This window comes from Kumtagia ephedrae (assembly GCF_003012745.1).
Lineage (GTDB): Bacteria > Pseudomonadota > Alphaproteobacteria > Rhizobiales > Rhizobiaceae > Kumtagia > Kumtagia ephedrae.
The window spans coordinates 1-56,310 of the sequence record NZ_PXYK01000007.1; the positions used below are offsets into that span (position 1 = coordinate 1).

A 56,310-nucleotide genomic window follows, 5' to 3' on the forward strand; every position below is an offset into this window, starting at 1 on the left:
CCGACTTCATCCCCTCTCCATCCGCTCGAAAAACCGAACGGATGGTCGCAGAACGAACCAATGAGGGGGGTCAATTTTGGACGCCGATAACCCCGCCTAGGGGGTCAACTTTGCACGCCGGTTCACAACGCTGGACACAATCAGCGCAGATGCATTTTGGGATAGTCATCACGCCCGCGACTTGCTGATAGCCCTATCTACGAGGTGGAAGGCGCTCGGCATCCCTTCTCGGGCGGTAGTGGAGGCACGCCTGTTGGAAGGACCGCCCCGCTGGTATGAAGAGAAGGATGAGCAGTTTTTCGAGAGGCGGGCTTGGTCGATTGCAAACCGGCTGACGTGGCTTCGCAACCAAGGATGCGAGTTCAAATTCGACTTTGATAGCGTCATAGCTCAGCTTCGTGTCGAAGCTCCAAAGTGGAAGCCCGAGTTCGCGCAACGCGCTGCCGAGTCACTTGAAGGAAGGTCTGGACTGGTACGCACGGAAACAGAGCATTCGGGTTTGGAAGGCATACCAGTTGACGCCATCCTCACGACGGCGCTGGAGCTTTCGGGGCAGAGAGGTGAGCACTTTGTCGAGTACGCGCCGTTCGCGGGATTGTCCGCTGCTCAACCCGTTCGAGCGTTCGCTGCGCTGCGATTGGAGGCCAAGTATGGACGATTTCCGGAATGGGCATGGCGCGCATTCCTCAACCCCGATCGGCGGAAGGATGATCCCGATAGGTTCACAGCGTACTTGGCTGAGCGAATTACCCGTTACACTCCAGAAGCGCTTAGCGGGATTCTACGACCAATCTGCGACTGGATTCAAAAGTCGGCAAAGGTCCTTGCAACTCGCTACCCCGAGCTGTTTCGATGGCTGATCTCGGCGGCAACAGCGGCGTTGGCGTTGCAATCCGATGAGAGTGCAACGTCCATTGTTCGAGGGAAGAAAGAGCCGGACTGGACGATGGAAGCGATAAACTCACCGACAGGAGATATCGCAGAAGCTCTGTTTGATGATCCTGTCAAGAATGACCTTTTGGCAGGTCAACGCTTGCCGAAAGTGTGGTCCGTAATGGTTGAGTCGCTTCTTGCACTTCCCGGCGACCTTCGCCGCCACGCAATCGTGATCTTCTCGCACCAGCTAAGTTGGTTTCATGCAGTGGATCCTCTTTGGACCCAGGAAAACTTGCTTTCAATTTTAGAAGGCGAATCCGACGACGATCGGCAGGCGCTTTGGGCAGGTTTCCTTTGGGGGGGAATGTTCAAGGTCAAGAGTTCTTCGCTCGCCTCAAGCCGCATCTCCTACGGATGGCCTCTTCGCAGCGTTTGGAAAAGAGAGGCCACACCGCCGCCGTGAGCGGTCTGATCTTGTCGGCGTGGACGCTCACTGACGACGCCGGAACAAAGTGGGTCACGGACGACGAACTTCGCTCTCTCCTAATCGACTCGAATGACGACATCCGCACCCAAATTCTCTGGCAAGTCAAGCGTTGGGCGTCGGAGAACAGGGAGAAATGGGCGACGCAGCTCATTGATCTACTGCAAAATGTCTGGCCGCGTCACCTTGCGGCGAAATCTGGAATCGTGTCGGCGCGCCTGTGCGACATCGCCTTTTCGGATGCTGAACATTTCGCTGAGCTTTCCGCCATCATACTCCCCCTGTTGACGCGGGTTGATTCCGACCGGCTGTCTCTCCCAGAATTGAGACGATCGGGCGGCGGCATCGTAGACAACCATCCTCGCGAAACGCTGGCACTTCTCCATGCCGTGCTTCCAGATAATGTTAGCGCTTGGCCCTACGGAATCGATAAAACCCTTGCGCGACTTGACGAGGCCGACGCGACGCTTCGTCACGATGAACGTTTGATTGAACTTAAACGCCGGTGGGACTCTAGGTAATCCGTGTACGCTTATTGCGAATTGAGCCGGCCGGGGAACCAGGCAGACTCGGTGCGACTCAATGAGAACAGCTTCTGGCGCAGCCAGTAACCCCAGCAGCCCGCCGCAAAAAAGGGGATAGCCCACCACCCCTCCCCGCCAAAAACCCCAGCAATTTCAATCCCACCTACCTAAAATCGCCGGCCTTTTATCCCCGCCCCAAAAACCTCCGCCATACTGCTTGCCATCACCCTCACGGGAACACGGGTCATGAACCGGATGATCGTGGAGGGGACGGCGCCGGGTCGGCCGCGTGACGGTGCGCGGCTGGCGAGAGCTGGAGACCCGGGCCCCAGCCGCGAAGGTCGCGCGAATGCGGGCTAGCGGACGGGCAAGAACGCCGGCGGGGCGCGTCCGTCGCGCCACGTAAAAGAATAAAGAGGCTCGGCCTCGCGCCCCGCTTCCCACCTTCAATGGCCAGACTGCAACCGCAGGGCGTGGCGAGGATGAAGCGCGCGCCCCTGAAAGGAGATTTTCATGGTCGGCATGGATGACGACGATTTCGGCGGCGACGACCGCTGGCACTACATGACCCCCGACATGCGCGAAATGTTCGCCGACGCGCTGCGGCTTTCCGCCACCGTCGCCGGCGCGCCGCGGCGCTGCCGCCGCAAAGCCTGCAAGTCGAGCGGGCGCTGCCGCCTGAAACTCGACCCGAATGGCGACGGCGTCTGCCCCGGCGGCATGACCGAGCAGACGGCCAGGGAGGCGGCGATGATGATCGTCTTCGCCATGAACCTGTGGGAGAAGCACACCGGCATCCCGCTGCGGGAGGGCGGTCGCTTCGCCTGGCCGAAATGAACGACGGGCGGCGACGTCGCGGCAGGCGCGCGCCCTTCTCCCCGTCCCAAGCTTGTCTAAGGATTATGGGGAGAAGGTGCGGGCAGGCGGATGCGGGCCCCCTCACCCCGACCCTCCTTCAAAAAGCGCTGCGGCCTAGTGTTCGCCGGCATGTCGCCCCGCGGCGTTTTGCCCGAGACGGTCGCTTCCGCCCAGTTTCGGGCTAGGAAACCGCCTTCAGCTGCCCGACAGTGACAAAGGCCACCACGGCAAGCAGGCCGAGTACGGCCGTTGCTGCCAGCGACGGGGTTACCCCGGCCTCGGCCATTCCAAGGGCCAATGCGAAGGGCGCGACCGCCGAAACCACCAGCCGGGCCGAAGAGACTTTGCCCTGCAGCCTGCCGTACCCATCACTTCCGAACAGGTGCAACGGCAAGGTCCCGACAACGATGCTGAACAGGCCGTTGCCGAGACCGAACAGGATCGCGAAAATTGTCGCGCCAAGCAGCGACGGCGCCGTCAGAGCCAGCACAATGACCCCCACCGGCATCAAGATGGCGGCGATCACCGCCAGAACGACCGGCGACAGGTTGCGGCCGAATACCATGTTGATGACACGGCTCGCCACCTGCGACGGACCGAACAGCGATCCGACGATTGCCGCCGATGCACCCAGCCCGAGGCCCGCCAGCAGCGGTACCATGTGGACCAGGATGGCGGCGGCGACCAGCGACTGCAACGCGAAGCCGACAACCATCAAGACAAAGCCCCTGCGCCGGTGCTCCGGGGGCAGCCTGCCGGCCGCCGTTACCGGCGCTCCGTCGGCGCGCGCACGGCTCAGCGTCAGGCCGCGTGACAGCCAGCCATGCAGCGGAACGCATACGATCAGATTGAGGCCGGCAAAGACCAGGTAGATCTCCTGCCAGCTAAGGTGATGATGCAACGCCGTGGTGATCGGCCAGAACGCGGTCGAGGCGAACCCGCCGATCAGCGTGAGATAGGTGATGGAACGAGGCGCCGTCTGCGGTCCGAGTTGCACCAGGAGCGCAAAGGCGGCGCCGTACTGAACGAGGTTGGATGCTACCTCCACGCCGATCAGTGCGGCAACGAAGAAGGCTGCGTTGGGTGCGGCAGCGCAGGCAACGAGCGCGGCGGCCGCCAGTATCGATCCGGCGGTCATCATGCGGCCCGCGCCATGCCTGTCGATCATGCGCCCGAACCACGGCGCGATCAGGCCGCCGACCAACAAGGCGGCGGAAAGTGCTGCGAAGACCCACTCCTTTGACCAGCCAAGATCCCTGGCCATGTCCGGCGCCAGGATGCTGAAGCTATAGTAGAGCGTGCCGTATGCGATGATCTGTGTGATGCCGAGCGCAACGATTGCCGCGGTCGGAGCCCGCTTTGTGCTCATCAGACATTCACGCTCAGGCGCCTGTCCAGCCTTCGGCGCGGACCGCTTGCCCGCGCTCGTACCAGCCTTTGCTTCTGTTGACGATCCAAACCACCGACAGCATCACTGGAACTTCAACCAGCACTCCGACGACGGTAGCAAGTGCTGCACCAGAACTGAAGCCGAAGAGGCTGATGGCGGCGGCGACGGCGAGTTCAAAGAAGTTCGACGCTCCGATCAATGCCGAGGGACCGGCCACGCAGTGCTTCTCGCCGGAAGCGCGATTGAGGAGGTATGCGAGGCCCGCGTTGAAATAGACCTGGATCAGGATCGGTACCGCCAGCAGCGCTATGATCGTAGGATGAGAGATGATCTGCTCGCCCTGAAAGCCGAACAGCAGGATGAGCGTCGCCAGGAGAGCCGCAAGCGACATCGGCTGCAGCGTCCGCAAAAGCGCCTGGAGCGCCGCCTCCCCGCCTTTCGCCAACAGGTGCCGGCGCAGGAATTGGGCGATCGCCACGGGGACCGCGATATAGAGGACGACCGAGAGGACGAGAGTGTCCCACGGGACGGTGATCGCCGACAGCCCGAGGAGCAGCCCGACGATCGGCGCGAAAGCAAGAACCATGATGGCGTCGTTGAGGGCCACCTGAGACAGGGTGAAATGAGGCTCGCCCTTGGTCAGATTCGACCAGACGAACACCATCGCCGTGCAAGGGGCGGCGGCCAGGATGATCAATCCCGCAACATAGGAGTCGATCTGGTTCGCCGGCAGATAGGGCCGGAACAGCCAGCCGATGAAAAGCCAGCCGAGCAGAGCCATGGAAAACGGCTTGACCGCCCAGTTGATAAAGAGCGTAACCCCGATACCCCGCCAATACTGGCCGACGTCCCGCAAGGCCGCGAAGTCGATCTTGAGCAGCATCGGAATGACCATCAGCCAGATCAGAGCCGCTACAGGGATATTGACCTTGGCAATCTCAGCCGCGCCGATCGACTGGAAGAAGCCTGGAAACAGATGTCCGAGCGTCACGCCTGCAACAATGCAAAGCGCGACCCAAAGGGTCAGGTATCGTTCGAAAGTCGACATGGCTCAGCTTGCGTCCGTCGGCTTCGCGGTCGCCCCGTCCTGACGGCCGATAACCTTCAGGTGGTGCTCCATTGCCATGCGATCGATCGAAGCGTGCGGCAGGTTGAGAAACGCCATGATCCGGTTCTTCATGAACCTTGCAGCCGTGCTGAAGGCGCGTTCCTTCTCGATGTCGGTACCCTCGACATTGGAGGGATCCTCGATTCCCCAATGCGCCGTCATCGGCTGACCGGGCCAGACCGGACAGGCTTCGCCGGCCGCGTCGTCGCAGACGGTGAAGACGAAGTCCATTTCGGGTGCGCCAGCCACCGCGAATTCGTCCCATGCCTTGGATCGGAAACCTTCGGTAGGATAATCGAGCGCGGCGAGCACCTTCAGGGCGAAAGGGTTCACTGAACCTTTCGGCTGGCTTCCGGCGGAATAGGCGTTGAAGCGCCCTGCACCTTCCTTCTTCAGAATGCTCTCCGCCAGGATGGAGCGCGCAGAATTCCCGGTGCAGAGAAACAAGACGTTGTAGACGCGGTCGGTCATTGCACGATGTCCCTGGTTGGTACGCAGCAGGAGGCGGCGTCGACGACGGGAGAACAGATCTCGGGACGGCCGGAACAGCAGTCCTCCATCAGAAAGCGGATCAGGCCGCTCAGAGCGTCATATTCGGCGCTGTAGATAATCGATCGGGCATCGCGGCGGGCGCTGGCAAGTCCCGCCCGCTCCAATTCCTTCAGATGGAAGGACACGTTGGAAGCCGACACGTCCGCCTTCTCCGCGATCACCCCGGCGGCCAGGCCATCGGTGCCGGCGACAACCAGCATGCGCAGGACGCGGAGTCTGGTTTCCTGGGACAAGGCACCGAAGGCAGCCAAGGCTTGACGCTCATCCATATTTCGATAATCCTTGAAGTGTTGAAATGAGGATTAAACGAGATGAACGCGCTTGGCAACGACAAAGCACTGATCCTTTCAGATTCTGATGAGGTGACCATAGGCACTCTGCTCGATGCGCTGTCCCGCCGTCCTGCCGACCGCCTCACCTTTCGCTACGGCGGGCGTCCGATCCGGAAGGGTTATCATGTGACCGAGGTCAAGGCCGGCAGCTTCGCTGCCCTTGATTGCGGCGCCAATCCGGAGGCCTGGACGGAGATCTTCGTGCAACTTTGGGACGCTGACGACGCGCCCGAGCAGATGACGGCCAAGAAGTTCGCGGCGATCATCGGCAAAGTCGCAGACCACGTGGCCCTCGACAGGGGCGCGAAACTGACCTTCGAGGTGAGCGACGGCGTCGCGCCTATGCAGCTTCATCGTGCGGCAAGCCCTGCACTGAATGAAGGCGAGATCGTCATCGAGCTGTCGCCGCGCCCGGCCAGCTGCAAACCACGCGACCGGTGGCTGGAATCGGAAGGGCGTTCATGTTGCGGCGCCTCGGATCAGCCTCAGCCGTGTTGCGGCCAAGGGTCTGCCGGTGACTGAACCATTGTCCGTCATAACTGCGCCACAACCTCTTGGCGGCGCGAATGCTCGCCAGATTTTCCGCTGTCGCCAATGGCGTAAAATCACTGCGTGGCTTGCACTCCATCGCCAGGAGAGCACTCCAGAAAGGGGATAGCCCACCACCCCTTCCCGCTAAAAACCCCAGCAATTTCAATCCCGCCCACCAAAAATCGCCGACCTTTTATCCCCGCCCCTCAACACTCCGCCATACTGCTCGCCATCGCCCTCGCGGGAACACGGGTCATGAACCGGATGATCGTGGAGGGGACGGCGCCGGGTCGGCCGCGTGACGGTGCGCGGCTGGCGAGAGCTGGAGATCCGGGCCCCAGGCGCGACACCCGCGGCGCTAGCGGACGGGCAAGAACGCCGGCTGGGCGCGTCCGTCGCGCCAGATAAAAAAATAAGAGGCTCGGCCTCGCGCCCCGCTTCCCACTTTCAATGGCCAGACTGCAACCGCAGGGCGTGGCGAGGATGAAACGCGCGCCCCGATAGGAGGTTTTCATGATCGGCATGGATGACGACGATTTTGGCGGCGATGGCCGCTGGCAGTACATGACCCCCGACATGCGCGAGATGTTCGCCGACGCGCTGCGGCTTTCGGCGAGCAACAGCGGCGCGCCGCAGCGCTGCCGCCGAAAAGCCTGCCAGCGCTCCGGCCGCTGCTGCGTGAAGCTCGACGCCGAGGGCGACGGCACCTGCTTTGGCGGCATGACCGAGCAGACGGCGAAGGAGGCGGCGATGATGATCGTCTTCGCCATGACCCTGTGGGAGAAGCGCACCGGCATCCCGCTGCGCGACGGCGCGCGGCTCGCCCTGCCGAAATGAGCGACGGGCGGCGGCTTGCCTGTCCCTGTTGGCAAGCAGTTGCTCGCCCCCCACTCCGGCTCGCTTCGATCGCTACCTCGCCTCCGACGCCAGGGCATATGCACATGTCGGCAGCAGAGTTGTGGTGGGCAGAAACGTCTTCGCCGGCTTTGACTTCGTCGTCGCCGACTCGAAGCTACAAAGCCGAGGCGGCACGAAACCCGGCTCAAAACCGATGGCCGGGATGTGTGAATGCGGTAGCGATCGACGGGGAGCGGTGGCCCGAAGGGCCGGAGAGAGGGGCGACCGGCGACTGCGGTCTGTCGTCAGGACCGCGCGCCGGCAACCGGCCTCGCCTCAGGCGGCCGTCTCGCGCGGCGCCGCGTGGGAAACTCCGGCGGCCGCCTCGCACACCTCGACATGCTTCGCCAGCGCTTCCTTGGAAAGCACCGCGCTGATGGTGCAGATGTCGCGGTTCTGGAATTTCGGCATCCGCTGGAGCTCCTGGAGCCGCGTCAGAAGTGCGCCACGGGTCATGTCTCGTCTCCTTCTCGGTCTTGTAGGTTTCCTTTGCGCCCGGGATCGGGCGCCGTCAGGCGGCCCGCACGCCCGCGTTCAGCGGGATCTCGATGTCGACCTCGAGCGTCGACACCTTGTCGCCGCGGTCCATCTTGACGACCACCTTGTCGCGGTCGATCTGCACATGCTTGGCGATAACGGCCAGAATCTCCTCGCGCAGTTGCGCCACCAGGTCGGAATGGCCGACGGTCGCGCGCTCATGGGCGAGCAGCACCTGCAGCCGCTCGCGGGCGGTTGGCGCCGAGGTCTTCTTGGCGAAGAAGTTGAATAGGCTCATGCCGCCCTCCGTCCAAAGATCTTGCTGAACAGGCCGCGCTTCTCGCCGGGGATGGTGACCGGCAGCGTCTCGCCGGCGAGACGGCGCGCCGCGTCGAGATATGCGAGCGCCGGCGCGCTGCGGCTGTCGGCCAGCGTCACCGGCGTGCCGACGTTGGAGGCGCGCAGCACGTCCATGCTTTCGGGGATGATGCCGAGCAGCGGGATCGACAGGATCTCCAGCACGTCCTCGACCTTCAGCATGTCGCCGCGCTCGGCGCGGGCGGCGTCGTAGCGGGTGAGCAGCAGATGTTTTTCCACCCGGTCGCCGCGCTCGGCCCGAGCGGTCTTGGAATCGAGCAGCCCGATGATGCGGTCGGAATCGCGCACCGACGAGACTTCCGGATTGGTGACCACCACGGCGACGTCGGCATGGCGCATGGCCAGCGTGGCGCCGCGCTCGATGCCGGCGGGGCTGTCGCAGATGATCCAGTCGAAGGACTGCTTCAACTCGCCGATCACCCGCTCGACGCCCTCGGCGGTCAGATTGTCCTTGTCGCGCGTCTGCGAGGCCGGCAGCAGGTGCAGCGTCTCCAGCCTCTTGTCGCGGATCAGCGCCTGCGGCAGTTTCGCGTCGCCCTGGATGACGTTGACCAGGTCGTAGACGACCCGGCGCTCCGCCCCCATGACGAGGTCGAGATTGCGCAGGCCGACGTCGAAATCGACGACGACGGTCTTCTCGTTGCGCTGCGCCAGCGCCGCGCCGAGGGCGGCGGTCGATGTCGTCTTGCCGACGCCGCCCTTGCCCGATGTAACCACGATTACTTTCGCCATCTCGCTCTCCTGTCGCCCGGTCTTTTGCCGGTTCAGTTTAGGGGTTCCGCCATGATCGCATCGCCTTCCAGCCAGAACTGGACAGCCTGGCCGCGCAGCTTGCGGTCCATGTCCTCGGCGGTCTTGTAGAGGCCGTCGATGGCCAGCAGCTCGGCTTCCAGCTTCCGGCAGAAGATGCGCGCCGACGCGTTGCCGACCGAACCGGCCAAAGCCCGGCCCCGCAATGTCCCGTAGACATGGATCGAGCCGCCGGCGACGATCTCGGCGCCCGAGGCGACCGAGCCGACGATGGTGACGTCGCCCTCGGGAAAGATGACCGACTGCCCGGAGCGCACCGGCTCGCGGATGATGATCGACTGCATCGGCCGAATCGCCTGGATTTCGGCGGACGACGCAGGCTCCGCGGGCCCGGCCCGGTCCGCCGCGCGCGGTTCGGCCGCGGCTTCCGGCGCCTCGAAGTCGGGAGCCGGCCTGCCGCCCTTCATGGCCGGCGGCATGCCCGGGCCGAGCTGCGAGGGGCGAGCTCCTTCCACGCCCATGATCCAGACGTTGCGCTCGCCGAGCGAGCGGATCAGCTCTGCCAGTTGCTGGCGGCTGACGTCGAGGCCGTCGATGTCGAGGACGACCGGCCGCCCCAGAAAAAATCCCGCGGACCGCGCCGCCAGATCGTCGAGCCGGGCCAGCCAGCCGTCCAGCGGCAGCTCCGGCGCGAGCATGAGCGCCAGGAAGGATCGGCCCTTGAGGCGGATCGGACGCGTGTCTGTTAGGGGTCTGGTCATCTCGGTTAATTTTCCGTTGTTACGTTCCCTAAAGGCACCATGGTTAACCAATGGTTAACGGGCCGTTCCGGCGAAGGGATTTGGAGATCGTCTCTTTGAATCGAATGGTTCCGTCTGTGGGGCTGACGCTTCGGCTGCGGGATCACCGGCTCCGGTTCCTGCAGGCCGATTGCCCGGCAGGATAGCTGAGTCGCCCGGTCTGGCGCATGATCATTGCCGCGGAAAGGCACGAAATATCGCCGCGGCGAGCAGAACGTCCGCAAAGTCAGCGGGTTACCGCGTCGGAAACCGTCACTTCCGGTACACGACAGTGTCGCTCGACAGCGCCGGATGACGGCGGTCCGTTTTCAAGCGGCGTCGTGCACTGTGCCCGTCACTTCCGGACGCAGACGCTCCTGCCGGCACGGACAGGCGCCAATCGGGGATGACCTTCGACGGCTTGCGTCGCAACCTAGAACGTCAGATACGCCTCGGCGATACCGAGAAAATCCTTGGCCTTAAGGCTGGCGCCGCCGACCAGCGCGCCGTCGACATTGGCGACCGACAGCAGCTCCTTGGCGTTCGATGGCTTGACCGACCCGCCATAGAGGATGCGCGTGCGCCTGGCCTCCTCGCCGATCCGGGCGGCCAGCTCGGCGCGGATATGGGCATGCGCCTCAGCCACGTCCTCCGGGGTCGGCGTCAGGCCCGTGCCAATCGCCCAGACAGGCTCGTAGGCTATGATCGTGTTGGCATGTGTCGCGGCGGCGGGCACCGAACCGGCGATCTGGCGCGACAGCACCGCCATCGTCGTCCCTGATTCGCGCTCGGCCCTCGTCTCGCCGATGCAGATGACGGCGATGAGCCCGGCGCGCCACGCGGCTTCCGCCTTGGCATGGACGGCCGCGTCGCTCTCGCCATGGTCGGCGCGGCGTTCCGAGTGGCCGACGATGACATGGCCGGCACCGGCGTCCTTGAGCATCTCGGCGGAAATGTCCCCGGTATGGGCACCGCTTTCCAGCGGGTGGCAATCCTGCCCTCCCGCCCTTACCGGCATGCCATCGAGCGCGGCGACGGCGCGCGTCAGCAGGGTGGCGGGCACGCAGACCAGCGCCTCGGCTTCCGCCTCCAGGCTGCCCAGAAAACCGTGGCCGATCGAGCGCAACTCGGCGAGCGAGGCCGCCGTTCCGTTCATCTTCCAGTTGCCTGCGACAAGCGGTCGAATTCCTGGCGTCATCCCCGTCTCCTCTCGAACCCGGCCTTCCCTACCAAAAACAAGCCACAAAGCAATCGACACTTGCCGCCGGGGGCGTTATTGCCCTTCATTCACGGATTGCAACGGACCTCTTCATGCTCGAAACACTGCGAACCGCGGCCGGTACCTGGATCGCCAAGCTGCTGCTTCTCCTTCTGGTGTTGAGCTTCGCGGTGTGGGGCATCTCGGGCCAGATCGGCAACGGCATCGGCGGCAACTCGGTGGTGACGGCCGGCGCCACGTCGGTTTCCCCGAACGAGTACCGCCTCGCCTATGACCGGCAGCTCGGCCTGCTGTCGCAGCGCTTCGGCCAGCGGCTGACGCGCGAGCAGGCGACGGCGCTCGGCGTCGACAATCTGGTGCTGTCGCAGCTCGTTTCCGGGGCGCTGCTCAGCGAGCAGGCGCGCAAGCTCGGGCTCGGCCTGTCCAAGGATCGGATCGCCGCCCTCACCGCCGAGGATCCCGCCTTCCAGGGCCCGGACGGCAGGTTCAGCCGCCAGCAGTTCGACTACGTGCTGCGCGAGGTCGGCATGCGTCCGGAGGACTATCTCACCAACCGCGCCCAGGAAGCCGTGCGCGAGCAGATCATCGACGCTGTCGCCGAAGGCATGAAAGCGCCCGACGCCTTCCTGCGCGCCCTCGCGCTCTACAGCGGCGAGGACCGCACCGTCGACTACCTGTCGTTGCCGAGGTCGACGGTCGGACCGGTCCCGGCCCCCGACGACGCGGCGCTGTCGGCCTGGTTCGACGAGCGCAAGCAGCAGTATGCCGCGCCGGAATACCGCAAGATCGCCTATGTCAAGCTGGAACCGGAGGACATAGCCGACGAAAGCGCAATCTCGGACGAGCAGGTGCGCGCCGACTACGAGAAGAACAAGACCCGCTACACCACGGCCGAGACGCGCACGATCGAGCAGTTGGTCTTCCCGTCGCGGGCCGCGGCCGACGAGGCCGCCGCCGCCCTGCAGGGCGGCACGCCGTTCGACAAAGTCGTCGAGGCTCAGGGCAAGACGCTCGCTGACGTTCACCTCGGCACGCTCGCCAAGGATCGGGTGCCTGACCGCGCGGTGGCGGAGGCCGCCTTTACTCTCGGTGCCAACGAGGTCAGCCCCGTCGTCGACGGCAGCTTCGGCGCCGTGCTCGTGCGCGTCACGGCGATCAACCCGGAGACGGTCAGGTCCTATGAAGACGTCGCGCCGGAGATCCGCAAGGATCTCGCGCTCGGCGAGGCGCACCGCGTGCTGCTCGACGTGCACGATTCCTACGAGGATGCACGCGCCGGCGGCGAGACGCTGGCGGAAGCCGCGTCCAAGCTGAAGCTCGCCGTCGTCACCATCGACGCCGTGGACCAGACGGGCCGGCGTCCGGACGGCATGGTCCTGGCAGATCTGCCGGCGTCGAGCGAGCTGCTGCGCGGCGCCTTCGACACCGAAGTCGGCGTCGAGAACCAGGCGATCAACATCGGCTCGGACGGTTATGTGTTCTACGAGGTGCAGGGGATCACCCCGGCACGCGACCGCGCGCTGGACGAAGTGAAGGACAAGGTCATTGCCGACTGGACGGCCGCAGAGACCGACAAGCGGCTTTCCGACAAGGTGGCGGAACTGGAGAAGCGGCTCAAGGACGGAACCCCGTTCGACACCATCGCCGGCGAGCTCGCGCTGGAGAAGCAGACCAAGCGCGGGTTGAAGCGCGGAGCCGACGACGCCGACTTCGGCAGCGCCGGCGTCGAAGCGGCATTCGACGTGGCGCAGGGCGGATCCGGCGCCTTCGCCGCGCCGACCGGCGATGCCCGTATCCTCTTCCAGGTGACGGAAGTGTTCGAGCCGGCCGCCTCCAGTCCCGATGCCGTTCTCGAGGCGGAGCGCCGGAACCATTCCACGGGTCTCGTCAACGACATGCTCGACCAGCTAGTTGCGCGGCTGGAGGGCGAGTATCCGGTGCGCGTCGACCAGGCTGCGATGGCACGGGCCCTGGCGTTCTGACGATGAGCACGCTGAAGCCCCACATCGCCAAGGTAGCGTCCGGCGCGGTGCTTTCCTTCGAGGAAGCGAAGGACGCCTTCGACATCATCATGTCGGGCGAGGCGACGCCGGGGCAGATCGGCGCCTTCCTGATGGCGCTCAGGGTGCGCGGCGAGCAGGTGCCGGAAATCTCCGGCGCCGTCGCCACGATGCGCGAGAAGATGCTGACGGTCGAGGCGCCGGAAGACGCGATCGACATCGTCGGCACCGGCGGCGACAATTCGCACAGCGTCAACATTTCCACCGCCTCCGCCTTCGTCATCGCCGGAGCCGGCGTGCCGGTCGCCAAGCACGGCAATCGCGGCCTCTCCTCGCAGACAGGCGCCGCGGACGTGCTGATCGCGCTTGGCATCAAGATCGACCTGCCGCCGGAGGCGATCTCGGCCTGCATCAACGAGGCGGGCGTCGGCTTCATGTTCGCGCCGTCGCACCATCCGGCGATGCGCCATGTCGGCCCGGTCAGGGCCGAGCTCGGCACGCGCACCATCTTCAACCTGCTCGGCCCGCTGTCCAACCCAGCCGGCGTGCGCCGCCAGATGATCGGCGTGTTCTCGCCGGACTGGATCGGCCCGGTGGCCGAGACGCTGAGGACGCTCGGCGCCGAGCGTGCCTGGGTCGCGCATGGCGACGGGCTCGACGAGATCACCACGACGGGGGAGACCAGCGTGGCGGAGCTTGCCAATGGCAAGGTGCGCAGCTTCACCCTTCAACCCGAACAATTTGGCCTTGCGCGCCACAGTCGCGAGGATCTGCGCGGCGGCGACGCCGCCTTCAATGCGGCCGCCCTGCGGGCGACGCTGGAGGGCAGGCCCGGCGCCTATCGCGACACGGTGCTGATGAATGCCGGCGCCGGCCTTGTGGTCGCCGGCAAGGCGGTCGATCTCGGCGAAGGCGTCAAGCTCGCCATCGCCTCGATAGATCAGGGGCGTGCGGCAAGCGTACTCGACCGGCTGGTCGTGGTTTCAAACGGATAAGTGCCGTGGCCGACATTCTGCGCAGGATCGAAGAGTACAAGCGTGTCGAGATCGCCGAGGCGAAGCGCCTCCGGCCGATCGCCGAGGTGACAGCCGCCGCGCGCGATGCCGACCCGGTGCGCGGCTTCGCCGCCGCGCTGAGGGCAAAACGCCGTGGCGGCAGCTATGCGCTGATTGCCGAGATCAAGAAGGCGAGCCCGTCGCGCGGCCTGATCCGGCCCGATTTCGACCCGCCCGCGCTGGCCCGCGCCTATGAGGCAGGGGGGGCCGCGTGCCTGTCGGTGCTGACCGACGGCCCGTCCTTCCAGGGCGCGCCGGAGTATCTTACCCGGGCGCGGGCGGCGACCGCCCTGCCCGCCTTGCGCAAGGACTTCATGTACGACCCCTATCAGGTCTACGAGGCGCGCGCATGGGGCGCCGACGCCGTGCTGATCGTGCTGGCGGCGGTCGACGACGACACCGCCAAGGCGATCGAGGACGCGGCGCTGGAACTCGGCATGGATGTGCTGATCGAGATCCATGACGAGGCGGAGATCGAGCGGGCGCTCAGGATGGCCTCGCCGCTGATCGGCATCAACAACCGGGACCTGCGCAGTTTTGCCGTCGACCTCGCCGTCTCCGAGCGGCTTGCCAATCTGGTGCCCAGCGACAGGCTGCTGGTCGGCGAGAGCGGCATCTTCTCGCATGACGACTGCCGCAGGCTGGCGCGCGCCGGCGTCGAGACGTTTCTCGTCGGCGAAAGCCTGATGCGGCGCCCGGACGTGGCGCAGGCGACCCGCGCGCTGCTCTACGGCGAGGCGGCCGCGGCGGTGGGACTCGGCTGAGATGGCCGGGCACAAGACCAACCTCACCCATCTCGGCCGCGACGGACAGGCCGACATGGTCGATGTCGGCGGCAAGGACGAGACCGTGCGCACGGCGCGCGCCGAAGGCAGCGTGACCATGCGGCCGGAAACGCTGACTATGATCATGGCCGGCAACGCCAAGAAGGGCGATGTGATCGGCACGGCGCGCATCGCCGGCATCATGGCGGCAAAGCGCACGCACGAGTTGATCCCGCTCTGCCATCCGCTGCTGCTGACCAAGGTCGTCGTCGATATCGTCGAGGATCCGGCTCTGCCCGGACTGCGCGTCTCCGCGCTCGCCCGCGTCACCGGCAAGACCGGTGTCGAGATGGAAGCGCTGACGGCGGCGTCGGTCGCGTGCCTGACGATATACGACATGGCCAAGGCGGTGGATCGGGAGATGGTTATCACCGGCATCCGGTTGGTCGAGAAGACCGGCGGCGCCTCCGGCGACTACAGGGCGGCAGGCTGATGGCGCTGCTGCCGGTCGACGAGGCTTTGCGGCTTCTGCTCGACGGCGCCGTGGCGCGGCCGGCGGAACGGGTCGCGCTCTCCGACGCGGCCGGACGGGTGCTGGCGGCGCCGCTCGAGGCATTGCGCACGCAGCCGCCCTTCGACGCTTCCGCCATGGACGGCTATGCGGTGCGCGCCGCCGACGTCGCCTCGGTTCCGGTGCGGCTGGCGGTGATCGGCACCGCCGCCGCCGGGCGCGGCTTTTCCGGAGAAGTCGGCGCCGGACAGGCCGTGCGCATTCTGACTGGAGCGCCGCTGCCGGCAGGTGCCGACACCGTCGTCATCCAGGAGAATGCCCGCCGGCTCGACGACGGCGGCATCAAGGTTCTCGAAACGGTCGCGACCGGCCGCCACATCAGGCGGCGCGGCCTCGATTTCTCGGCCGGCGACGTGCTGCTCGAGGCCGGCCGCGTGCTCGACCCGGCGGCGCTGTCGCTTGCCGCCGCCGCCAATCACGCGACGCTCGACATCGTCACCCGTCCGCTGGTCGCGATCATCGCCACCGGAGACGAATTGCTACTCCCGGGCAGCGAGCCGGGGCCGGACCAGATCATCGCCTCCAACGCCTATGGCGTCGCCGCGATCGCTTCGGCCGCCGGCGCGCGCGTGCTCGACCTTGGCATCGTCGGCGACGATCGCGCCGCCATCGCCGAGCGGCTGGCGGATGCGACGAAGGCCGGCACCGACGTGGTCGTCACGCTGGGCGGCGCCTCCGTCGGTGACCACGACCTGGTGCACGAGGTGCTCGGCAGCCAGGGCGTGACGCTCGACTTCTGGAAGATTGCCATGCGACCGGGAAAGCCGCTGATGTTCGGCCGGCGCGACGACATGCGTTTCCTCGGCATGCCCGGCAATCCGGTGGCGAGCCTGGTCTGCTCGCAGCTCTTCCTGAAACCGCTGGTTGCGGCTCTCGGCGGCCGGCAGCATGAGCCGAACCTGCGGCCTGCCGTGCTTGGCGCGCCGATGGCCGCCAACGACTTGCGACAGGACTATGTGCGCGCACGGATCGCGATGAAGGACGGCGTGCTCACGGCGACACCGTTCTCGGTGCAGGATTCGTCGATGTTGCGCATCCTCGCCGACTCGGGCGGGCTGATCGTGCGGGCGCCGTTCGCCCCGGCGGCGGACCAAGGCGATTCCTGTACGGTGCTGATGCTGGGAGCGTAACCCGGTACGCCCGGGTGGTGTGCCGTTCGCTCTCAAATTGGCGCGGGCCAATCGCGTTGTCGCCGGTTATCGCGTGCTGTCGCAAGCCAAGCGGGTGAAGCGACGGGCAAAATCCTTTCCCGCACCACTTTCGCGTCCGGACAAGCCACCCACGACATCGTTGCCTGAAGAAGGGCGCCTACAAGGAAAGCGCTACCCCGACAGCAATACCGCCTGGAGCCCGATGGTGCCGTCACCCGTGGCCGGCTTCCGAACCCCGATGCGGAAAAGCCCGCTGTCCGGCCCAACAAAAAACCCGGCGGTTGCCCGCCGGGTTTCGATATCCAACCGTTGCCGGCGGATCAGAAGTTGCGCTGGAAGCGAACGTTCACGCCCCAAGCGTCGGAGTCGTCCAGGTCGAAATTATCGGCATAAACGACTTCCGGGGTGATGGTGAAGCCAGGAACCAGCTCGTAAGCGATGTTCGCGGCAACCGAGAAGTTCTCCCAGTCGTCGTAGCCGACTTCGGCGTTGAAGGTTGCCTTCTCGTTGAACTTGATCGCCGTGCCGCCCCAGATAGCCCAGTCGCCCTGCCACGGAGCGTACCAGTTGCTGCCGTTGTCGGTCGGGCTTTCTTCCCTGTCGCCGCCGGAGTCCCAGGCGCCCATCACGAAGACCGAAGCGGTCTCGGTGATGTTGACGTCAAGGCGACCCTTGACCGCGACCTGTTCCTGCCAGGTATCCCAACCGGCGACGACGCCGATCTTGCCCCAGCCCTGGGTCAGCGACACGCCGCCGACCACATAAGGAGCGTAGTCCTCGGTGATGCCAGCGCCGTCGAAGCCCTCGTCTTCGTCGCCCTGCTCCAGGGCGATACCGGCCGAGAAACCGTTCGCGCCGGTGTAGGTGTAGGCAATCTGCAGCGTCGCGAACGGGCCGTAGGGAACGATACCGTCGTTCAGCACGCCCGACGAATAGTCGGTGAAGGTCGAGAAGTAGGAGTCCGTCTTACCGATGCGGAAGCCGCCCAGCTCGATGTAGGCGTGCTCGATGCCGAGGCCATCATCGTTGTCATAGATGCCGTCCCGGACGAACCGGCCGTCGGCATTCTCCACGAAGGTGGCGCCGTCATTGGCCTGGTAGTTGAAGTTGATGGCGGCGTAGGAACGCAGCGTGCCGAGTTCGGTCTCCGAGCGAGCATCGACGCGCAGCTGGAAGCGGGCGCGGTTGTTGTAGGTATCCTTGATGTGGATATCGTTGTCTTCGTCGACGAAGGAATCGTTGCTGGCCTTCGCGAAGAAGTCGCCGCCGCGAATGTCGACGCGGACATAGCCGCTGACCTTCAGGCAGGTCTCGGTGCCGGGCATGTAGAAGAAGCCGGTGCCGTACACGTCGCAGACGCGCACATATTCCATCGGCTCCGGCTCGGCGACGACGACGGCATCGGCCGCCTTGGCGCCGGAGACTGCGACGAGGGCCGCAGCCGAGCCGAGAAGCAGGCTCTTGATGTTCATTTTCTGACCTCCAGTCAAAAAGTTTAATCGTAGGTCTGGGTCTTCTTCGCCGAAAGAAGCGTTTCCGCCCCGTCCCCTAGTCAAATAAGACACGATCGCTCGCCCCTTCCGATGCAAGATTACCCATCACCTTCCCCCGTTCAATCGTGATCTTGCCGGAAGCGCCCCCGCTGCGGCGCGATCTCCCGGCGCTGTGGCACAAAGGACACGATTTGCACCCCCACGGAAACCTTTCATTAATCTTGCGGGCGTCGCGGAGGGCGCCGGCGATGCTGGAGCCTGTTCCGTTGCCCTTTTCGGGGCGATTCGGTCGGCGGAACACGAAAGCGGCGCGGAACCATCAGAATCATTGTCGGCGTGCTTCCGCGCTGCCGAACGCCCGATCAAGAATTCATTTGGATCAGATGGAAGACTATCCGGCACAACTTTTACGAAGGCGGTCCAATGCAAATGCAACCCAGCACTCGCTTGAAGGCACGAAATGCTGGCTGAGCAGTGTTGCTGGTCCTGTTCAGGATTGCTGCGCCGCCACTCATCCGTGACCGGCATACCCCCCGGCGCTGCGAGTCGGCTGCCGAGCGACGGCGACCTCGAATACGCTCCGTATGGCAGGGCCGTCCGCAACTCCCGTCCAGCGGCGGAACCCGCCAGTTCAGCTCCGCGTCAGGCTGCGGCGGCGCCACTGGTCGAAGATCACCACCACCACGATGACCACGCCCTGGGCGATGCGCTGCCAGAACGGGCTGACGTCGAGCAGGTTGAGGCCGTTGCCGAGCACGCCGATGATGGCCGCGCCGACGATCGACCCGATGACGCCGCCCTCGCCGCCGAACAGGTTGGTGCCGCCGATGACGACGGAGGCGATGGAGCGCAATTCCTCGCCTTCGGCCATCAGCGCGTTGGCCGAGTTCAGCCGTCCGACCAGGATGATGCCGCCGATCGCCGCAAGCAGGCCGGAGATCGCATAGGTAAGGATCTTGGTGCGGGCGATGCTGATACCGGAGGCGCGCGCCGCCTCGCGGTTGCCGCCGACGGCATAAATGCTGCGGCCGAGCGCCGTGTAGCGCAGGATGTACCAGGCCACCGCGCCGCAGAGCAGCGCCAGCAGCGCGCTGACTGGCAGGCCGAACAGCTTGCCGCCGCCGACCCAGATCAGCGTCTCGGGAAGCTGGCGACCAGAATCGAAGGAGGGCACCGGCAGGCCGTCGGTGACCAGCAGCGCCATGCCGCGAAAGATGGTCATGGTACCGAGCGTGGCTATGAAGTCCGGGATCTTGAAGGTGGCGATGACCCAGCCGTTGAAGGCGCCGGCGACAAAGCCGATGCCGAGCCCGACAACGATCGCAAGGACCGGCGGCAGGAAGCCGATGTCGACACCGAACAGCACTAGCGGCGCGGTCAGCAGCACCGCGGCGATCGACGCCGACAGCGCCGCCACCGCGGCGACGGAGAGATCGATGCCGCCGGTCAGGATGACGAAGGTCTGTCCGACCGCGAGGATGGCTACGAAGGCGGTCTGGCGCGCTACGTTCGACAGGTTGTCGACCGTCAGGAAATTGGAGGTGGCGAGCGACAGGAACGCCATCAAGAGCACCAGCGCGATCAGCGGGCCGGCCTGGAAGAGCACCTGCCTGATGTTCGCCCTGCGCGATACGGCTGTTTCCGCAGACGCCGCCGCGCCGACCTTCGCCACTCCGGTCTGTTCAGTCATATCCGACACCTTTTTCTAACTTGCGTGCCGCAGCAGGTTCTCCTGCGACAATTGTTCCCGCGGCAGTTCCGCCGATAGCCGCCCGTGCCGCATCACCAGCACGCGGTCGGCCATGCCGATCAGCTCGTTGAGCTCCGACGATATCATCAGGATGGAAGCACCGTCCGCCACAAGCCGGCTCATCAGCGCGAACACCTCGGCCTTGGCGCCGACATCGATGCCGCGCGTCGGCTCGTCGAAGATGAGGATTTTGGCGCCGCTCGACATCCAGCGCGCAAGGATCACCTTCTGCTGGTTGCCGCCGCTGAAGAACATCAGCCGGTGCGCCAGCGAGGCCGGCCGCACGCGCAGCTCCCTGACATAGCGCTCGCTCTCCGTGCGCTCGCGCTTGAGATCCAGCCGCGACAGCAGGCTGCGCCCGGAAAGCCAGGACAGGCTGAGATTGGGCCCGACCGGCTGCATCGGCACGAGACTCTGGCGGCGGTCGCGCGAGATCAGGCCGAGACCGGCGGCGATCGCGTCGGAGGAATAGCGGAAATGCACCGGCCGGCCGTCGACCTCTATCGTGCCGGACTTCAGATCCTGCAGGCCGAAGAGTGCTGCGGCGATCTCCGCCTGCCCTGCCCCCATCAGGCCGTAGACGCCCAGAATCTCGCCGCGATGCAGGGTGAAGGAAATGTCCTTCAGCGTCTTGCCGGAAGCAAGCCGGTCGACCGAGAGCGTCGGCTTGCCGCGCTCCACCTTCACCTTGGGGAACTGGTCGGCGAGGCTGTGGCCGACCATCATGCCGATCACCGTCTCCTCGTCGGCCTTGTCGGCCGGCAGCGTGTCAATGACGATACCGTCACGCAGCACGGTGACGCGGTCGGCGATCATCGGGATCTCGGAGAGGTGGTGGGAGATGTAGATCATGCCGTGGCCGCGCTGTTTGAGCCGGCGGATGACGTCGAACAGACGGCTGCGCTCGCCGTCGGACAGCGCCGATGTCGGCTCGTCGAGCAGGAGGATGCGCGGCCCGCGCTCCAGCACGCGGGTGATCTCGACCAGCTGCTGCTCGGCCACTTCCAGACGGCGCACCTCGGTCGCCGGATCGATGGTGACGCCGAGCGCCGCCAATGCGCGCCGCGCCTCGGCATGCGCCTTGCCCCAGTCGATCTTGCCGAGCGGACCGCGCGGCATGCGGCCGAGAAAGATATTCTCGGTGACGCTCAGCGCCGGCACCAGGCTGAGCTCCTGATGGACGAGGCCGATGCCGAGTTCGGCTGCGAGTTCCGGGGTAAGCGTCGACACGGTGCGGTCGCCGATGGTGATCGTGCCGCCGGTCGCCTGGTACTCGCCGGCAAGAATCTTCATCAGCGTCGACTTGCCGGCGCCGTTCTCGCCGAGCAGCACCTGCACCTCGCCGGCGCGGACGTCGAGCGAGATCGATTTCAGCGCAAGCACGCCCGGAAAGCGCTTCTCGATCCTGTCGAGCTTCAAGAGTATCTTATGGTCGCTCACGTCCTCGTCCCGATCCTGCGGCAACAGGAACGCATCGGCCGCCGCCGGAGGGGCGCCGATGCGAATGCCTGCCGGTCTGCGTGCGGTCAGGCGGAGCGGATGGTTCCACCCCGCCCGTCCTGGGAGTGGGCTCAGCCGCCCTTCTTGCAGTTCGTCCTGATCGCCGCCCAGTCGATCGCCTCGAGCTTGGGATCGGGATAGAAGTTGCGGGCATTCACCTGGTAGACGGTGCGCGGGCGGATATCGAAAGTCTTGTCGACCTCGATGCCGCAGGCGAGTTCGACCGCGAACTTGGTGCCGAACCAGCCCCAATCGGCGAAGCCATGCGTCGTCTCGGCGATCATCTTGCCTTCAGCGATGCGGTCCACCGATTCCGGCGTCACATCGTTGGTGAAGATCGCAACCTTGGCATCGCCGACGGTGGCGCCGTCCTCGACCGTTTCCAGCCGTCCCTGCGAGCCGGCCACCAGCATGGCGCCGAGACCCATCTCGTTGGACGCCGCCCAGATGAAGTCGAGATTGCCCGGATTGGCCTGCAGGATGTCCTCGGCGCAGCGCGTGCCCTTCTCGCGGTTCCAGTCGCCGGCGCAGGTGTTGCCGACGATCTCGATGCCCGGGAACTGCTTCAGCACCTCGCGGAAACCGTTGAGGCGGGCAGTCGAGAAGAAACCGCCGGCGACGCCTTCGATGATGGCGCCGCGCGCCTTGATCTTGGCCTTGTCCTCGTCGGACATTTTTGACGCGAGATCCTTCCAGAAGGCTAGGTCCAGATAGGTCTCCGGCGTGACCTCGACCTTGTCGCCAGCACCCAGCACGCCCGGCCCGCCGAAATAGTCGACCACCGAATAGGCACTGACCTCGGCGCCCTGGGTGTTGTCGAAGCCTATATAAGAAGAGACGTCGACGCCTTCGATCGGCTCGAGCAGGTTGACGACGATGACCGGGATGCCGGCTTCGCGGGCGCGGATGAGCGCCGGCTTGACGGTCGCCACCTCGGCCGGCGAGACGGCGATGACGTCGACGCCGCGCTGGATCATGTCCTCGATGATGCTGACCTGCTCGGCGAAGGCCGTCGGGCTGGTGGGCGAGCGGGTGAGCACCTGCACGTTGAAGCCGTGCTGGTTGGCGTCCTTGGCGGCCAGCTCGAAGAAGTTGGTGGCCGTCTTGAAGACGCCGGTGATGTCCGGCGGCACCCAGCCGATGGTGACGTCGACCGGGGCGTCCTGCGCCGAAGCCGGCAGGACCGCCGCCGAAAGACCGAGCGCCAGCGCGGTCGAGGCAGCCAGCGATGTCAGTTTCGAAAGATGTTTCCTCATGGATTGCCTCCCAAAGCGAGACCGGCGGCAGCCGGGCACGCATCAACCGGCGCTCCTCCATGGGCGCCTTCTTTTGGATGCTAACAGGGCATTTTTGTAATTCAACTACATTCTTTGCGGTGACCCGATTATCCATGACCGTGCCAGGCAGGCCGCGCCAGGCGCAGGCGGCATCCCTCGGAGACGGCTCCAAGAAAACGAAAGAAATTTCTTTTTGGTTTTGGACGGCTACCTAGTAATTCTGGACAAATGCTTATCATGGAATGAATTTCACATAATCGGATTGGCGCCCGACGGGCCCGGTCCGCTGGTCATCGAGAATGCGTCGACAATTTCCGGTCCGGCCTTTGATTACCGGGCTGCCGCAAGCTTCTGTAGTTTAGCTACACGATCCGGAACGTGACGGTGTCACGCGACGTCGCCATGATCCTGACCGGCGTGCGACGGCCGCAGGGGTGCCGGGTGAAGCCGGCATCCCGCTTCCCCGGCTAGAAACCGCCGACGACGAAGCCGCCGTCCACCGGCAGGTCGGTGCCGGTGATGAAGGCCGCGGCCGGCGAGGACAGGAACAACGCGGTGCCGACCAGGTCGTCGACCGTGCCCCAGCGCTTAAGTGCCGAGCGCGCCGCGATCTTCTCGGCCGGTACGGGATCGGTCCACAGGCCCTTGGTCATGTCGGTCTTGTGGTAGCCGGGCGAGATGGCGTTGACGCGGATGCCGTCCGGGCCGAAGGCATGGGCGAGATGGCGGGTGAGGCCGAGCACGCCGGTCTTGCTGGCGCCGTAGGCCGGGACCAGCGGATCGCTGACATAGCTCAGCATCGAGGCGATGTTGATGATCGAGCCGCGCGAAGCCTTCAGCAGCGGCAGCGCCGCCATGGCGAAGCGCATCTGACTGTTCAGGTTGACGTCGATGACCTCGATATAGGTGTCGTCCTCGAACTCGGCCTCCGGCCGCGCGATGCCGGCGCCGTTCACCAGCACGTCCAACTTGTCGAGACCGGCGACGAAGCGCTTGATGGCGGCGGGATCGCGCACGTCGACGCGCTCGAAGCGGATGCCCTTGTTCTCGGCCCTGGCGCGCTCGGCCGACAGCTTCTGCTCGGAACTGCCCAGCGCGATCACCGAACCGCCTAGGCGGGCAAAACCCTGCGCGATCGCCAGGCCGATGCCGCTCGACCCGCCGGTGACGAGGATGGCCTTGCCCGCGAACAGGCCGGGGCGGAAGCTGCCGATGATGTCCTGCATGATTTCCTCCTGAAGACGTGCGTGTCTTTGAATGTGGGTCAGCGCGGCGGGCGGCCTATTCCACGGCGGTGCGCGTCGCGGCGGTGAGCGCATCGATGTCGTCGTAAAGCGCCTGGCTGTGGTGGTAGAGCTTGTCGAAGACCGGCTGCATCAGCCGATAGGTCTCGACCCAGCGCGGATCGGGGAGAATCTCCTCGGCATAGCCGACGAAGTTTTCGGCCGCCTGCTCCACCCGGCCGAAGCGGCCGATGGCGGTGGCCGCCATGGCAGCGCAGCCGACGATGCCGCATTCCGGCTCCTTCGGAACGAGAATCGGAATGCCGTAGATGCTCGCCTTGATCTGCAGCCAGAGTTTTGTCCGCGCGCCGCCGCCTGCGGCCACGACACGCTCCAGCGGCTTGCCCGACGCTGTTTCCATGATGCGGATGTGGCGTGCCACGGCGAAGGCGATGCCTTCAAGGATGGACCGGTGCAGGTGCTCCATGCCGTGAGCGGCGCCAAGGCCGAAGAACTGGGCACGGGCGTTGCGGTGTTTTCCCAACCGCTCGCCGGTGAGGAAAGGCAGGAAGAACAGCGCGTCCGAGCCGGCCGGCGCGGTTGCCGCGCGCGCCACGATCTCGTCATAGGAGAGTTTTCGGTCGTGGAAGGCGCGGCGCGCCCAGCGCATGCCGTCGCCGCCGGTCTCCAGCAGCACGAACGGCGCCCAGTTGCCTTCGATCGTCGCGACGTTGGAGATTTCCGGATCGAGCAGCGGCTTTTCCGCGATCGCGGTGACGATCGCGCCGGTGCCGGTGCTGTCGGAGCCGACGCCAGGCCGGCAGACGCCGGAGCCGAGGATCGCCACGGGATAGTCGGCGCCGCCGACCAGCACCGGCGTGCCGGCGCGCAATCCGGTCTCGCCGGCCGCAGTCCCGGTTACCGCGCCGATGATCTCGAGGGGATCGCGGATGGGCGGCAGCTTTGCGCGGTCGAGCCCCATGCGGTCGATGATGGGCTGCGACCAGTCGCGCCTCTCAGGGTTCATCAGGAAGGAGCAGGAAGCGTCGCCGGTATCCATGGCGATTTCGCCGGTCAGCCGGTAGTTGACGTAGTCCTTCGGCATCAGCATGACGGCGCTCCGCCGATAGGCCTCCGCCTCGTTGTCGCGCAGCCACTGCAGCTTGAAGCCCGGCCAGGCCGGCGTCGGCGTGTTGCCGCTTTCGGCGAGATAGCTGTCGGGCTCGTTTTCTTCCTCGAAGCGCCGCACCAGGTCGATCGAGCGCTTGTCGTTCCACAGCGGCGCTGCCTCGCGCGTCAGCGCGCCATTGGCGTCGAGCAGCACGACGCCGTGCATCTGCCCGCAGACGCAGACCGCGGCGATGCGCTCGCGCGCATTGTCGACCCGGTCGAGCACGGCTGCGATGCTGAAGCGCGCGCCTTCCCACCAGTCGGCGGGACGCTGCTCGGCCCAGCCGAAGGCCGGCACGATCTGGTCGTGCTCGCGCGCGGCGATTTCGAGGATTTTTCCCTGCATGTCGACCAGCGCGGCGCGCACGCTGCCGGTCCCGACGTCGACGGCAAGCAGCAGATCGGTGGTCATGCCTCCTCCTTTCCGTCCCCTACTGCGACACCGTGCGCAGCGCCGACAGTGGTCCCGACAATTCGGCCTGCTGACGCGCGGCAACCCGGTAGGCGGCCAGAGCCGCCTCATAGACGGGCGCCGCCTCGACGTCCGGCCGGGTGCGGTCCTCGGCGACATGCAGGCCGCGGATCGGCTCGAAGTCCGGCCAGGCGCCCATGCCGACCAGAGCCAGCCCGGCCGCGCCGAGTGCTGCCGCTTGCTGATCTACGCCGGTTTTCAGGATCGTGCAGCCGAAGACATCCGCAAAAATATGACGCCACACGGCGCTGCGCGCTCCGCCGCCGACCATGATCATCTCGTCGCGGATCGGCGTCATGCGCCGCAATTCGTCCAACGCCACGCGCAGGCCGAGCGCGATGCCTTCCAGGGTCGCGCGCATGATGTCGGCGCGGCCGTGCTGCAGGTCGAGGCCGACGAATCCGCCTCGCACCGCGGGCCCGCCCTCGAAACTGGTACCACCGCCCAACGTCGGGACGAACAGCAGCCCCCGAGCGCCGCACGGCGCGGCAAGCGCCAGTTCGGTCAACGCCTCGTGCACGTCGCGGCCTTCCACGATTGCGCGGGCCTCGATATCGGCCATGAGATTCTCACGCACCCAGTTGACGCTGGTGCCCGAGGAGAAGATCGACGTGGCCGAGATGAACATGCCCGGCACCACATGGGCGAAGGCATAGGGTCTCACCACGTCGTCGAGCAGCGGCTCGGCTGACGACACGGTGAGCCAGCTCGACGAACCCATAGAGCTGAAGGCGTCGCCCTCGCCGAAGGTGGAGGCGCCGAGTGCCATGCAGCTGTTGTCGACGCCGCCCGCAACCACCTTCACGCCAGGCGGCAGGCCGAACTCATCGGCGATGTCCGGCAGCACCTCGCCGACCACATCGGTCGAGGCGACGATCTCCGGCAGCAGATTTCCGTCGAGCCCGGCGGCCGCAAGCAATTTGGTGGAATAGCACCCTGCCCTCAGATCATAGACGCCGGTGCCCGAGGCATAGGACTGGTCGGTGGCGATGCGACCGGTGAGCCGATAGTTGATGAAATCCTTGGTGCCGACGATCCAGCGCGTGCGGGCAAAGGCGTCGGGCGCGTTGCGGCGCAGCCAGAGGATCTTGAAAAGCGTATAGAGCGGTGCCGGAAAGCCGTTGCCGGTCGTGTGATACCAGGCGGAGCGGTCGACCGATTCAAAGAATGTTTCGGCCTCCGCTTCCGCCCGGCCGTCCGACCAGATCGGCACAAAGTCCTGCAGAAGCTCGCCGCTTTCCGAAAGCGGCACGCAGCCGAGGCTGTGGCCGGACAGCGCGATGGCGCCGATCGAAGCTGCCTCGACACCCGGCTCCGCGAGCAGCGCTTTCAGGCTTTCGACGACAGCATTCCACCAGTCGAGCGGGCGCTGCTCATGGCGCGACCGCGAGGGGTAGAAGGTCTGGTAGGAAACGATCCGTTCGGCCACGCAGCTTCCATCCGGGCGGAAGATGGCGGCCTTGACCCCGCCCGTTCCCAGATCGAATGCCGCAACGGTCTTCGACATGCTCTTTCCTCCCGCCCGAAACGTGCTCAGGCAGCGACGCCGGCGATCTCCAGGCGGCCGCCCGGCAAGGCGGCGCACTGGCGGACCAGATCGACCGCGACTTTTGTGTTGATGCCGAAGCGGGTGACGCCGAGACGGACCATGTCGGCGATTGTCTCGAGGCTGCGGATGCCGCCGGACGCCTTCACCTCCACGGCATCGCCGACCGTGTCGACGATGAGGCGGATATTTTCGGGCGTGGTGGCACTGGGCGTCCAGCCGGTACCGGTCTTGACGAAGGCCGCGCCGCTGCCGGCGACGATCTTGGCTCCGGCACGGATTTCCTCGTCGGTCAGATGCGCGAGTTCCAGGATGACCTTCAGCGGCACCGGAGCGATCGCCTCGACCACGGCGCGGATGTCGGCCTCGACATAGGCGAGGTCACCCGACTTCAGCCGGCCGACATTGATCATCATGTCGACCTCTTCCGCCCCATCGACGACGAGGCCGACGGCCTCGGCTGCCTTGGTGCGGGTGGTGTGGCCGCCGGAGGGGAAGCCGACGGGACCGCCGATCATGGTGGCGCCGCCGCGCGGCAGCAGCGAGCGCAGCAGCGGCACGAAATGCGGCAGGACATGCGCGGCGATGAAGCCGTGCTCGGCGGCGATGCGCGCCAGCTCGCGCACGTCCTCTTCCCGGTGAAACGCCTGGACGGCGCTGATGTCGATCAGCGCGGCGAGATTGCGGGCTTCGAGATGAGCCGGCAGGCCCGGTCGGATGGATGTGGACACGCCTCACTCCCTGGCGTTACTGGCCGGCAGGCCAATGCGTGATTTTTGTAGCAACGCTACAGATATGTCAACGTTTCCGGCGCGATACTGACTGATCCAGGCTTCGCGCTACCAACGAGCCGGCACCTCCCCTCCAGGGTTTGTACCTAGAGTACACGATCATCGCTCATATCCGTTCCGTCGTCCTGAGATAGCTGAGGTGGCGCTTCATGCGGGTGAAGCGCTCGATGTGCTCGTCGCCGCGCCTCAGCGCGATCGCCGTCGACAGGATGTCGATGACGGTCAGCGCCGCGATGCGCGAGATGGTCGGCGTGTAGATGTTGGTGTTCTCCAGCGTCTCGACCAGGATGACCACGTCGCAGTGGTCGGTGAGCGGGCCGTTCATGCCGACGAGGCCGATCACCTGGCAGCCGCGCTCGCGTGCCAGCCGCGCCGCCTCGATGATGGAGCGGGTGGCGCCGGTGTTGGAGATGGCGACCACCACGTCGCCCGGCTTCAGCATCGACACGACCATCACCTGCTGGTGCGAATCGATCTCGGCCCCGCAGGGGACGCCGAACAGCGGGAATTTCTGCTGCGCGTCGCGCGCCACGATGCCGGAGGCGCCGAAGCCGAAGAACTCGATGCGGTTGGCCTTGTCGAGGATTTCGACCGCCTGCGCGATCGAATGGGGATCGATGTGGTTGCGCACCCAGTCGAGGCTGGTGATAGCGTAGTCGAAGATCTTCTCGGCGACGGCGGTCGGGCTGTCGGTGTCGAGGATGACGGAGTGGGTGGCGGGCGTGCCGAGCGCAAGGCTCTGGGCCAGCCGCAGCTTGAAATCCTGATAGCCCTGGCAGCCGATCGACGTGCAGAAGCGGATCACGGTCGGCTGGCTGACGTCGGCCCATTCCGCGGTCTCGGCGACGGTGGCGTTGAGGATGCGCTTGGGATCGGCAAGCACGACGTCGCAGACCTTGCGATCCGACTTGCGCAGTTCGTCGCGCTTGGTGCGCGCCACCTCGAGGATGTTGTCGCTGCCGTTGATCGGGCTGGAAATTCTTGGTTTTGGAGGCATCGTCGCCCTCGGGGTTCAGGAGATTCGGCTAAAAAATTCGGTATTCCACTCCTGTTCGTGCCCTATGGATTTGCGGCCGGCAAGTATGGGCCGCCGCAGCCTGGTCGATCGCCTCGGCCGGCGCCGTATTGAAGGCGAACATGCCGTAGTGGTGGCCGATCATGTGCCCGGCGCCGATGGCGCCGGCGAGGTCGATCGCCTCGGAAAGCGTCAGGTTGCCGGCGATGCCCGCCGCGGTCAGTTCGGCGCGACGCCCGTTGACCGGCAGCAGGGCGATATCCGGCGCATGCGCCTCCACCTCCTCGACGAGACCGTCGAAAGGGATCGTATCGCCGGAATGGTAGAGCTTTGCCGCGCCGACCTGAACGACATAACCCAGGAAGCGGTGCCAGCCTTCGGCGCTGCGCTCCAGCGCCTCATGCGCCGCGCGGATGACGGTGACATGGACCCCGTCGAAGGGGGCGAAATTCTCGCCGGCGTCAAGCGCGATCAGCCGCTCGTGGCCGACGCCGATGCGGCGCTGCGCCTCGTCGAGCGAGGCGCGCGGAACGACGAAACGGCAATCCGGGTTGGTGGCGGCGATCGGTGCAAGCGTCGCCGGGTCCATGTGGTCGGTATGGTGATGCGTCACCAGCACGACATCGACCTTGCCAAGCTCGGCCGTCGAGATGGGTGCAGGCATCATGCGCTCGTGCGAAAACGCCTTGCCGCGGTATTTTTCGGCAAGACTGTCGGAAAGATAGGGATCGATCAGGATGCGCCGGCCGGCGAAAGCCAGGAGAAAACCAGCCTGGCCGAGCCAATAGAAGCAGGCGTCAGCAGCCTCCTGCCCGGCGAGCCGCTGCGCCAGAGAGCCGTCGAAGGGTTCCGCGACAAGCGTCGTCATGCGACCGGCTCGGCGCACAGCGCCTGAAGCAGGTTGGTGACGGCGATCCGCGTCGCCTTGGCGACGCTCTCGCTGGTCAGCCCGCCGATATGGCTGGTCGCCACGACGCGCGGATGCGCGGCGAGGCCTCCCGGCAGTGGCGGCTCCGGGTCGAAGACGTCGGTCGCGTAGCCGCCGAGCCGACCGCTGTCGAGTGCCGTGCGGACGGCGTCCTCGTCGATCAGCGCGGCCCGCGCGGTGTTGATCAGCACCGATCCCCGCCGCATCCGGCCAAGCCGTTCCGCATCGACCAGCGGCCGCCCGTCCGGGGTGGCGGGGCAATGCAGCGTCACGATATTCGCACAGGCAAAGACGTCGCCGGCGTCCGCGGCCCAGGCGAACGGGCCGGTAATGTCGAATGGCGGCCGGAACGGATCGTAGGCGATGACGTCAGCGCCCATAATCGAGACGACGCGCGCGACATGGCGGCCGATGGCGCCGCAGCCGACCAGCCCGACGGTGCGTCCGGCAACCTCGGCACCACGCAGCCGCGGCCATTGCCCGGCCTTGATGCCCGCATCGGTCGCGGGAATCTGGCGGAGCACGGCCAGCATGAGCCCGATGGTCAGTTCCGCGACGCCCACCGAATTGGTGCCCTCGGCGCGCAGCACGCGGATGCCGCGCCGCTCGAGCTCTTGGAGCGGCAGGTTGTCGACGCCGGTACCGTTGCGGCTGATGGCGCGCAGCCGGTCGGCGGCCGCGACCACCCGCGGCGACACCGGCTCGACGCCCGCCAGCCAGCCGACGCAGCCGGGAACCAGGTCCAGCAACTCCGCCTCGCCCGGCAGGCGGCCGGGCGCCGGAAAGACCAGTTCGAAACCGGCCTCGGTCAGCAGTCCGAGTTCCGGCGGCGGATTCTCGCTCAGCGAGCGCGGCGTGACGAGGACGCGTTCCACCATATCACCCCTTGGCGGCCCCGACGGCGATCCGCGAGATCTCGTCGAAGGCAGGGCCGGAGGTCGGGATGGTAATGTCGAAGACCTCGGCGATGACCTGCGTCCAGCCATGGATGAAATAGGTCCAGCCATCCTCCATCTGCAGCCCGCGCGCCGCCTGCTGGCGCCGCGCCTGGTCGAGGAAGACGAGATCGCCGCGATAGTTCAGGTCCCAGGCGATGCCGCGCTCCGGAAAGACGCCGGCATCGGTGATCGGCGAGCCCGATGCGTCCTTGCCGAGTCCGGTGGCGTTGATCACCAGCGAGCCCGGCTTCAGGCCGGCCATGGCACGGTCGTTGAGTTCCGGCCGGTTGGCGAGCACGTATTCGACCAGCACGGACGAGCCGAGCTCGGCATGGATATGGGCGATCTCGTCGAGCCGCGGTTGCGAGCGGTTGGTCACGACGATACGCGACGGCACGTCGGCGCCGCGCTCCTTGCGCATGAGGTGCCAGGTGAGCGCGATGGTCGAGCCGCCGGCGCCCATCGACATGACCTCGGCGCCGGTCTCGGCGAAGTAGCCGGGGCGCAGAAAACCGTCGATGGCGAGTCCGGAGGAGATCGGATCCTTGGCGTGGCAGACCAGCTTGCCTTCGCGCTTCGACAGGCAACTCGTCTCTCCCATCAGCGTCGCATGCGGGTCGACCACGTCGAACAGATCGCGCGCCGCCTTGAACAGGTCGATCTTGTGGGTGGTGACCAGCGCGCCGAGCGACAGCGGATCGTCCTTGATGAAGGCGACGGCCTCGCGATAGGCGGCCGGGTCGGCGTGCAGCGGAAAGTCCATGCCCTTGATGACCGACTCACCCAGCCCGAGATGTCTTGCCCAGGCCGGGAACACCCGCATGATCGAGCTTTTTCCCGTCGTCACGCCGATGAAATAGAAGGTCGGCACGGTCGCCGGCTGGTAGCGGGTCATCGGCCGCCCTCCCGGATTTCCCTGGCACAGGCGACGGAGCGGCGCGCCTTGTCGGCGATATCCTTCCAGCGGCCGCCGCTAATATCGTCCTTCCTGGCGATCCACGTCCCGCCAATGGCCGCGACGCTCTTCAGCTTGAGCCACTCGCCCATGCTGTCCTCGCCGATCCCGCCGGTCGGGATGAAGCGCATGCCGAGATGGGCGAAGGGTGCGCTGATGGCCTCGAGCATCGCCGGGCCGCCGGCGGCGGTCGCCGGGAAGAACTTTGCCAGCTTCACATTGCGGCGTGCCGCCGCCGACAGGTCGGACGGCGTCATCACGCCCGGCGCGAAGGCAAAAGCCTTCCCCTGCGCCGCCTCGACGATCTCGGCATCGAAGCCGGGCGCCAGGCCGAAGCGCGCGCCGGCGGAGATCGCCGCGTCGAGCGCTTCGGGCGTCAACACCGTGCCGGCGCCGACCAGCAGCTCCGGACGCTTGTCGGCGAGCGTGGCGATGACCTCCGCCGCAGCTTCCGTGCGGAAGGTGATCTCGGCGACCGGCAACCCGCCCTCGAGCAGGGCGTCGGCCAATGCTACCGCGTCGGCGGCGCGCTCGATCGCGATTACCGGGACGACGCCGAGCGCCGCCGCCTTCTCGAAAGCCTCGCTCATATCGACACCTCGACTGGCTTCGCCTGATGCAGGGCGGCGATGGTGGCGGCGTCGCGCGGTCGCCAGTCCGGGTTCTCGACCTCTTTCCAGCCGCCCGCCCCGTCGTCGACGATGCGGGCGCGCATGCCGCCGGAACAGGCGATTATCTCGTAGTCCTGGCCGGAATCGGCGGGATAGCAGAACAGCATCACCAGGTCCTCGCTGCCGACGTTGACGGAGCGGTGGATCCAGAAGGGCGGCACGTAACACACGGTCATGGGTTCGACCGGCACGACACGGACCTCGCCGGCGGGCGATTCCAGCAGCATCAGCCCCCTGCCCTTCTGGCCGTAGTAGATCTCCGGCCGATCGGCGTTGCGATGGATGTGGCCACGCGTCACGAAGAACTCGTCGCCGACTTTTCCGGGCGACATGCGGGTGACGCCGAAGATCAGGTCGCCGGCGGTTTCGCGGGGACGGAACTCCGACACGTCGTAGACGACGCGGTCGTTCCATTCTGCACGCATCGCCTCGAAGGCGGCGGCGTCTCCATAAAGCCCATCGAGATCGCGAAAATGCTTCTTGTATTGTCCCGTCGGGTTGGACATGGCGCCGGTGGCGAGGTCGATCGCGCAGCCGACAGGTTCGAAATAGGTCGTCAAACTTCACCCCATATATTCATGGATCGCACAGATTCTGTAGCGTTACTCCAATCCGGCAATTCGCTCCAGACGACACACGCAGATTTCGTGGCATACTTCTGTCTTGCGCTCGACAAGCGCGGCCTGTCGACAATTCAGCAGCCTCAAATATGTAGCCTAGCTACCAAAAGCGACAGTCATGCAATGGTGTAGCCGACGTCGATGACGAGGTTCGATCCGTTGACCATAGCGGCTGCGTCGCTGGCCAAATAGAGGACCGCGGCGGCGATTTCCCACGGCCTGGCGAAGCGCCGCGTCGGGATCGCGGCGCGCGCCCGATCCCCCTTCTCGCCGGCCCAGCCGCTGAGGCCGAGCTCGGTTTCCACCACGGTCGGCGACACCGCGTTGACGGTGACGCCGCGCGGTCCCCATTCCAGCGCCATGCAGTTGGTCATGCCGATGATGCCGGCCTTGCTGGCACAGTAGGCGACATGGCCTTCGATGCCGATGACCGAAGCCTGCGAGGCCATGTTGACGACGCGGCCGAAGCCGCGCTCGAGCATGCCCGGCGCGACCGCGCGCGCCACCAGGAAGGCGCCCTTGAGGTTGATGCCGAGCGTGCGGTCCCACTCGGCCGTCGGATAGCTCTCCGCCGGAGCGAGCGGACCGATGCCGGCATTGTTGACCAGAATGTCGATCCGGCCGAAGGCCTTGTCCACCGCGGCGACCGCCGCCTCGACGCCGGCCTCGTCGGTCACGTCGACGACATGGCCGAGATGCTTTGCGCCCAGTACCGACGCGACTTCGATCACCTTCGGATCGCGGTCCGTAAGCGCCACGCGTGCGCCGCGTGCCGAAAAGGCTTCCGCGATCGCCCGGCCGATGCCGGTGGCGGCGCCGGTCACCAGCACGGTTCTGCCGGAAAAATCCAGGAGATCGGGATTGGCCTCGCTCATAACATCGATCCTGCTCAAAATTCCTGGCGTGTGTGGGTGATCGTCATCTCCTGCAGGATGACGTTTTGCGGCAGCTCGTAGGCGAACAGCATGGTGCGGGCGACATGGTTGGCGTCGATGCCGCCGTCCATCGCCTCGCGGCCCTTGTTCCAGAACTCGTAGGCGTTCCTGTGCGTGATCGTCTTGTCGATCTCCGACTTGGTCACGCCCGGCGAGATCACCATGACGCGCACGTCATAGCCCGACATGGTCTGCCGCATGCCTTCCGTGACGGCGTGGACGAAATGCTTGGTGCCGCCATAGACGTCGTGATGCGGATAGACCTTTCGGCCGGCGATCGAGGAGAGATTGATGATGGTGCCGCGTCGCCGCGCCTTCATGCCCAGAGCGACGGCGTGCATGCCGTTGAGCACGCCGATGCAGTTGATGTCGATCAGGTCGCGCCACTGCTCCGGATCCTGCTCGTCGAGGCGAGCGAGCCGCGAGATGCCGGCATTGTTGATGAGGCAGTCGACCGGCCCGAATTGTTTCTCGCCCTGCTCGATCGCCGCGGCGAGCGCGGCGTGGTCGCGCACGTCGGCCTCGACGGCGAGCGAGTCGGGCAGGCCCATCGCTTCGATCAGGGCCGCACGGCGCGCGATCAGCAGCAGCGGATAGCCCGCGGCGGAGAACACGCGCGCCGTCTCCTGGCCGATGCCGGCGCTGGCGCCGGTGATCATGACGAGCGGTTTTCTGGTCATGCGATGCGATCCCTGGCGGTGGGGCCCTTCAGTCGAGCGAGCGCGAAAACGCGTCGAGCGCCAGGATCGCGTCGCGCACGATCGGGACGCTGAGCTCGACCGGCGTGGCGTAGATGATGTTGCCCGGGCGTAGCGCCGCCTCGGCGACGCGCTCGATCTTGGCGCGTACGTCCTCGGTGATCTTCAGGTCGGCGAGCGTGGTGGGCAGGCCGACAGAGCGGCAGAATCGGATCATGGCGGCGATCTCGTCGCGGTCGCGATTCTCCAGCATGAGCAGGCAGAGCGTACCGAAGGCCACCTTCTCGCCGTGGAAGAAGCCGTGCACCTCGTCGAGGATGGTGAGGCCGTCATGGATGCCGTGGGCTGCCGAGCAGCCGCAATTCTCGAAGCCGAGGCCGCTGAGCAGCGTGTTGGCCTCGATGATGTTCTCGACGGCAGTGGTGAGCAGTCCGGCCTCGACGGCGATCTTGGCCCTGACGGCATCGCGCATCAGCACCTCATGGCAGTGCCGGGCGATCGCCATGCCGGCCTGCGGCGCCGGGAAGCCGCCGGCGACGTAGTTGTCGGTGCGCGATTCGATGTTGGAACGTGCCTCGAAGAAGGTGGAGAGTGCATCGCCGATGCCGGCAACGAGAAAGCGCGCCGGTGCGGCCGCGACTAGCGCCGAATCGACGACCACGACATCCGGGTTGCGCGGCAGCTTGTGCGCCTCCTCGTAGATGCCGTGTTCGCTGTAGCGCACGGCGATCGCGCTGCAGGGCGCATCGGTGGAAGCGATGGTCGGCACGATGACGATGCGGGCGCCGTTGGCCACCGCCGCGATCTTCGCCGTGTCGATGGTCTTGCCGCCGCCGACGCCGACCAGGACCTGGCTCTTCCGGTCGCGTGCGATGGCGCTTATCCGGTCGATCTCGGGCGTGCTGCACTCGCCTCCAAAACGCTCGAAATGCGCTTCCATCCCGGAGCCGAGGCTGTCGGCGATGCGCTTGCTCAGGCTGTCGAACAGCGCGCCGTCGATCAGGAACAGCGCGCTCGTGCCGAGCGGCTCGAGATAGGCGGCCAGACGGTCGATCTCGCCCGCACGCTGAATGTATTTGCCTGGCCCGCCGAAAGCCCGTGCCATGATGATCTCCCTGAAATTTCCGAACGTCGATGAAGTCCGTCAGCGCAGCGTGTAGCCGCCGTCGATGGTGAGGATGGAGCCGGTCATGTAGCTGGCGGCGTCGGAGGCGAGGAAAAGCACGGCGGCCGCGATCTCGCCTGGCCGGCCGACCCGCTTCATCGGCGTCATCCCGAGCCAGACCTTTGCCCATTCCGGATTGTCGAGGCCGCCGCGCGTCATCTTCGTCTCGATGTAGCCCGGCGCGACCGCGTTGACGCGGATGCCGCGCTCGGCGAACTCGCCGGCAAGCGACTTGGTCACCATGTGCACGCCGGCCTTGCTGGCATTGTAGGCGGTCTGGTGCTGCGGCACGTTGCTGATGAAGCCGGAGATCGAGCCGACATTGACGATCGAGCCGCCATGATCGGCGGCCAGCATGCCGGCGATCGCCGCCTGGCAGCACCAGAACAGGCCGGACAGATTGGTGTCGATGACCTCGCGCCAGACGGCGGGATCGAAGCCGAGGCTCTCGCCGTGACGGGCGATGCCGGCATTGTTGACGAGGATGTCGAGCCGGCCGAGATGCGCGGCCGCAGCTTCGATCAGCGTCTTCGCGGCCTCGGGCGAAGACAGATCCGCCCGGAAGAAGCGGGCATCGATGCCATCGGCGGCCAGTTCCGCCACCGCGGCCTCGCCCTCTTCAGCCGAGCGGGCCGAGATCGCCACCCTCGCCCCGGCCTCGCCGAGGGCCCGGGCGCATTCCAGTCCGATGCCGCGGCTGCCGCCTGTGACAAGCGCCGCGCGGCCGTCCAGCCTGAACAAATCAGCGTACACGTTTCTCCTCCCCGCGCCACGTTTGCCGCCGCGCAATCCAGACGGCATTCGACCGTCGATTTTGTAATAAAACTACCTTGACTTTCGGCTGTCAATGGCAAAACCATGAGAAAACCAGCGCAGTCCATGCATTGCGCCGGCACTCGGCAGGAGGATGGGCCGGGATTTTGACGAATATGGTAGCAAAAATACTTTTTGGCAGCGCATGCCGCTACGTTCGGCGCCAGTGCAGGACCTTGCCGAGCCCCGGCTCAGGCCTCGTCGGCGCGCCGGCGCTGCTTCTGCCGCGCCGGCGACACCGTCTCCGCAGCGGAAGCCAGTTCGACAAGATAGTGCTCGCGTGTCCACTCGATGTGACGGCCGAGCAGGTCGACGATTTCATCAATGGAACCACTGTCCGGTACCATTGCCGCCAGGCGGACGTGCTCGTCGAACGAGGTGCTGTTGAGCGTCGGATCGAGCGACAGGCGGTTGCGCAGCGCCTGGACGCGGAAGGCGATCAGGTCGAAGGCCTCCAGCAGATAGGGATTGTCGGCGAGCTCGAACATCACCCGATGAAACTCGCCGTCGAGCGTACGGTAGCGCTCGGCATCGGCCTCCGCCAGCGCGGCACGCATCTCCTCGACGATGCGCTGCCAGCGGGTGCGCAGGCCGGGCGCATCGTTGGCGACCGCCAGTTTCAGCGCAGCGGTTTCCAGAATCGCCCGAAGCTCGGAGAGCTTGCGCACCTGAGTGGCATCCATTTCGAACACGAAGGTGCCCCGCTGCGGATGCACCTCGACCAGCCCCTGACGCTTCAGCTCCATGAGCGCCTCGCGCACCGGCGTCTTGCTCACCCCCAGTTCATTGGCAAGCGTGATCTCGGACAGCGGCTCGCCGAGCTGGAAGACGCCGCGCACGATCCGCGCCCGGATCTCCTGGGCTGCCTGATCGGTCAGCGACGGTCCCCGTTCCAGCACGCGCATCTGTCCCTCCAGTCCGTCCGACATCTGCACGATTTCGCAGGCTGTGCAAATGTGTTGACTAAGATATCAGATATGATACTCCACATCTTAGTCAACCTAAATCAACCCTGCGGCTTCCCTCCCGTGTCAAACCGCCTTCTCATTCCAGCCGATCGATTGCGCGACAGCCTTGCCTCGGCGCTTGCCGCGTCGGGCGCCTGCCCCACTTCCGTCGAGGCGGCGGTGCGCGCCTTGATGCATGCCTCCCGGCTCGGCGTGGACAGTCACGGCGCCCGCCTGGTCATGCATTACGACCGCGTGCTGCGCAGCGGCCGCGTCAACGGGCAGCCGCAGATCCGCGTCAAGCATACCGGCACCAGCACGGCGGTCGTCGACGGCGACGACGGGCTCGGCCATCACGTCGCCTATGCCGCGATGACCGAAGCGATCGCGATCGCCCGCGAAACCGGCGTCGGCGCCGTGGGCGCGATCCGCTCCTCCCACTACGGCGCCGCCGGCGCCTATGCGCTCGCCGCGGCCGAGGCCGGCATGATCGGCTTTGCCACCACCAATGCCGATTCGGTGGTGGCGCCCTTCGACGGCGCAAAATCCTTCCACGGCACCAATCCGCTGGCCTTCGCCGCACCCAGCGGCGACGAAAAGCCCTGGCTGCTGGACATGGCGACCTCGTCCATCCCGATGAACCGTGTGCTGCTCTACCGCACCCTCGGCACGACGCTGCCCGAAGGCGTCGCCGCGGCGGCCGGCGGCACCGTCACGCGCGATGCGGCAGCGGCGGAGATGCTGCTGCCGCTGGGTGGATCCGATTTCGGCTTCAAGGGCGCCGCGCTCGCCGGCGTCGCAACCGTTCTGTCGGCGGTGCTGCAGGGCACCGCGCTCGACCACGACATGATCCCGATGATCGGCGGCGACATGTCGAGCCCGCGCAACATGGGCCACTTCTTTCTCGCCATCGACCCTGCGCGCTTCGGAGGGCGGGAGGTCTTTGCCGCCGGCATGGCTGCATATCTCGCGGCGCTTCGCGCCGTGCCGGGCCGAGACGGCGCCGAGATATTGGCGCCCGGCGACCGCGAATGGCGGGTGGAGGCCGAGCGCCTGCGCGACGGCATCCCGATCGACCTGACCACGGCCGAGTTCCTCGGCCTTTCCGCGTACTCGGCGGGGGAGCCGGAAGCGCCGCGGAGATAGATAGATCGTATTTCGTTTCCGGACGCGGCGTGGAGGCCGCGGCCGTTTCACCAGGGAGGAAACCAGAATGACCAACTTATTGAGGAAGAGCCTGCTCGCCGCCGCCTTCATGGCGTCGACGGCACCGGCCGCATTGGCCCAGGAATGCAACGACGCCGACCGCGTGCCGATCACCTGGTCGACGATAGCCGGCTTCTACACCGACGCCATGGCCAAGCTGGTCTCCGGCTTCGAGGCCAAGCACTGCGTCAAGGTCAATGTCGTCAACATCGACAACTCGCAGCTCTACAACAAGCAGGTCATCGAGATGGTCGGCGAGACCGGCGCTTACGACGTCGTGACGCTGGAGACCTCCGAAAAGGCCGAATTCGCCGAAAACGGCTTCATTCTGCCGATGACCGACTATTTCGCCGACAAGAAGGCGCAGCTCGACGACGTCGCGCCGACGCTGGCCGCGCTGACGACGCAGTACAAGAACGACACCTGGGGCCTGCCCTACTACACCTACACGGCCGGCTACATCTACCGCGCCGACCTGTTCGAGGATGCCGGCGAGAAGGAAGCCTTCAAGGCAAAGTACGGCTACGATCTCGCCGCTCCCACGACCTGGGCACAGCATCGCGACATCGCCGAGTTCTTCACCCGCAAGAAGGGCGACAAGCTGAAGGGCGAGGAGCTGACCAAGGATTTCTACGGCATCGGCATGATGGCGGGCCCGTTCCCGGAAATCCAGGACGAGATGTCGGGCGTGCTGTGGTCGCAGGGCTCCGACTGGCTGACGGACGAAGGCAAGGTGCCGGTCGACGCGGTCGAGAAGGCGATGAACGACTATCTGGCGCTGCTGAAATTCGCGCCGCCGGCGGCGCTGACCGTTACCTATGACGGCGTCATGAACCAGATGAAGGACGGCCAGATCGCCCAGACCTACAGCTTCTTCCTCGACCAGTGGCCGAACGCCGTGCAGACCGAGACCAGCGTGCCCGGCGCCAGGATGGGCGTGGCCGAGGCGCCGGAGAAGAAGGCCTATATCGGCGGCTTCCTGCTCGCCGTGTCGGCAAGCTCGGCGCATCCGAAGGAGGCGATGGACTTCGTCGCCTATATCGGCGGCCATGACGCGCAGGCGGAGTTCGCCAAGGCTGGCGGCACCTCGACGCTGATGAGCGTGCTGTCCGACCCGCAGTTCGCCGATCCGGCCAACCGGACCAAGACGGGCCACTTCTCCACGCTGCTCACCATCTTCGATTCCATGAAGGGTTTCCGCTCGAACCTCTTCGACACGCCCTTCGGCGCCAAGATCTACAACACCATGCAGATCCCGCTGCAGGCGGCGGCGGCCGGCCAGATCGACGCGCGCCAGGCGGCCGAGCAGCTCGCCGAGAGCGTCGACCAAATCTGCGGCGGTCCCTGCCCGATCGGCAAGTAAGCCCGCACCTCCCCGATCGCGCGGCCAGGCGTACACCCTGGCCGCGCGGCAGCTTCCGTCACGGGACGAACGTCATGTCGCAGTCACTATCCGTTTCCCTGCCGCAGCAGAGGCGCGCGTCCGGCGCCGTCATCTCCGACCGGTGGTTCTCGATCCTGCTGATCGCCCCGGCCATGGCGGTGATCCTGGTCTTCGCGCTGCTGCCGCTGGTCTATGCGCTCAACGTCTCGTTCCGCTTTGCCGACCTGACGCGCGGCGGCATCGGCGATTTCGTCGGGCTCGACAATTACCGTCGGGTGCTTGCCGACCGCGCCTTCTGGGCATCGGTCGGAGTGACGGTGAAGTTCACGCTGGCCGCCGTAATCCTGGAGATGGTGCTCGGCATCGCCATCGCCTTCCTCATCCACAGCGCCACCAAGGGCAAGGGCATCATCCGCAGCCTGATGGTGCTGCCGCTCGCCACTTCCGCGGCGGTCACTGGCCTGTTCTGGCGCTATCTCTACGACACCCAGTTCGGCCTCATAAACTACTTCCTCGGCCTGTTGCACCTGCCGCAGCCCAACTGGCTCGGCGACTACACGATCGCGCTGTGGTCGGTGGTGCTGTTCGACGTCTGGCAGTGGACGCCCTTCGTCGCGCTGATCGCGCTGGCCGGGCTGCAGGCGCTGCCGAAGGAGCCGTTCGAGGCGGCCGAGCTCGACGGCGCCAGCACCTTCCGGGTGCTGCGCACGCTGACCTTCCCGATGCTGAAGCCGGTGCTGTTCCTGGTGCTGGTGCTGCGCACCATCGACAGCGTCCGCCTCTACGACGCGGTCGCGGTGCTGACGCGCGGCGGACCGGGCACGGTCACCGAATCCATGACCTTCTATCTCTACCGCACCGGGCTGAAACTGTTCCGGATGGACTATGCCTCGACCATGGCGATCTTCTTCCTCTACGCCATGCTCGTCGCCAGCCTGTTCGCGCTGACCCCGCTGCTCAAGCAATTCTCGAACCGTGCGTCCGAAGGCTGAGGACAGACCATGCTGCAACGCGATTCCAGCTTCGCCAAGGAAGCCCTGCGCTACGGCCTCATCGTGCTGGTGCTCGGCTTCATCGTCTTCCCGATCTTCTGGATGATCGTGACCTCGTTCAAGCCGGCCGCCGACATCATGGTGTCGCCGCCGCGCTTCCTGTTCACGCCGACGCTCGAGAACTACTATCACGCCATCTACGACAAGAACTTCCTGTTCTACATCAAGAATACGCTGTTCATCTCTGTAGCCTCGACGATTCTGGTTGTCGTCGCCGGCTCGCTCGCCGCCTACAGCTTCGCCCGCTACAATGTCGGCGACGGGCACATCCTGTTCTTCATCCTGTCGACAAAAATGTTTCCGGCGATCGCCGTCATCCTGCCCTACTTCCTGATCTTCCGGGATATCGGCAAGACCGACGCCGGGCGCTTCCTCGGCATTGGCCTCGACCAGCCGGGCGCGCTGATCATCTCCTACACGATGTTCAACCTGCCCTTCGCCATCTGGTTGCTGGTCTCCTTCTTTCAGGACATCCCGCGCGAGCTCGAGCACTCCGCCCGGCTCGACGGACTGTCGCGGCTGAAGGTGCTGCGCAAGGTGGTGTTCCCGCTGGCCGCTCCCGGCATAGCGGTGACCGGTGTGTTCACGCTGATCTTCTGCTGGAACGAGTTCCTGTTCGCTTACATCCTCACCCGCAAGGCGGCGAGCACGGTGACGGTCGGCGTCGAATCCTTCTTCACGCTGCAGGGCATTTTGTGGGGCCCGGTCGCGGCTGCCGCCACGATCAGCGTCCTGCCGATGATGGTCTTCGTGCTCGCCATGCAGCGCTACATGGTGCGCGGCCTGACCTTCGGCGCGGTGAGGGGGTGACGTCATGAGCTTCAGCCAAGCCTGGGACGCCGGTTTCCGCGCCCTCCTGCTCTATGTCGGCATCGTCTTCGTCTGGCTCGGCCTGATCGAAGGCCTTTTCTCCAGCCAGTCGACCTCCGTGGTCGTCATGAACGTCGTGGCCGTCGCCATAGCCGTCGCCTTCTTCCTCAGGGCGCGCCGCCGCGCCGTGGCCGAGCGGGCGCGTGCCGAGGCCGAGGTCCGGGCCCTCGTCGAGGAGCATATCTGATGTATGAACTGAAGAGCGTCCACAAGCGCTACGGCCTGTCCAAGGTGGCGCTGCGAAAGATCGACCTCACCGTGCGAGATCGCGAGTTCCTGGTGATCTACGGCCCGGCCGGCGCGGGAAAAAGCACGATCCTCAACATCCTCGCCGGCATCGCCAGGCCGACCAGCGGCGACGTGCTGCGCGACGGCGAGTCCATCATGCACGTGCCGCCGGAAAAACGCGACGCGGCGATGGCCTTCGAGAACTACGCGCTCTATTCGCATATCAGCGTCGGCGAGAATCTGGCGTTTCCGCTGCATGCGCGCGGCATGAACCGCGCCGACATCGACCAGCGCGTCAAGCGCATCTCCGGCATCCTCGGCATCGGCCACCTGCTCGACCGGCGGCCGGGCTTCCTGTCGGGCGGCCAGCGGCAGCGCGTGGCGCTCGGCCGCGCCATCATCCGGCCGGCCGACATCTATCTCTTGGACGAGCCGGTCGGCCATCTCGACGCAAAGCTGCGCCACAAGATCCGCGCCGAACTGAAGGCGCTGGCCGAGGACCTGTCGGCGACGGTCGTGTTCACCACCACCTCGTCGCGCGAGGCGCTGGCGCTCGGCGACCGCGTCGCCGTGCTGAATTCCGGCCGCATCGAGCAGATCGGCACGCCGGCCGACCTCTACCATCGCCCGGCCAACGCCTTCGTCGCTTCCTTCGTCGGCGACCCGCCGATGAGCTTCATCTCGGTCGAGCCACGGCGCGGCGGCGACCGCGTCGCCTTCGTGACGCCGGACGGCATGCCGGTCGCCGCCCTCGCCACCGATGCGGTCGCCGGCCTGCGCGACGAGCCGGGCTCGACCATCCAGGTCGGCTTCCGCTCCAACGAGGTGCGGCTGGCCGAGGCGGGCGACCCCGGCACGCTGCGCGGCCGCGTCGATGTCATCGAGAACCTCGGCTACGTGAAGATCGCGCTGGTCGGCATCGGTTCGGACCAGGTCTCCGTGTCCTTTCCGACCGGCAAGCGGCTCTCGGTCGGCGAGACGGTGGCGATCGCCTTCCCGCGCGACGCCGTCCATCTGTTCCAGAACGCGCGCGCGATTGCCCACGCCGCGCCGTCCGCCTGAGGAGAAGAACCATGGCTTCGATCCGGGCCGAAAAGCTCGTCAAGCGCTACGGTGCCGTGAAGGCGGTCCACGGCATCGACTTCGAGATCGCCGACGGCGAGTTCGTCGCCATCCTCGGGCCGTCGGGCTGCGGCAAATCCTCGACCATGCGCATGATCGCCGGCCTGGAGCCGATCAGCGAGGGCGCCATCTATTTCGACGGCAAGAGGATCAACGATGTACGCGCCCGCGACCGCAACGTGGCGATGTCGTTCGAATCCTACGCGCTCTATCCGACCATTTCGATCTACGAGAACATCGCCTTCCCGCTGCGCGCCGCCGGCATGGACAACGCCGAGATCGACCGGCGGGTGCGCGACATCGCCGGGAAGATGGAGCTGACGGCGCTGCTTTCGCAGAAGCCGCAGGGCCTGTCGTCGGGCCAGGCGCAGCGCGTCGGCCTCGCCCGCGCGCTGGTGCGGAAGCCGGCTGTGTTCCTGCTCGACGAGCCGATCTCGCATCTCGACACGCGCCAGCGCTACCGCATGCGCCGCTTCATCAAGAGCCTGCACCAGGAATTCAACTATACGATGATCTACGTCACCCACGACCAGGAGGAGGCGCTGGCGCTGGCCGACCGGGTGATGGTGATGAGCGACGGCGAGATCCAGCAGATGGCGACACCGGACGAGGTCTATGCCAGGCCGCGCAATGCCTTCGTCGCCGGCTTCGTCGGCGAGCCGCCTATCAATTTTGTCGACTGCTATGTCGAGAACGGCACCGGCGGCTGGACCGTCAGCTTCGAGGGACAGCGCCTCGCCCTGCCGGAACGGCTTTCCAAAGCGGCCGAGCGCATCGGCGGCGAAGGCCTGGCGGCGATCCGGCCGCATTTCCTGTCGCTCGGCGACACCAGCCCGCTGACGCTGCAGGGCAAGGTGTTCGTGACCGAAGAATTGCAGGACCAGAATCTGATCTTCGTCGATGTCGGCGGCACGCGCTTCACGCTGGTCGCACATCCCACGGTCACGCCGAGGCGCTGCGAGACGGTGACGGTCTCCATCGACCCCGAGCACCTGCTGCTCTTTCCGCGCAGCGAGGCGCGGAAGTTCGAGGACCTCGCCGCATGAGTCGCGACTACATCGTCGTCGGTGGCGGCACGGCGGGATGTCTCGTCGCCGGCAAGCTCGCCGGCGAGCATGGCGCCCGTGTGCTGGTGATTGAGGCGGGCCCGAGCGACAAAAACCCGCTGATCCGCATGCCCGCCGGCTTCGTCAAGCTGCTCGGCGTCGAGAAATACATGTGGTTCTACAAATCCGTGCCGCAGCAGCGGCTCGGCGGGCGCACGCCGATCGTGCCGCAGGGCCGCGTGCTCGGCGGCGGCTCGTCGGTCAACGCCATGGTCTATATGCGCGGCCAGCCGGCCGACTACGAGCGCTGGGCCGAGACGACCGGCGACGCCCAGTGGGGCTACGAGTCCCTGCTGCCCTATTTCACCGGCATGGAGGACAACGACCGTCTCAACGACCGTTTTCACGGTGTAGGCGGCCCGTGGAAGGTGTCGGACCTCAGGCACATCTCCGAACTGTCGCGCGCCTTCGTGCTCGCCGCGCAGGCGGCTGGCCTGCCGCACAATGGCGACTTCAACGGCGTCAGCCAGCGCGGCGTCGGTGCCTATCAGGTCAACGTCCGCGACGGAAAACGCTGTTCGGCCGTGGACGCCTTCCTGCGGCCGGCGATGAAGACCGGCCGCGCCGAGGTGAAGACCGGTTGCCTCGTCCATTCGGTGATCGTCGAGAACGGCCACGCAGCCGGCGTGCGCTACCTTGAGAACGGGACGGTCAGAGAGGCGCGCTGCGACGCCGAGGTCATCCTGGCGGCGGGCGCCATCGCCACGCCGAAGGCGCTGATGCTGTCGGGCATCGGCCCCGCCGATCACCTCGCCGAGCACGGCATCAAAACGCTGGTCGACTTGCCCGGCGTCGGCTCAAACCTTCAGGACCATACCGAGACGCCGGTGGTGGCGCTGTGTAACGGCCCCTACGGCTATTTCGGCCATGACCGCGGCTGGCGGCAGATCCGCAACGGCCTCGAATACCTGCTCAACGGCACCGGCCCGGTGACCTCCAACGGGGTCGAGGCTGGCGCCTTCTTCGACCCGGACGACCTTTCCGGCACGCCGAAAATCCAGCAGTTCTGCGTGCCCAGCGTCTATCTCGACAAGGACCACACCGACCAGAAGGCGAGTTTTGGCATCACGCTGAACTCCTGCGTGGCGCGGCCGGGCTCGCGCGGCTCGATCCGCCTCGCCTCAGCCGATCCCGGCGAGCAGCCGCTGATCGATCCCAACTATTTCGCCGATCCCGAGGATCTGCGCCTGTCGATCGGCGGTGTACGCCACGCCCGCGAGATTCTTGCCCAAGAGCCGCTGCGCTCGATGATCGCCAGCGAGGTTTTCCCGGGACCGGACAAGGTCAGCGACGAAGACCTCGCCGCCCACGCCAGACGTTTCGTGAAAACCGTCTACCACCCGGTCGGCACCTGCCGCATGGGCCACGACGACGATGCCGACGCGGTGCTTTCCACCGACCTGAAAGTGCGCGGCGTCGAACGACTGCGCGTCGTCGATGCCTCGGCGATGCCGTCGATCGTCAGCGGCAACACCAACGCCGCCGTTCTGGTCATCGCCGACAAGGCTGTAGAGTTCATCACCGGCCGTGCCCGGCAGTCCGCCGCAAACCCGGTGGCAGCACCACTATTGCAGACAGCCTAGGAGCCATCCATGCCTCCGATGAAGATCGATCCCAATCCGCGCATGCCCTACCAGCATCCGATGCCGAAGGAGACGCTGCCGGACATCGTCATCCCGAACGCGATTCCCACAGATGAGCGCATCTGGGTGCCGCAAGGCGAGAACGTCTGGTTCCGGCCGCTCTGCCTCAACCGTTCGCAAGGCTACTGGATGAACCTGCTCAAGGTGCGCAAGTCGGGCGTGCTCAGCCGCCACCGCCACCCGCAGGCCGTGCACGGCTTCGTGCTCAAGGGCCGCTGGCACTATCTCGAGCACGACTGGGTGGCGGAGGAAGGCGGCTATGTGTTCGAGCCGCCGGGCGAGACGCACACGCTGGTCGTCCCCGACGATGTCGAGGAGATGATCACCTATTTCCAGGTCAACGGCATCATGTACTACGTCGACGCCTATGGCGAACCGCTCGGCTTCGAGGACGTGTTCACCAAGATCGACCTGTGCCGGGACCACTACACCAAGGTCGGATTGGGCACGGACTATGTCGACCAGTTCATCCGCTGACATTTTTACCAGCGCCGCCGACTATCTGAAGCCGGGGCTGTTCGACGGCCGCCAGGTGCTGGTGACCGGCGGCACCTCGGGCATCGGCGCGGCGATCGGCGAGGCTTTTCTGGCGCTCGGCGCCGACGTCTTGGCCACCGGGGTCAGTGACGGCGAAATCGCGGCGGCGAACAGCGTGCCCGGCCTGGCGCGCGCGACATTCGCAACGCTCGACGTGCGCGACGGCAAGGCCGTCGTGGACCTCGTCGCATCCCTGCCGCGGCTCGACCATGTCGTCAACTGCGCCGGCGTGATCCGCCGCGGCGAAGAGCTGGAACCTGACGTCTTCGCCGATGTCGTCGACATCAACCTCAACGGCTCCATGCGCATCTGCGCGGCGGCACGGCCCCGGTTGGCGGAGAGCGGAGGCACCATCGTCAACACCGCCTCGATGCTCTCCTTCTTCGGCGGCGGGCTGGTTCCCGGCTATTCGGCCTCCAAGGGCGGCATCGCGCAGCTCACGAAATCGCTCGCCATTGCCTATGCCGGGGACGGCATCCGGGTGAATGCCATCGCGCCGGGCTGGATCGCCACGCCGCTGACTAGGGCGCTCAGGGAAGACCCCGTCCGCGACGCTCAGATCACCGGCCGGACGGCGATGAAGCGCTGGGGCGAGCCGTCCGAACTCGCCGGCGGGACACTCTTCCTGTCGTCGCCGCTCGCCAGCTTCGTCACCGGCGCCGTGCTCGTCATCGACGGCGGCTATCTGATCACGTGAGGACGTCATGAAAGCAATCGTCGTTCCCGAGGCCGGCGGCGGACTGGAATCCGTCAGGCTTGCCGACATACCCGTCCCCTCGCCCGGCCCCGGCGAGCTCCGGCTGCGCGTCGAGGCGGCGTCGATCAATCCGGTCGACTGGAAGGTCGCCGTCGACAACAAGCCGGAATGGACCTTCCCGCATGTGCTCGGGCTGGATGCCGCCGGCGTGGTCGATGCGGTCGGGCCCGGTGTCGAGGGCTGGAGCGTCGGCGACCGCGCCGTGCTGCACCACAATCTGTGGAGGCCCGGCGTCTTCGCCGAGTTCTGCATCGCGCCTGTGCATGTGACCAGCCGCTTGCCGGAAAGCGTTTCCTTCACCGACGCCGCGGCGATCCCTTGCGCCGGCTACACCGCCTACCAGGCGCTGTTCCGCAAGGCGCGGCTGGAGGCCGGCCAGACCATCCTCGTCCAGGGCGCCAATGGCGGCGTAGGTGGCTTCGCCGTTCAGCTCGCCCGGCAGGCCGGCGCCAAGGTTATCGCGCTCGCCAGGCCGGAACACCACGCGGCGGTGCGAAAACTCGGCGCCGACATCGTCTTCGACTACCGCGACGCCGATCTTCCGTCCAAGGTACGCGCCGAGACGGAGGGCGGCTACGGCGTCGACGTGATGCTGGAGGTGGCCAATCCCGGCGATGCGCTGAAGTCGCTCGCCTTCATCCGCTACAACGGCCATCTCGTCTCGATCGACCCGCTGCCGGTCATGACCAACGTGCCGTCCTATACCTATGCCGCCTCAATCCACGAGGTGGCGCTGGGCGGTGCCTATTTCGCCGGCCACCTGCCGACGCAGCGCGACTTCAAGGTCATCGGCGACGATTTGATGGTGCGGCTCGCCGCCGGAAAGCTCGACCCGATGGTGGAGGAGGTGATCGGCCTCGCCGACATTCCCGACGCGCTGTGGCGGCTGCGCCGCCGCGAAGTCACCGGCAAGATCGTGGCCCGCATCGGCGCCGCCTGACCGAACCCCGAAAAAGGAGGACGAACATGGCCACCTACCAGCATTTCATCGACGGACGCTTCGTCGACGACAGAAACGAGCGCATCGAGGTGTTCAACCCTGCGACCGGCGAGCGCATCGCCGAGGTGCCGGAGGCGTCAAGCGCCACGGTCGGGGAGGCGATCGCCGCGGCGCGCAAGGCGCAGCCGGCCTGGGCAGCCCTGCCGGCGATCGAGCGCGCAGGCTACGTCAAGGCGATCGCCGAGAAGATCCGCGCCAATGTCGATACGCTCGCCGAGACCATCTCGCGCGAGCAGGGCAAGATCCTCGATCTCGCACGCGGCGAGGTCCTCGGCATGGCCGGGCTCATGGACTACATGGCCGAATGGGCGCGCCGCATCGAGGGCGAGATCATCGCCAGCGACCGCAAGGGCGAGAGCATCTTCCTGCATCGCGTACCGATCGGCGTGGTCGCCGGCATTCTGCCGTGGAACTTTCCGTTCTACCTGATCGGCAGGAAGCTGGCTCCAGCGCTGGTCGCCGGCAACACCATCGTCATCAAGCCGAGCGAGGAGACCCCACTCAACGCCTTCATCTTCGCCGAGCTTGCAAGGCAGGTGGGCCTGCCGGCCGGCGTGTTCAACCTCGTCAGCGGCCGCGGCCGCACCACCGGCGTCTCGCTCAGCGGCCATCCCGGCATCGACCTCGTCTCCTTCACCGGCTCGGTGCCGACCGGCACGGCGATCATGCAGGCGGCGGCGAAGAACCTCACCCGTGTCAATCTCGAACTCGGCGGCAAGGCGCCGGCGATCGTGCTCGCCGACGCCGACCTCGACCTCGCGGTCCGGGCGATCACCCAGTCGCGCATCAACAACACTGGCCAGGTCTGCAATTGCGCCGAGCGCATCTTCGTCGAACGCAACGTCGCGGACGCCTTCACCGAAAAGTTCGTCGCCTCGATGGGCAAGGTCCGCTACGGCGATCCCCTTGCCGAGAGCGGCCTCGACATGGGACCGCTGGTCAACGCCACCCAGCTCGACAAGGTCGCCGGCATGGTCGAGCGCGCCAGGGTGGACGGCGCCAGGGTGGCGCTGGGCGGCAAGGTCGCCGAGCGCAACCGCGGCCACCATTACGAGCCGACCGTGCTGACCGATTGCCGCCCCGACATGGAAATCATGCGCAAGGAGATTTTCGGGCCCGTCGCGCCGATCGCGGTGGTCGACAGCGCCGAGGAGGCGGTGCACCACGCCAACGACACAGAGTACGGCCTCACCTCCTCGCTATACACGCGCGACCTCGGCAAGGCGATGCGGGTGACGCGCGCCCTGCAGTTCGGCGAGACCTACGTCAACCGCGAGAACGGCGAGGCCTATCAGGGCTTTCACGCCGGCCGCAAGAAGTCCGGCATCGGCGGCGCCGACGGCAAGCACGGCTTCTACGAATACATGGAGACGCAGACCGTCTATATCGAGCACGGATGATCTCTGCCCATGCCGGCGCTGGCGGTTCCCCAGCGCCGGCATGGGCATTAAGCAACAAAGTTCCTTAATCCGGCTTAACGAAATTCATTGCTTGTCATGGCGCGCCGATGTCTATTCGCGGCGGGCGCTCGTAACCGTGCCGCCCCTGTTGAAGCCACCGGGGCGCCCATGTCGAGACCCAAGCCGCACGAGCAGGCACTGATCAGCGTGGCGCAGATGCGCTACGAGAACGGCATGGCGCAGAACGAGATCGCGCGCAGCCTCGGCATGTCCGAGGCGACGGTCAGCCGCTATCTCAAGCTCGCCATGGAGCTCGGCATCGTCGAGATCCGCGTCGCCACCCGCGCCTTCCGCAACAAGGAGCTGGAGGCGCGGCTGATGCAGCGCTTCGGCCTCGCCACGGCGATCGTCGTCGATCGGCGCCCCAACGACGGCGCCATCGTGCAACTGCTCGGCAATGCCGTCTTCCGCGGCATTGAGGATCTGGTGATCAACGACACGGTCATCGGCGTTTCGAATGGCGAGACGGTAGCCGGCGTCGCCGCGGCCGGCCGGCTCATCCGCGCCGAAAACCTGTCGGTGGTGACGCTGATCGGCGGCATCGGCCGCGCGGAGGAGGCGAGCCAGACCGGCGAGGTCTGCCGGACGCTGGCGCGGCGCATCGGCGCGCGCGCCTGGGTTCTGCCGGTGCCGGCGGTGGTCGATACCGCCGAGGCGGCCGAGGCGCTACGCTCCACCTCCGGCGTACGCGACGTGTTCGAGCTGATCGACCGCCTGTCGATCGCCGTCGTCGGCATCGGCGCCATGGTGCCCGGCACGTCCACCTTCCGGCACGGCCTGTTCACCGAGGAGCGGCTGCAGCAGATGATCGCCGGCGGTGCCGTCGGCTCGATCTGCGGCCGCTTCTACAACGCCGACGGTCAGGTGCTGCACTCGGACGTAGAGGCGCGCACGCTTTCGCTGTCGCTCGACGCCCTCTCCAACGTCGCCTTCCGCATCGCCGTGGCGCTCGGCACCGAAAAGGTGCCGGCGATCCGCGCCGCCATGCGCGGCAGGATCGTCAACGCGCTTGGCACCGACGCGGAGACGGCGTCTGCCTTGTGCGGCGGTCAGGACTGACGCGAAAACTCCGGCGCAAGCGCCCGGTAGAGCGAGCGAAACGCCTCGAGCCGGCCTTGATAGGCATCGGCCAGCGCCGCCTCGGGCTTTACGATGCGCTCGATCGGCGGCACCACGGCAACGGATGATGCGTCCTCGCCGCTGACGGACAGCCGCGCCAGGCGTGCGGCGCCATAGGCCGGGCCGCGGTCGGAGGCCTCGTATTTCACCAGCTCGACGCCGGTGGCCGACGCGATTAGCTTCGCCCAGAAGGTGGAGCGTGCCCCTCCTCCGATCAAACCAGCGGTTTCAACGGTGGAGCCGGCGCCCCGCAACACATTGAGCGCGTCGGCCAGGCTGAAGGCGACCGCCTCCAGCATTGCCTGCACGATGTCGGTCGGCTGCGTCGTTGCGTCCAGTCCGATGATCGCACCGCGCAGGTCGGGCCGGTTGTGCGGCGTGCGCTCGCCCGACAGGTAGGGCAGCGCCAGCAGCGGCGACGGGCCGGTGAATGTCTTCTCCGTCTCCTCCAGCAACCCGCCGATGTCCGCCCCGCCGGTCCATTGCGCCGCGGCGGCGAGCACGCTGGCGCCGTTGAGCAGCGCCGCCATGCGGAACCAGGTGGCCGGCAGGGCGTGGCAGAAAGCGTGGACCGCCCGCTCCGGGTCGGGCTGGTGCGCCGAAGCGACGGTGAAGAACTGCGCCGAGGTGCCGAGCGAGATGAAGGCATCGCCGGGTCGAATCGCGCCGATGCTGAGGCCGCCCGCCGCAACGTCACCGGCGCCGGCGGCGATCACGATGTCGTCGCGCATGCCCCAGCGGCGGGCGAGCGCGGAGCGCAGCCGGCCGGCCGGTGCCGGCGATTCGAGAATCGGCGGCAGCCAGGCCGGATCGACGCCGCACAGCGCCACCGCCTCGTCGTCCCAGCGCCGCGCCTGCTGATCGAGCAGCCAGGTGCCGGCGGCGTCCGAGACGTCGGTAACGAAGTCGCCCGACAGATGCAGGCGGACGAAATCCTTGGGCAGCAGCAGCCGGCGGGTCTTCGCCAGCACCTGCGGCTCGTGGCGGGCGAGCCAGACGATCTTCGGCGCGGTGAAGCCGGCCATGGCGGCGACGCCGAGCCGGCGGTTGAGAGCGGCCGAATGCTCGGCGAGCTCGGCCGCCTCAGCCGCCGCGCGGCCGTCGTTCCACAGGATCGCCGGACGCAGCGGACGGTCACCCGCGTCGAGCAGCAGCGCTCCATGCATCTGGCCGGACAGGCCGATGGCGCGCGTCGCCGCAACGGCGGCCGGATGCTCGGCGCGCAGGCGGTCGAGCGCGCGCTCCACCGCGGCGATCCAGGAATCCGGATCGTCCTCCGACCAGGACGGCTTTGGCCGAGCCGGCGCCAGCGCTTCCTCGGCCGAGCCTGTGATCGTCTGCGCGTCGTCGACCAGCACGACCTTGACGGCGGAGGTTCCGAGATCGATCCCGAGATACATCGGCTCACCGGTAGATCATATCGCCGGCAAGGACGGCGACTTCGACGCCAGCGCTGCCGACATCAGGGCCAGTGCCGGCTCCGCTGACCGCTTCCTTTCTGCCGATCAGGTCGAAACTCTTCGAATAAATCACTGAAATTCCTCCTGACGAACCGCATGCCTCCCGCGCACGACGCTTCGAGATATCTCTGTTCCTGATCAGAACTCTCGTTCGGCGATTCGCGGCCGGTTTCGGGTCAGGGAGTTCAGGCTCGTTTCTGCCGTTCAGTCCCCGTAGGGAATCCAGATGTTCTTGACCTGTGTCGCGCGGCGCAGGAACGCCCTGCCGAAACCCTGGCTGCCGTCGCGCCAGTCGATGGCAGTCTGGTCGACCGCCCAGGTCGCCTTGAGATTGCCGCTCGAGCCCTTCTCCACGAGTGCGGCGCCTTCCGGCGTGCCGACATACCAGAGCGCCGCCACCTCGTCGTGCTCGGCCAGCGTCTTCGCCAGCAGATCGCGCTCGCCGGTGACGATGTTGACCACGCCGCCCGGCACGTCGCTGGTGTCGAGCACCTGGTAGAGGTCGGTGGCGACCAGCGGGTAGGCCTGCGACGGCACCACCACGCAGCGGTTGCCCATGGCGATCGCCGGCGCCACCAGCGACACCAGGCCAAGCAGCGGTGCCTCGTCGGGGCACAGGATGCCGATCGTGCCCCACGGCTCGTTCATGGCGAGAGTGACATGGCGGGCGCGGGTGGAATGCACCTGGCCGTCATATTTGTCGGCCTGCGCGGCGTAATAGGTGAGGCGCTGGATCGAGAGCCGCACCTCCTCGGCCGCGGCTTCCGCGCCCACGCCGGTCAGGCTGTCGATGCGGGCTGAAAACTCGGCGCTGCGCGCCTCCAGGTTCTCGGCGAGATAGAACAGCACCTGCGCGCGGTTGTGGCCGGAATTGCCGCTCCATCCCGTCGCCTTGTTCGCCGCTTCCACGGCGTTGCGGATGTCCTTGCGGTTGCCGAGCCCGGCCTGCGAGACCAGCCGCCCGTCGGCGGCGCGCACAGCATAGCTGTAGCCGGAATCCGGCCGCGCCTGCTTGCCGCCGATATAGAGCTTTGCGGTGCGATCGAGCCGCACGACGTCGTTCTCCGCCGCCTGGCCGGCGGCCGGCGCTGCGGAGAAGTCCGGCAGGGCAGCCGCGGCCGCAGCCTTGCGCACACGTTTGGCCGGCGTGGCAGCCAGATATTCGTAAAGCCCCTCGCGCCCGCCTTCGCGGCCGAAACCGCTCTCGCGATAGCCGCCGAAGCCGGCTGCGGCGTCGAACAGATTGGTGGAGTTTACCCACACCACGCCGCATTTTAGCTTCGCGGCGGCGTCGAGCGCCACGTTGATGTTCTCAGACCAGGCCGAGGCGGCGAGCCCGTAGCGCGAATTGTTGGCGAGCATCACCGCCTCTTCCGGCGTGCGGAAGGTCATGGAGACCAGCACCGGCCCGAAAATCTCCTCCTGGGCGAGACGCGAGGCCGGCGCCAGCGCCGTGAAGATGGTCGGCGGGAAGAAGAAGCCTTGCCCCGGCAGCGGCGCCGACGCCTGCCAGCATTCGCTGCCCTCGCGCCGGCCTTCCTCGACCAGCGCGCGGATGCGCTCCAGCTGCACCTCGGCGACGATGGCACCGATGTCGGTCGATTTGTCGAGCGGGTCGCCGACCCGCAGTTTTTCGGCACGCGCCTTGAGCTTCGCGAGGAAGCGGGCGGCAATCCCTTCCTGGACGATCAGCCGCGAGCCGGCGCAGCACACCTGCCCCTGGTTGAACCAGATCGCATCGACGATGCCCTCCACCGCGCTGTCGAGGTCGGCGTCGTCGAAGACGATGAAGGGCGACTTGCCGCCGAGCTCCAGCGACAGCTTCTTACCCGTGCCGGCAGTCGCCTCGCGGATGATGCGGCCGACCTCGGTCGAGCCGGTGAAGGCAACCTTGTCGACACCGCGATGGCCGGCCAGCGCCGCACCCGTCTCGCCGGCGCCGGTGACGATGTTGACGACGCCGGCGGGCAGGCCCGCCTCCCGGCAGATTTCCGCGAAGGCGAGCGCCGTCAGCGGCGTGAACTCGGCCGGCTTCAGCACCACGGTATTGCCGGCGGCGAGCGCCGGCGCCACCTTCCAGGCCAGCATCAGCAGCGGGAAGTTCCACGGGATGATCTGGCCGCAGACGCCGACGGGAGCCATGCCGGGAAACTCGGCCTCGATCAGTTCCGCCCAGCCGGCATGGTGGTAGAAATGGCGGACGACCAGCGGCACGTCGATGTCGCGGCTCTCGCGGATCGGCTTGCCGTTGTCCATGGTCTCCAGCACGGAGAAGAAGCGCTCGCGCTTCTGGATCAGCCTGGCGATGGCGTAGAGGTGGCGGGCGCGCACATGGCCCGGCAGGCCCGACCAGCCCGGGAGCGCCTTGCGTGCCGCGGCGACCGCCGCATCGACATCGGCCGTCGAGCCTTCGGCGCAGGCCGCGAGCACGGCGCCGGTCGCCGGGTTCAGCACCTCGAAGCTGGCGCCGGCGGCCGGCGCGGTGAAGGCGCCGCCGATGAAATGGCCGAAGCCGTCGGCATGCGCGGCGAGCCACGCCTTGACCTCGGTGTTCTGTTCGGGCGCGACGCCGTAGTCCATGGTCTCAAGGATCTCGCTGACGGAGGGCATGGCCGGTCTCCTCACGCCACGGCGTGGCGCATCGCCGCGGAATAGCGGCCAGTGACGAAATGCTCGATCTGACGCTCGATGTCGCCGAGCAGCGAGCTGGCGCCGAAGCGGAACAGGTCCGGCTTCAGCCAGGCATTGCCCAGTTCCTCCTTCATCAGCGTCATCCAGATGAGCGCATCCTTGGCGGCGGAGATGCCGCCGGCCGGCTTGAAGCCGACCTTGACGCCGGTCTCCTCCTCATAGGCGCGGATGGCGCGGGTCATCACCAGGCCGACCGGCAGCACGGCGTTGACGCCTTCCTTGCCGGTCGAGGTTTTGATGAAGTCGGCGCCGGCCATCATGCAGACCATGGAGGCGCGCGCCACGTTGCGCAGCGTCTTCAGGTCGCCTGTCGCCAGGATTGTCTTGAGATGCGCCGGGCCGCAGGCCTCGCGCATCTGCCGCACCTCGTCGTAAAGCCCCTGCCAGTCCTGGTCGAACACCAGCGCCCGGTTGATGACGATGTCGATCTCGCCGGCGCCCTCCGCGACGCAGTAGCGGATTTCTTCCAGCCGCAGCTTCAGCGGCATCAGCCCGGCGGGAAAGCCGGTCGCCACCGAGGCCACCGGAATACCCGAGCCGTCCAGCGCCTTCACCGCCGTCGACACCATGGTCGGGTAGACGCAGACCGCACCCGTCGTCACCGGTCCGGAAAGCCCGAGGGCCTCGACCAGGTCCTGCCGCAGCGCGTTGCGCGCCTTGGCGCAGAGGCGGCGCACCCGTTCCGGCGTATCGTCGCCCGACAGCGTGGTCAGGTCGATCAGACCGATGGCGCGCACCAGCCACGCCGCCTGCCATTCCTTCTTGACGCTGCGGCGCGGCGCCAACGTGGCGGCACGGCGCTCGATGGCGCTCAGATTGGCGCGCTGGCCCTCGACGAGGTCGAGGCGCAGCGGCATGCCTTCGTTCCTCGCCTGGGCAGACGCGAGATTGGCCGTGTCCATGATCACACCGCCTTCTTGAGCTTGGTGCTGGTGAGACGCAGGATCTGTTCGGAAATCGCCGAGGGCGTCAAGCCGAAATGCCCATAGACGACCGAGCCCGGCGCCGAGAAGCCGAAGGTAGAAATGCCGAAGATGTGATCCGAGCGCCCGGTGTAGCGTTCCCAGCCGAA

56 protein-coding genes (1 of these 56 only partly in view) are annotated in these 56,310 nt (G+C 66.4%); 23 read left to right on the top strand and 33 right to left on the bottom strand.

Features of this window, described 5'->3' with window-relative positions:
- Window positions 1-253: 253 nt before the first annotated feature.
- The 3 genes from C7I84_RS29655 to C7I84_RS08780 all read left to right on the top strand — a co-directional run bounded on the left by C7I84_RS29655 (window position 254) and on the right by C7I84_RS08780 (window position 2,721).
- Window positions 254-1,339: a hypothetical protein gene (locus tag C7I84_RS29655; RefSeq protein WP_133170075.1), complete on the top strand. Its 1,086-nt coding sequence runs from the start codon at window positions 254-256 to the stop codon at window positions 1,337-1,339.
- Entirely contained in the window at window positions 1,336-1,881 is a 546-nt protein-coding gene (locus C7I84_RS08775; protein WP_133170076.1) for a hypothetical protein, read from the top strand. The genes C7I84_RS29655 and C7I84_RS08775 overlap by 4 nt, the downstream gene beginning before the upstream one ends.
- Window positions 1,882-2,397: 516 nt before the next feature.
- On the top strand, window positions 2,398-2,721 hold the full coding sequence (locus C7I84_RS08780) for a hypothetical protein (protein ID WP_106771799.1): 324 nt from the start codon (window positions 2,398-2,400) through the stop codon (window positions 2,719-2,721).
- 202 nt (window positions 2,722-2,923) lie between these two features.
- Here the strand turns inward: C7I84_RS08780 and arsK are convergent, their stop codons facing one another.
- The 4 genes from arsK to C7I84_RS08800 are packed head-to-tail and all read right to left on the bottom strand — an operon-like array spanning window position 2,924 to window position 6,061.
- Window positions 2,924-4,111 (bottom strand): arsenite efflux MFS transporter ArsK, encoded by a 1,188-nt coding sequence (gene arsK, locus C7I84_RS08785; RefSeq protein WP_106771800.1) that lies wholly within the window; start codon window positions 4,109-4,111, stop codon window positions 2,924-2,926.
- Window positions 4,112-4,124: 13 nt separating this feature from the next.
- On the bottom strand, window positions 4,125-5,180 hold the full coding sequence (gene arsB, locus C7I84_RS08790) for an ACR3 family arsenite efflux transporter (protein ID WP_106771801.1): 1,056 nt from the start codon (window positions 5,178-5,180) through the stop codon (window positions 4,125-4,127).
- Between the two features lie 3 nt (window positions 5,181-5,183).
- Window positions 5,184-5,711 (bottom strand): arsenate reductase ArsC, encoded by a 528-nt coding sequence (locus C7I84_RS08795; RefSeq protein ID WP_106771802.1) that lies wholly within the window; start codon window positions 5,709-5,711, stop codon window positions 5,184-5,186.
- On the bottom strand, window positions 5,708-6,061 hold the full coding sequence (locus tag C7I84_RS08800; protein WP_106771803.1) for an ArsR/SmtB family transcription factor: 354 nt from the start codon (window positions 6,059-6,061) through the stop codon (window positions 5,708-5,710). The genes C7I84_RS08795 and C7I84_RS08800 overlap by 4 nt, the downstream gene beginning before the upstream one ends.
- Before the next feature lie 42 nt (window positions 6,062-6,103).
- Here C7I84_RS08800 and C7I84_RS08805 point away from each other — a divergent pair, with 42 nt between their 5' ends.
- Together C7I84_RS08805 and C7I84_RS30550 are read left to right on the top strand one after the other, a co-directional pair.
- Window positions 6,104-6,646: a DUF6428 family protein gene (locus C7I84_RS08805; RefSeq protein ID WP_106771804.1), complete on the top strand. Its 543-nt coding sequence runs from the start codon at window positions 6,104-6,106 to the stop codon at window positions 6,644-6,646.
- A 522-nt stretch (window positions 6,647-7,168) separates the two neighbouring features.
- On the top strand, window positions 7,169-7,492 hold the full coding sequence (locus tag C7I84_RS30550; RefSeq protein WP_106771805.1) for a hypothetical protein: 324 nt from the start codon (window positions 7,169-7,171) through the stop codon (window positions 7,490-7,492).
- 336 nt (window positions 7,493-7,828) lie between these two features.
- On the opposite strand, the gene C7I84_RS08815 is transcribed toward C7I84_RS30550, so the two are convergent.
- The 5 genes from C7I84_RS08815 to tpiA all read right to left on the bottom strand — a co-directional run bounded on the left by C7I84_RS08815 (window position 7,829) and on the right by tpiA (window position 11,134).
- Entirely contained in the window at window positions 7,829-8,008 is a 180-nt protein-coding gene (locus C7I84_RS08815; protein WP_106771806.1) for a hypothetical protein, read from the bottom strand.
- 55 nt (window positions 8,009-8,063) lie between these two features.
- On the bottom strand, window positions 8,064-8,327 hold the full coding sequence (gene minE / locus C7I84_RS08820; RefSeq protein ID WP_106771807.1) for a cell division topological specificity factor MinE: 264 nt from the start codon (window positions 8,325-8,327) through the stop codon (window positions 8,064-8,066).
- Window positions 8,324-9,139, bottom strand: coding sequence for a septum site-determining protein MinD (gene minD, locus C7I84_RS08825; RefSeq protein ID WP_106771808.1), 816 nt, complete (start codon window positions 9,137-9,139; stop codon window positions 8,324-8,326). Before minD ends, minE begins: the two co-directional genes overlap by 4 nt.
- Before the next feature lie 32 nt (window positions 9,140-9,171).
- Complete coding sequence (gene minC / locus C7I84_RS08830; RefSeq protein WP_106771809.1) at window positions 9,172-9,918, bottom strand: septum site-determining protein MinC; 747 nt, start codon at window positions 9,916-9,918, stop codon at window positions 9,172-9,174.
- A 451-nt stretch (window positions 9,919-10,369) separates the two neighbouring features.
- Window positions 10,370-11,134: a triose-phosphate isomerase gene (tpiA, locus tag C7I84_RS08835; protein WP_106771810.1), complete on the bottom strand. Its 765-nt coding sequence runs from the start codon at window positions 11,132-11,134 to the stop codon at window positions 10,370-10,372.
- Between the two features lie 113 nt (window positions 11,135-11,247).
- Here tpiA and C7I84_RS08840 point away from each other — a divergent pair, with 113 nt between their 5' ends.
- Genes C7I84_RS08840 through C7I84_RS08860 form a run of 5 tightly spaced genes read left to right on the top strand, consistent with a single transcriptional unit; the run spans window position 11,248 to window position 16,675 of the window.
- The gene (locus C7I84_RS08840; RefSeq protein ID WP_106771811.1) at window positions 11,248-13,137 is read left to right on the top strand and encodes a peptidylprolyl isomerase; all 1,890 of its coding nucleotides are present in this window, start codon (window positions 11,248-11,250) and stop codon (window positions 13,135-13,137) included.
- Window positions 13,138-13,139: 2 nt separating this feature from the next.
- Window positions 13,140-14,150, top strand: coding sequence for an anthranilate phosphoribosyltransferase (trpD, locus tag C7I84_RS08845; RefSeq protein ID WP_106771812.1), 1,011 nt, complete (start codon window positions 13,140-13,142; stop codon window positions 14,148-14,150).
- A gap of 5 nt (window positions 14,151-14,155) precedes the next feature.
- Window positions 14,156-14,974 carry an indole-3-glycerol phosphate synthase TrpC gene (trpC, locus tag C7I84_RS08850; RefSeq protein WP_106771813.1) on the top strand — a complete coding sequence of 273 codons (819 nt, stop codon included), beginning with the start codon at window positions 14,156-14,158 and terminating at the stop codon, window positions 14,972-14,974.
- Window position 14,975: 1 nt separating this feature from the next.
- Window positions 14,976-15,467: a cyclic pyranopterin monophosphate synthase MoaC gene (gene moaC, locus C7I84_RS08855; RefSeq protein WP_106771814.1), complete on the top strand. Its 492-nt coding sequence runs from the start codon at window positions 14,976-14,978 to the stop codon at window positions 15,465-15,467.
- Entirely contained in the window at window positions 15,467-16,675 is a 1,209-nt protein-coding gene (locus C7I84_RS08860; protein WP_106771815.1) for a molybdopterin molybdotransferase MoeA, read from the top strand. The genes moaC and C7I84_RS08860 overlap by 1 nt, the downstream gene beginning before the upstream one ends.
- A gap of 341 nt (window positions 16,676-17,016) precedes the next feature.
- Here C7I84_RS08860 and C7I84_RS08865 read toward each other — a convergent pair whose 3' ends face one another.
- The 19 genes from C7I84_RS08865 to C7I84_RS08955 form a co-directional block, all read right to left on the bottom strand.
- Window positions 17,017-18,168, bottom strand: coding sequence for a porin (locus C7I84_RS08865; protein ID WP_106771816.1), 1,152 nt, complete (start codon window positions 18,166-18,168; stop codon window positions 17,017-17,019).
- A gap of 652 nt (window positions 18,169-18,820) precedes the next feature.
- Window positions 18,821-19,879 carry an ABC transporter permease gene (locus tag C7I84_RS08870; protein WP_106771817.1) on the bottom strand — a complete coding sequence of 353 codons (1,059 nt, stop codon included), beginning with the start codon at window positions 19,877-19,879 and terminating at the stop codon, window positions 18,821-18,823.
- A 15-nt stretch (window positions 19,880-19,894) separates the two neighbouring features.
- Window positions 19,895-21,379: a sugar ABC transporter ATP-binding protein gene (locus C7I84_RS08875; protein ID WP_106772007.1), complete on the bottom strand. Its 1,485-nt coding sequence runs from the start codon at window positions 21,377-21,379 to the stop codon at window positions 19,895-19,897.
- Between the two features lie 131 nt (window positions 21,380-21,510).
- A complete protein-coding gene (locus C7I84_RS08880) occupies window positions 21,511-22,695 on the bottom strand; it encodes a sugar ABC transporter substrate-binding protein (RefSeq protein ID WP_106771818.1) in 1,185 nt (394 codons plus the stop codon).
- Between the two features lie 488 nt (window positions 22,696-23,183).
- The gene (locus tag C7I84_RS08885; protein ID WP_106771819.1) at window positions 23,184-23,942 is read right to left on the bottom strand and encodes an SDR family NAD(P)-dependent oxidoreductase; all 759 of its coding nucleotides are present in this window, start codon (window positions 23,940-23,942) and stop codon (window positions 23,184-23,186) included.
- Window positions 23,943-23,997: 55 nt separating this feature from the next.
- On the bottom strand, window positions 23,998-25,521 hold the full coding sequence (locus C7I84_RS08890; protein ID WP_106771820.1) for a xylulokinase: 1,524 nt from the start codon (window positions 25,519-25,521) through the stop codon (window positions 23,998-24,000).
- A 19-nt stretch (window positions 25,522-25,540) separates the two neighbouring features.
- Window positions 25,541-27,088, bottom strand: a complete 1,548-nt coding sequence (locus C7I84_RS08895) for a xylulokinase (RefSeq protein ID WP_106771821.1) — start codon at window positions 27,086-27,088, stop codon at window positions 25,541-25,543.
- A 26-nt stretch (window positions 27,089-27,114) separates the two neighbouring features.
- Complete coding sequence (gene deoC, locus C7I84_RS08900) at window positions 27,115-27,858, bottom strand: deoxyribose-phosphate aldolase (protein WP_106771822.1); 744 nt, start codon at window positions 27,856-27,858, stop codon at window positions 27,115-27,117.
- Between the two features lie 166 nt (window positions 27,859-28,024).
- The gene (locus C7I84_RS08905; RefSeq protein ID WP_106771823.1) at window positions 28,025-28,915 is read right to left on the bottom strand and encodes an SIS domain-containing protein; all 891 of its coding nucleotides are present in this window, start codon (window positions 28,913-28,915) and stop codon (window positions 28,025-28,027) included.
- A gap of 28 nt (window positions 28,916-28,943) precedes the next feature.
- Entirely contained in the window at window positions 28,944-29,801 is an 858-nt protein-coding gene (locus tag C7I84_RS08910; protein ID WP_106771824.1) for an MBL fold metallo-hydrolase, read from the bottom strand.
- The gene (locus tag C7I84_RS08915) at window positions 29,798-30,736 is read right to left on the bottom strand and encodes a phosphoglycerate dehydrogenase (protein WP_106772008.1); all 939 of its coding nucleotides are present in this window, start codon (window positions 30,734-30,736) and stop codon (window positions 29,798-29,800) included. The genes C7I84_RS08910 and C7I84_RS08915 overlap by 4 nt, the downstream gene beginning before the upstream one ends.
- Window positions 30,737-30,740: 4 nt before the next feature.
- Window positions 30,741-31,694, bottom strand: coding sequence for a shikimate dehydrogenase family protein (locus tag C7I84_RS08920; protein WP_106771825.1), 954 nt, complete (start codon window positions 31,692-31,694; stop codon window positions 30,741-30,743).
- Window positions 31,691-32,344, bottom strand: a complete 654-nt coding sequence (gene eda, locus C7I84_RS08925) for a bifunctional 4-hydroxy-2-oxoglutarate aldolase/2-dehydro-3-deoxy-phosphogluconate aldolase (protein WP_106771826.1) — start codon at window positions 32,342-32,344, stop codon at window positions 31,691-31,693. Before eda ends, C7I84_RS08920 begins: the two co-directional genes overlap by 4 nt.
- Window positions 32,341-32,985 (bottom strand): glucose-6-phosphate isomerase, encoded by a 645-nt coding sequence (locus tag C7I84_RS08930; protein WP_106771827.1) that lies wholly within the window; start codon window positions 32,983-32,985, stop codon window positions 32,341-32,343. The genes eda and C7I84_RS08930 overlap by 4 nt, the downstream gene beginning before the upstream one ends.
- A 176-nt stretch (window positions 32,986-33,161) precedes the next feature.
- The gene (locus tag C7I84_RS08935; RefSeq protein WP_106771828.1) at window positions 33,162-33,920 is read right to left on the bottom strand and encodes an SDR family oxidoreductase; all 759 of its coding nucleotides are present in this window, start codon (window positions 33,918-33,920) and stop codon (window positions 33,162-33,164) included.
- Between the two features lie 14 nt (window positions 33,921-33,934).
- Window positions 33,935-34,660, bottom strand: coding sequence for an SDR family oxidoreductase (locus C7I84_RS08940; protein ID WP_106771829.1), 726 nt, complete (start codon window positions 34,658-34,660; stop codon window positions 33,935-33,937).
- A 28-nt stretch (window positions 34,661-34,688) separates the two neighbouring features.
- Window positions 34,689-35,783, bottom strand: coding sequence for a glycerol dehydrogenase (locus C7I84_RS08945; RefSeq protein WP_106771830.1), 1,095 nt, complete (start codon window positions 35,781-35,783; stop codon window positions 34,689-34,691).
- A gap of 39 nt (window positions 35,784-35,822) precedes the next feature.
- Complete coding sequence (locus C7I84_RS08950; protein ID WP_106771831.1) at window positions 35,823-36,596, bottom strand: SDR family NAD(P)-dependent oxidoreductase; 774 nt, start codon at window positions 36,594-36,596, stop codon at window positions 35,823-35,825.
- 251 nt (window positions 36,597-36,847) lie between these two features.
- Entirely contained in the window at window positions 36,848-37,585 is a 738-nt protein-coding gene (locus tag C7I84_RS08955; protein WP_245428366.1) for a GntR family transcriptional regulator, read from the bottom strand.
- Between the two features lie 99 nt (window positions 37,586-37,684).
- Between C7I84_RS08955 and C7I84_RS08960 the strand changes: the two genes are divergently transcribed.
- The 13 genes from C7I84_RS08960 (at window position 37,685) to C7I84_RS09020 (ending at window position 51,027) form a co-directional block, all read left to right on the top strand.
- A complete protein-coding gene (locus C7I84_RS08960; RefSeq protein WP_425351317.1) occupies window positions 37,685-38,749 on the top strand; it encodes an Ldh family oxidoreductase in 1,065 nt (354 codons plus the stop codon).
- A gap of 67 nt (window positions 38,750-38,816) precedes the next feature.
- On the top strand, window positions 38,817-40,172 hold the full coding sequence (locus C7I84_RS08965; RefSeq protein WP_106771833.1) for an ABC transporter substrate-binding protein: 1,356 nt from the start codon (window positions 38,817-38,819) through the stop codon (window positions 40,170-40,172).
- A gap of 74 nt (window positions 40,173-40,246) precedes the next feature.
- Window positions 40,247-41,185, top strand: a complete 939-nt coding sequence (locus C7I84_RS08970; RefSeq protein ID WP_106771834.1) for a carbohydrate ABC transporter permease — start codon at window positions 40,247-40,249, stop codon at window positions 41,183-41,185.
- Window positions 41,186-41,194: 9 nt separating this feature from the next.
- Entirely contained in the window at window positions 41,195-42,055 is an 861-nt protein-coding gene (locus tag C7I84_RS08975) for a carbohydrate ABC transporter permease (protein ID WP_106771835.1), read from the top strand.
- A gap of 4 nt (window positions 42,056-42,059) precedes the next feature.
- Window positions 42,060-42,302, top strand: coding sequence for a hypothetical protein (locus C7I84_RS08980; RefSeq protein WP_106771836.1), 243 nt, complete (start codon window positions 42,060-42,062; stop codon window positions 42,300-42,302).
- On the top strand, window positions 42,302-43,405 hold the full coding sequence (locus C7I84_RS08985) for an ABC transporter ATP-binding protein (RefSeq protein ID WP_106771837.1): 1,104 nt from the start codon (window positions 42,302-42,304) through the stop codon (window positions 43,403-43,405). The genes C7I84_RS08980 and C7I84_RS08985 overlap by 1 nt, the downstream gene beginning before the upstream one ends.
- Before the next feature lie 11 nt (window positions 43,406-43,416).
- Window positions 43,417-44,511, top strand: coding sequence for an ABC transporter ATP-binding protein (locus C7I84_RS08990; protein ID WP_106771838.1), 1,095 nt, complete (start codon window positions 43,417-43,419; stop codon window positions 44,509-44,511).
- Window positions 44,508-46,154 (top strand): GMC family oxidoreductase, encoded by a 1,647-nt coding sequence (locus tag C7I84_RS08995; RefSeq protein ID WP_106771839.1) that lies wholly within the window; start codon window positions 44,508-44,510, stop codon window positions 46,152-46,154. Before C7I84_RS08990 ends, C7I84_RS08995 begins: the two co-directional genes overlap by 4 nt.
- A 9-nt stretch (window positions 46,155-46,163) precedes the next feature.
- Window positions 46,164-46,691 (top strand): 2,4'-dihydroxyacetophenone dioxygenase family protein, encoded by a 528-nt coding sequence (locus tag C7I84_RS09000; RefSeq protein WP_106771840.1) that lies wholly within the window; start codon window positions 46,164-46,166, stop codon window positions 46,689-46,691.
- The gene (locus C7I84_RS09005; RefSeq protein ID WP_106771841.1) at window positions 46,669-47,448 is read left to right on the top strand and encodes an SDR family NAD(P)-dependent oxidoreductase; all 780 of its coding nucleotides are present in this window, start codon (window positions 46,669-46,671) and stop codon (window positions 47,446-47,448) included. Before C7I84_RS09000 ends, C7I84_RS09005 begins: the two co-directional genes overlap by 23 nt.
- Window positions 47,449-47,455: 7 nt before the next feature.
- Window positions 47,456-48,448: a zinc-binding dehydrogenase gene (locus C7I84_RS09010; protein WP_106771842.1), complete on the top strand. Its 993-nt coding sequence runs from the start codon at window positions 47,456-47,458 to the stop codon at window positions 48,446-48,448.
- Window positions 48,449-48,474: 26 nt separating this feature from the next.
- Window positions 48,475-49,908: an aldehyde dehydrogenase gene (gene aldA / locus C7I84_RS09015; protein WP_106771843.1), complete on the top strand. Its 1,434-nt coding sequence runs from the start codon at window positions 48,475-48,477 to the stop codon at window positions 49,906-49,908.
- A gap of 168 nt (window positions 49,909-50,076) precedes the next feature.
- Window positions 50,077-51,027 carry a sugar-binding transcriptional regulator gene (locus C7I84_RS09020; RefSeq protein ID WP_165816034.1) on the top strand — a complete coding sequence of 317 codons (951 nt, stop codon included), beginning with the start codon at window positions 50,077-50,079 and terminating at the stop codon, window positions 51,025-51,027.
- On the opposite strand, the gene xylB is transcribed toward C7I84_RS09020, so the two are convergent.
- From xylB to tkt, 5 genes are all read right to left on the bottom strand, one after another.
- Complete coding sequence (xylB, locus tag C7I84_RS09025; RefSeq protein ID WP_106771845.1) at window positions 51,018-52,487, bottom strand: xylulokinase; 1,470 nt, start codon at window positions 52,485-52,487, stop codon at window positions 51,018-51,020. The genes C7I84_RS09020 and xylB overlap by 10 nt on opposite strands.
- Before the next feature lie 4 nt (window positions 52,488-52,491).
- Window positions 52,492-52,620, bottom strand: a complete 129-nt coding sequence (locus C7I84_RS30840) for a hypothetical protein (RefSeq protein ID WP_280954218.1) — start codon at window positions 52,618-52,620, stop codon at window positions 52,492-52,494.
- A 131-nt stretch (window positions 52,621-52,751) separates the two neighbouring features.
- The gene (locus C7I84_RS09030) at window positions 52,752-55,157 is read right to left on the bottom strand and encodes an aldehyde dehydrogenase family protein (protein ID WP_106771846.1); all 2,406 of its coding nucleotides are present in this window, start codon (window positions 55,155-55,157) and stop codon (window positions 52,752-52,754) included.
- 11 nt (window positions 55,158-55,168) lie between these two features.
- Window positions 55,169-56,140 (bottom strand): deoxyribose-phosphate aldolase, encoded by a 972-nt coding sequence (gene deoC, locus C7I84_RS09035; RefSeq protein ID WP_207770982.1) that lies wholly within the window; start codon window positions 56,138-56,140, stop codon window positions 55,169-55,171.
- A 2-nt stretch (window positions 56,141-56,142) separates the two neighbouring features.
- Window positions 56,143-56,310, bottom strand: the end of a protein-coding gene (tkt, locus tag C7I84_RS09040; RefSeq protein ID WP_245428368.1) for a transketolase. 1,842 nt of this gene lie beyond the right edge of the window; the window shows 168 of its 2,010 coding nt (coding positions 1,843-2,010); its start codon lies off the right edge, out of view; it ends in the stop codon at window positions 56,143-56,145.

Coding starts and splice junctions, on each gene's coding strand:
- C7I84_RS08780 (WP_106771799.1), top strand. CDS start 2,398: ATGGTCGGCATGGATGACGACGATTTCGGCGGCGACGACCGCTGGCAC.
- arsK (WP_106771800.1), bottom strand. CDS start 4,111: ATGAGCACAAAGCGGGCTCCGACCGCGGCAATCGTTGCGCTCGGCATC.
- arsB (WP_106771801.1), bottom strand. CDS start 5,180: ATGTCGACTTTCGAACGATACCTGACCCTTTGGGTCGCGCTTTGCATT.
- C7I84_RS08795 (WP_106771802.1), bottom strand. CDS start 5,711: ATGACCGACCGCGTCTACAACGTCTTGTTTCTCTGCACCGGGAATTCT.
- C7I84_RS08800 (WP_106771803.1), bottom strand. CDS start 6,061: ATGGATGAGCGTCAAGCCTTGGCTGCCTTCGGTGCCTTGTCCCAGGAA.
- C7I84_RS08805 (WP_106771804.1), top strand. CDS start 6,104: ATGAACGCGCTTGGCAACGACAAAGCACTGATCCTTTCAGATTCTGAT.
- C7I84_RS30550 (WP_106771805.1), top strand. CDS start 7,169: ATGATCGGCATGGATGACGACGATTTTGGCGGCGATGGCCGCTGGCAG.
- C7I84_RS08815 (WP_106771806.1), bottom strand. CDS start 8,008: ATGACCCGTGGCGCACTTCTGACGCGGCTCCAGGAGCTCCAGCGGATG.
- minE (WP_106771807.1), bottom strand. CDS start 8,327: ATGAGCCTATTCAACTTCTTCGCCAAGAAGACCTCGGCGCCAACCGCC.
- minD (WP_106771808.1), bottom strand. CDS start 9,139: ATGGCGAAAGTAATCGTGGTTACATCGGGCAAGGGCGGCGTCGGCAAG.
- minC (WP_106771809.1), bottom strand. CDS start 9,918: ATGACCAGACCCCTAACAGACACGCGTCCGATCCGCCTCAAGGGCCGA.
- tpiA (WP_106771810.1), bottom strand. CDS start 11,134: ATGACGCCAGGAATTCGACCGCTTGTCGCAGGCAACTGGAAGATGAAC.
- C7I84_RS08840 (WP_106771811.1), top strand. CDS start 11,248: ATGCTCGAAACACTGCGAACCGCGGCCGGTACCTGGATCGCCAAGCTG.
- trpD (WP_106771812.1), top strand. CDS start 13,140: ATGAGCACGCTGAAGCCCCACATCGCCAAGGTAGCGTCCGGCGCGGTG.
- moaC (WP_106771814.1), top strand. CDS start 14,976: ATGGCCGGGCACAAGACCAACCTCACCCATCTCGGCCGCGACGGACAG.
- C7I84_RS08860 (WP_106771815.1), top strand. CDS start 15,467: ATGGCGCTGCTGCCGGTCGACGAGGCTTTGCGGCTTCTGCTCGACGGC.
- C7I84_RS08865 (WP_106771816.1), bottom strand. CDS start 18,168: ATGAACATCAAGAGCCTGCTTCTCGGCTCGGCTGCGGCCCTCGTCGCA.
- C7I84_RS08870 (WP_106771817.1), bottom strand. CDS start 19,879: ATGACTGAACAGACCGGAGTGGCGAAGGTCGGCGCGGCGGCGTCTGCG.
- C7I84_RS08880 (WP_106771818.1), bottom strand. CDS start 22,695: ATGAGGAAACATCTTTCGAAACTGACATCGCTGGCTGCCTCGACCGCG.
- C7I84_RS08885 (WP_106771819.1), bottom strand. CDS start 23,942: ATGCAGGACATCATCGGCAGCTTCCGCCCCGGCCTGTTCGCGGGCAAG.
- C7I84_RS08890 (WP_106771820.1), bottom strand. CDS start 25,521: ATGACCACCGATCTGCTGCTTGCCGTCGACGTCGGGACCGGCAGCGTG.
- C7I84_RS08895 (WP_106771821.1), bottom strand. CDS start 27,088: ATGTCGAAGACCGTTGCGGCATTCGATCTGGGAACGGGCGGGGTCAAG.
- C7I84_RS08905 (WP_106771823.1), bottom strand. CDS start 28,915: ATGCCTCCAAAACCAAGAATTTCCAGCCCGATCAACGGCAGCGACAAC.
- C7I84_RS08910 (WP_106771824.1), bottom strand. CDS start 29,801: ATGACGACGCTTGTCGCGGAACCCTTCGACGGCTCTCTGGCGCAGCGG.
- C7I84_RS08920 (WP_106771825.1), bottom strand. CDS start 31,694: ATGACCCGCTACCAGCCGGCGACCGTGCCGACCTTCTATTTCATCGGC.
- eda (WP_106771826.1), bottom strand. CDS start 32,344: ATGAGCGAGGCTTTCGAGAAGGCGGCGGCGCTCGGCGTCGTCCCGGTA.
- C7I84_RS08935 (WP_106771828.1), bottom strand. CDS start 33,920: ATGAGCGAGGCCAATCCCGATCTCCTGGATTTTTCCGGCAGAACCGTG.
- C7I84_RS08940 (WP_106771829.1), bottom strand. CDS start 34,660: ATGACCAGAAAACCGCTCGTCATGATCACCGGCGCCAGCGCCGGCATC.
- C7I84_RS08945 (WP_106771830.1), bottom strand. CDS start 35,783: ATGGCACGGGCTTTCGGCGGGCCAGGCAAATACATTCAGCGTGCGGGC.
- C7I84_RS08955 (WP_245428366.1), bottom strand. CDS start 37,585: ATGTCGGACGGACTGGAGGGACAGATGCGCGTGCTGGAACGGGGACCG.
- C7I84_RS08965 (WP_106771833.1), top strand. CDS start 38,817: ATGACCAACTTATTGAGGAAGAGCCTGCTCGCCGCCGCCTTCATGGCG.
- C7I84_RS08970 (WP_106771834.1), top strand. CDS start 40,247: ATGTCGCAGTCACTATCCGTTTCCCTGCCGCAGCAGAGGCGCGCGTCC.
- C7I84_RS08975 (WP_106771835.1), top strand. CDS start 41,195: ATGCTGCAACGCGATTCCAGCTTCGCCAAGGAAGCCCTGCGCTACGGC.
- C7I84_RS08980 (WP_106771836.1), top strand. CDS start 42,060: ATGAGCTTCAGCCAAGCCTGGGACGCCGGTTTCCGCGCCCTCCTGCTC.
- C7I84_RS08985 (WP_106771837.1), top strand. CDS start 42,302: ATGTATGAACTGAAGAGCGTCCACAAGCGCTACGGCCTGTCCAAGGTG.
- C7I84_RS08990 (WP_106771838.1), top strand. CDS start 43,417: ATGGCTTCGATCCGGGCCGAAAAGCTCGTCAAGCGCTACGGTGCCGTG.
- C7I84_RS08995 (WP_106771839.1), top strand. CDS start 44,508: ATGAGTCGCGACTACATCGTCGTCGGTGGCGGCACGGCGGGATGTCTC.
- C7I84_RS09000 (WP_106771840.1), top strand. CDS start 46,164: ATGCCTCCGATGAAGATCGATCCCAATCCGCGCATGCCCTACCAGCAT.
- C7I84_RS09005 (WP_106771841.1), top strand. CDS start 46,669: ATGTCGACCAGTTCATCCGCTGACATTTTTACCAGCGCCGCCGACTAT.
- C7I84_RS09010 (WP_106771842.1), top strand. CDS start 47,456: ATGAAAGCAATCGTCGTTCCCGAGGCCGGCGGCGGACTGGAATCCGTC.
- aldA (WP_106771843.1), top strand. CDS start 48,475: ATGGCCACCTACCAGCATTTCATCGACGGACGCTTCGTCGACGACAGA.
- C7I84_RS09020 (WP_165816034.1), top strand. CDS start 50,077: ATGTCGAGACCCAAGCCGCACGAGCAGGCACTGATCAGCGTGGCGCAG.
- xylB (WP_106771845.1), bottom strand. CDS start 52,487: ATGTATCTCGGGATCGATCTCGGAACCTCCGCCGTCAAGGTCGTGCTG.
- C7I84_RS09030 (WP_106771846.1), bottom strand. CDS start 55,157: ATGCCCTCCGTCAGCGAGATCCTTGAGACCATGGACTACGGCGTCGCG.
- deoC (WP_207770982.1), bottom strand. CDS start 56,140: ATGGACACGGCCAATCTCGCGTCTGCCCAGGCGAGGAACGAAGGCATG.